At 72.8% G+C, this 57,671-nt stretch carries 46 protein-coding genes (2 of these 46 running past the window's edge); 21 read left to right on the forward strand and 25 right to left on the reverse strand.

The window, feature by feature from the left end; translation table 11 throughout:
• The 3 genes in view from ACWD3E_RS17775 to ACWD3E_RS17785 are tightly spaced (each overlapping or abutting the next) and all read right to left on the reverse strand, a layout consistent with a single transcriptional unit that may run on beyond the window.
• Positions 1 to 331, reverse strand: the beginning of a protein-coding gene (locus ACWD3E_RS17775) for an ABC transporter permease (protein ID WP_451388465.1). The gene continues 338 nt to the left of window position 1, outside the view; the window shows 331 of its 669 coding nt (coding positions 1–331); the start codon lies at positions 329 to 331; its stop codon lies beyond the left edge, outside the window.
• A complete protein-coding gene (locus ACWD3E_RS17780) occupies positions 328 to 981 on the reverse strand; it encodes an ABC transporter permease (protein ID WP_451388466.1) in 654 nt (217 codons plus the stop codon). Before ACWD3E_RS17780 ends, ACWD3E_RS17775 begins: the two co-directional genes overlap by 4 nt.
• Complete coding sequence (locus ACWD3E_RS17785) at positions 978 to 2,102, reverse strand: ABC transporter ATP-binding protein (RefSeq protein ID WP_451388467.1); 1,125 nt, start codon at positions 2,100 to 2,102, stop codon at positions 978 to 980. The genes ACWD3E_RS17780 and ACWD3E_RS17785 overlap by 4 nt, the downstream gene beginning before the upstream one ends.
• A gap of 158 nt (positions 2,103 to 2,260) precedes the next feature.
• Between ACWD3E_RS17785 and ACWD3E_RS17790 the strand changes: the two genes are divergently transcribed.
• Positions 2,261 to 2,659 (forward strand): hypothetical protein, encoded by a 399-nt coding sequence (locus tag ACWD3E_RS17790; RefSeq protein WP_451388468.1) that lies wholly within the window; start codon positions 2,261 to 2,263, stop codon positions 2,657 to 2,659.
• A 14-nt stretch (positions 2,660 to 2,673) separates the two neighbouring features.
• Positions 2,674 to 3,993 carry a hypothetical protein gene (locus tag ACWD3E_RS17795; protein ID WP_451388469.1) on the forward strand — a complete coding sequence of 440 codons (1,320 nt, stop codon included), beginning with the start codon at positions 2,674 to 2,676 and terminating at the stop codon, positions 3,991 to 3,993.
• A gap of 13 nt (positions 3,994 to 4,006) precedes the next feature.
• Here the strand turns inward: ACWD3E_RS17795 and ACWD3E_RS17800 are convergent, their stop codons facing one another.
• The 11 genes from ACWD3E_RS17800 to ACWD3E_RS17850 all read right to left on the reverse strand — a co-directional run bounded on the left by ACWD3E_RS17800 (position 4,007) and on the right by ACWD3E_RS17850 (position 24,886).
• Complete coding sequence (locus ACWD3E_RS17800; protein ID WP_451388470.1) at positions 4,007 to 6,361, reverse strand: hypothetical protein; 2,355 nt, start codon at positions 6,359 to 6,361, stop codon at positions 4,007 to 4,009.
• 90 nt (positions 6,362 to 6,451) lie between these two features.
• Complete coding sequence (locus ACWD3E_RS17805) at positions 6,452 to 7,771, reverse strand: PP2C family protein-serine/threonine phosphatase (protein ID WP_451388593.1); 1,320 nt, start codon at positions 7,769 to 7,771, stop codon at positions 6,452 to 6,454.
• An 83-nt stretch (positions 7,772 to 7,854) separates the two neighbouring features.
• Complete coding sequence (locus ACWD3E_RS17810; protein ID WP_451388471.1) at positions 7,855 to 12,414, reverse strand: FtsK/SpoIIIE domain-containing protein; 4,560 nt, start codon at positions 12,412 to 12,414, stop codon at positions 7,855 to 7,857.
• 17 nt (positions 12,415 to 12,431) lie between these two features.
• A complete protein-coding gene (locus ACWD3E_RS17815; RefSeq protein ID WP_451388472.1) occupies positions 12,432 to 14,432 on the reverse strand; it encodes a metallophosphoesterase family protein in 2,001 nt (666 codons plus the stop codon).
• The gene (locus ACWD3E_RS17820) at positions 14,429 to 19,588 is read right to left on the reverse strand and encodes an FtsK/SpoIIIE domain-containing protein (RefSeq protein ID WP_451388473.1); all 5,160 of its coding nucleotides are present in this window, start codon (positions 19,586 to 19,588) and stop codon (positions 14,429 to 14,431) included. Before ACWD3E_RS17820 ends, ACWD3E_RS17815 begins: the two co-directional genes overlap by 4 nt.
• A gap of 99 nt (positions 19,589 to 19,687) precedes the next feature.
• On the reverse strand, positions 19,688 to 20,395 hold the full coding sequence (locus ACWD3E_RS17825; protein WP_451388474.1) for an SLATT domain-containing protein: 708 nt from the start codon (positions 20,393 to 20,395) through the stop codon (positions 19,688 to 19,690).
• A gap of 63 nt (positions 20,396 to 20,458) precedes the next feature.
• Positions 20,459 to 21,226, reverse strand: a complete 768-nt coding sequence (locus ACWD3E_RS17830) for an alpha/beta hydrolase (protein WP_451388475.1) — start codon at positions 21,224 to 21,226, stop codon at positions 20,459 to 20,461.
• 214 nt (positions 21,227 to 21,440) lie between these two features.
• Complete coding sequence (gene msrB, locus ACWD3E_RS17835; RefSeq protein ID WP_451388476.1) at positions 21,441 to 21,848, reverse strand: peptide-methionine (R)-S-oxide reductase MsrB; 408 nt, start codon at positions 21,846 to 21,848, stop codon at positions 21,441 to 21,443.
• A 26-nt stretch (positions 21,849 to 21,874) separates the two neighbouring features.
• Positions 21,875 to 23,266: a UDP-N-acetylmuramate--L-alanine ligase gene (murC, locus tag ACWD3E_RS17840; protein ID WP_451388477.1), complete on the reverse strand. Its 1,392-nt coding sequence runs from the start codon at positions 23,264 to 23,266 to the stop codon at positions 21,875 to 21,877.
• A 155-nt stretch (positions 23,267 to 23,421) separates the two neighbouring features.
• Positions 23,422 to 23,892 (reverse strand): indole-3-glycerol phosphate synthase, encoded by a 471-nt coding sequence (locus ACWD3E_RS17845; protein ID WP_451388478.1) that lies wholly within the window; start codon positions 23,890 to 23,892, stop codon positions 23,422 to 23,424.
• Positions 23,893 to 24,019: 127 nt separating this feature from the next.
• Positions 24,020 to 24,886 (reverse strand): pyrimidine reductase family protein, encoded by an 867-nt coding sequence (locus ACWD3E_RS17850; RefSeq protein WP_451388479.1) that lies wholly within the window; start codon positions 24,884 to 24,886, stop codon positions 24,020 to 24,022.
• A 37-nt stretch (positions 24,887 to 24,923) separates the two neighbouring features.
• Here ACWD3E_RS17850 and zapE point away from each other — a divergent pair, with 37 nt between their 5' ends.
• The 6 genes from zapE to ACWD3E_RS17880 all read left to right on the forward strand — a co-directional run bounded on the left by zapE (position 24,924) and on the right by ACWD3E_RS17880 (position 30,947).
• Positions 24,924 to 26,036 carry a cell division protein ZapE gene (gene zapE, locus ACWD3E_RS17855; RefSeq protein WP_451388480.1) on the forward strand — a complete coding sequence of 371 codons (1,113 nt, stop codon included), beginning with the start codon at positions 24,924 to 24,926 and terminating at the stop codon, positions 26,034 to 26,036.
• A 369-nt stretch (positions 26,037 to 26,405) separates the two neighbouring features.
• Positions 26,406 to 26,984 (forward strand): carbonic anhydrase, encoded by a 579-nt coding sequence (locus tag ACWD3E_RS17860; protein ID WP_451388481.1) that lies wholly within the window; start codon positions 26,406 to 26,408, stop codon positions 26,982 to 26,984.
• A gap of 8 nt (positions 26,985 to 26,992) precedes the next feature.
• Entirely contained in the window at positions 26,993 to 28,504 is a 1,512-nt protein-coding gene (locus tag ACWD3E_RS17865) for a SulP family inorganic anion transporter (RefSeq protein WP_451388482.1), read from the forward strand.
• 10 nt (positions 28,505 to 28,514) lie between these two features.
• A complete protein-coding gene (locus tag ACWD3E_RS17870; protein ID WP_451388483.1) occupies positions 28,515 to 29,408 on the forward strand; it encodes a slipin family protein in 894 nt (297 codons plus the stop codon).
• A gap of 10 nt (positions 29,409 to 29,418) precedes the next feature.
• A complete protein-coding gene (locus ACWD3E_RS17875; RefSeq protein WP_451388484.1) occupies positions 29,419 to 29,979 on the forward strand; it encodes a YbhB/YbcL family Raf kinase inhibitor-like protein in 561 nt (186 codons plus the stop codon).
• Between the two features lie 113 nt (positions 29,980 to 30,092).
• Positions 30,093 to 30,947 carry a polysaccharide deacetylase family protein gene (locus ACWD3E_RS17880; protein ID WP_451388485.1) on the forward strand — a complete coding sequence of 285 codons (855 nt, stop codon included), beginning with the start codon at positions 30,093 to 30,095 and terminating at the stop codon, positions 30,945 to 30,947.
• An 8-nt stretch (positions 30,948 to 30,955) separates the two neighbouring features.
• On the opposite strand, the gene ACWD3E_RS17885 is transcribed toward ACWD3E_RS17880, so the two are convergent.
• Entirely contained in the window at positions 30,956 to 31,627 is a 672-nt protein-coding gene (locus ACWD3E_RS17885) for an ABC transporter (RefSeq protein ID WP_451388486.1), read from the reverse strand.
• On the reverse strand, positions 31,624 to 32,538 hold the full coding sequence (locus ACWD3E_RS17890) for an ABC transporter ATP-binding protein (protein WP_451388487.1): 915 nt from the start codon (positions 32,536 to 32,538) through the stop codon (positions 31,624 to 31,626). The genes ACWD3E_RS17885 and ACWD3E_RS17890 overlap by 4 nt, the downstream gene beginning before the upstream one ends.
• Before the next feature lie 66 nt (positions 32,539 to 32,604).
• Between ACWD3E_RS17890 and ACWD3E_RS17895 the strand changes: the two genes are divergently transcribed.
• The 5 genes from ACWD3E_RS17895 (at position 32,605) to ACWD3E_RS17915 (ending at position 38,320) form a co-directional block, all read left to right on the forward strand.
• Complete coding sequence (locus ACWD3E_RS17895; RefSeq protein WP_451388488.1) at positions 32,605 to 33,342, forward strand: peptidyl-tRNA hydrolase; 738 nt, start codon at positions 32,605 to 32,607, stop codon at positions 33,340 to 33,342.
• 130 nt (positions 33,343 to 33,472) lie between these two features.
• On the forward strand, positions 33,473 to 34,792 hold the full coding sequence (locus tag ACWD3E_RS17900) for a DUF692 domain-containing protein (RefSeq protein ID WP_451388489.1): 1,320 nt from the start codon (positions 33,473 to 33,475) through the stop codon (positions 34,790 to 34,792).
• Positions 34,793 to 34,883: 91 nt separating this feature from the next.
• Positions 34,884 to 35,603, forward strand: coding sequence for a DUF4142 domain-containing protein (locus ACWD3E_RS17905; protein ID WP_451388490.1), 720 nt, complete (start codon positions 34,884 to 34,886; stop codon positions 35,601 to 35,603).
• A gap of 97 nt (positions 35,604 to 35,700) precedes the next feature.
• Positions 35,701 to 36,507 (forward strand): TIGR04222 domain-containing membrane protein, encoded by an 807-nt coding sequence (locus ACWD3E_RS17910; RefSeq protein ID WP_451388491.1) that lies wholly within the window; start codon positions 35,701 to 35,703, stop codon positions 36,505 to 36,507.
• Positions 36,508 to 36,655: 148 nt separating this feature from the next.
• A complete protein-coding gene (locus tag ACWD3E_RS17915; protein WP_451388492.1) occupies positions 36,656 to 38,320 on the forward strand; it encodes an alpha/beta hydrolase in 1,665 nt (554 codons plus the stop codon).
• A gap of 71 nt (positions 38,321 to 38,391) precedes the next feature.
• On the opposite strand, the gene hemQ is transcribed toward ACWD3E_RS17915, so the two are convergent.
• On the reverse strand, positions 38,392 to 39,123 hold the full coding sequence (gene hemQ, locus ACWD3E_RS17920; RefSeq protein ID WP_451388493.1) for a hydrogen peroxide-dependent heme synthase: 732 nt from the start codon (positions 39,121 to 39,123) through the stop codon (positions 38,392 to 38,394).
• Positions 39,124 to 39,128: 5 nt separating this feature from the next.
• Positions 39,129 to 40,583, reverse strand: a complete 1,455-nt coding sequence (hemG, locus tag ACWD3E_RS17925; protein ID WP_451388494.1) for a protoporphyrinogen oxidase — start codon at positions 40,581 to 40,583, stop codon at positions 39,129 to 39,131.
• A 159-nt stretch (positions 40,584 to 40,742) separates the two neighbouring features.
• On the opposite strand from hemG, the gene ACWD3E_RS17930 reads away from it, so the two are divergent.
• Both ACWD3E_RS17930 and ACWD3E_RS17935 read left to right on the forward strand, forming a co-directional pair.
• Positions 40,743 to 41,768 carry a DUF4349 domain-containing protein gene (locus tag ACWD3E_RS17930; protein ID WP_451388495.1) on the forward strand — a complete coding sequence of 342 codons (1,026 nt, stop codon included), beginning with the start codon at positions 40,743 to 40,745 and terminating at the stop codon, positions 41,766 to 41,768.
• Positions 41,769 to 41,795: 27 nt separating this feature from the next.
• A complete protein-coding gene (locus tag ACWD3E_RS17935; RefSeq protein ID WP_451388496.1) occupies positions 41,796 to 43,199 on the forward strand; it encodes an FAD-dependent oxidoreductase in 1,404 nt (467 codons plus the stop codon).
• Here the strand turns inward: ACWD3E_RS17935 and ACWD3E_RS17940 are convergent.
• Positions 43,196 to 43,483, reverse strand: coding sequence for a hypothetical protein (locus ACWD3E_RS17940; protein WP_451388497.1), 288 nt, complete (start codon positions 43,481 to 43,483; stop codon positions 43,196 to 43,198). The two genes, ACWD3E_RS17935 and ACWD3E_RS17940, sit on opposite strands and share 4 nt — an antisense overlap.
• Positions 43,484 to 43,575: 92 nt before the next feature.
• Between ACWD3E_RS17940 and ACWD3E_RS17945 the strand changes: the two genes are divergently transcribed.
• Positions 43,576 to 44,400 (forward strand): rhomboid family intramembrane serine protease, encoded by an 825-nt coding sequence (locus ACWD3E_RS17945; protein ID WP_451388498.1) that lies wholly within the window; start codon positions 43,576 to 43,578, stop codon positions 44,398 to 44,400.
• Between the two features lies 1 nt (position 44,401).
• On the opposite strand, the gene hemE is transcribed toward ACWD3E_RS17945, so the two are convergent.
• Positions 44,402 to 45,469: a uroporphyrinogen decarboxylase gene (gene hemE / locus ACWD3E_RS17950; protein WP_451388499.1), complete on the reverse strand. Its 1,068-nt coding sequence runs from the start codon at positions 45,467 to 45,469 to the stop codon at positions 44,402 to 44,404.
• A gap of 97 nt (positions 45,470 to 45,566) precedes the next feature.
• Between hemE and ACWD3E_RS17955 the strand changes: the two genes are divergently transcribed.
• From ACWD3E_RS17955 to ACWD3E_RS17975, 5 genes are all read left to right on the forward strand, one after another.
• A complete protein-coding gene (locus ACWD3E_RS17955; RefSeq protein WP_451388500.1) occupies positions 45,567 to 46,241 on the forward strand; it encodes a DUF3000 domain-containing protein in 675 nt (224 codons plus the stop codon).
• A 259-nt stretch (positions 46,242 to 46,500) separates the two neighbouring features.
• The gene (locus ACWD3E_RS17960) at positions 46,501 to 47,160 is read left to right on the forward strand and encodes a LuxR C-terminal-related transcriptional regulator (RefSeq protein ID WP_451349038.1); all 660 of its coding nucleotides are present in this window, start codon (positions 46,501 to 46,503) and stop codon (positions 47,158 to 47,160) included.
• A gap of 179 nt (positions 47,161 to 47,339) precedes the next feature.
• Complete coding sequence (locus tag ACWD3E_RS17965; protein ID WP_451388501.1) at positions 47,340 to 48,629, forward strand: ribonuclease D; 1,290 nt, start codon at positions 47,340 to 47,342, stop codon at positions 48,627 to 48,629.
• Between the two features lie 219 nt (positions 48,630 to 48,848).
• Positions 48,849 to 50,066 (forward strand): thiolase family protein, encoded by a 1,218-nt coding sequence (locus tag ACWD3E_RS17970; protein WP_263213749.1) that lies wholly within the window; start codon positions 48,849 to 48,851, stop codon positions 50,064 to 50,066.
• The gene (locus ACWD3E_RS17975; protein WP_451388502.1) at positions 50,063 to 52,192 is read left to right on the forward strand and encodes a 3-hydroxyacyl-CoA dehydrogenase NAD-binding domain-containing protein; all 2,130 of its coding nucleotides are present in this window, start codon (positions 50,063 to 50,065) and stop codon (positions 52,190 to 52,192) included. The genes ACWD3E_RS17970 and ACWD3E_RS17975 overlap by 4 nt, the downstream gene beginning before the upstream one ends.
• A 53-nt stretch (positions 52,193 to 52,245) precedes the next feature.
• Here the strand turns inward: ACWD3E_RS17975 and ACWD3E_RS17980 are convergent, their stop codons facing one another.
• From ACWD3E_RS17980 to ACWD3E_RS18000, 5 genes are all read right to left on the reverse strand, one after another.
• Positions 52,246 to 53,262: a hypothetical protein gene (locus ACWD3E_RS17980; RefSeq protein ID WP_451388503.1), complete on the reverse strand. Its 1,017-nt coding sequence runs from the start codon at positions 53,260 to 53,262 to the stop codon at positions 52,246 to 52,248.
• A gap of 72 nt (positions 53,263 to 53,334) precedes the next feature.
• Positions 53,335 to 54,387 carry an NlpC/P60 family protein gene (locus ACWD3E_RS17985; protein WP_451388504.1) on the reverse strand — a complete coding sequence of 351 codons (1,053 nt, stop codon included), beginning with the start codon at positions 54,385 to 54,387 and terminating at the stop codon, positions 53,335 to 53,337.
• A 37-nt stretch (positions 54,388 to 54,424) separates the two neighbouring features.
• Complete coding sequence (locus tag ACWD3E_RS17990) at positions 54,425 to 54,907, reverse strand: poly-gamma-glutamate biosynthesis protein PgsC/CapC (protein ID WP_451349043.1); 483 nt, start codon at positions 54,905 to 54,907, stop codon at positions 54,425 to 54,427.
• Positions 54,904 to 56,517, reverse strand: coding sequence for a poly-gamma-glutamate synthase PgsB (pgsB, locus tag ACWD3E_RS17995; RefSeq protein WP_451388505.1), 1,614 nt, complete (start codon positions 56,515 to 56,517; stop codon positions 54,904 to 54,906). The genes ACWD3E_RS17990 and pgsB overlap by 4 nt, the downstream gene beginning before the upstream one ends.
• Before the next feature lie 6 nt (positions 56,518 to 56,523).
• On the reverse strand, positions 56,524 to 57,671 hold the 3' portion of the coding sequence (locus ACWD3E_RS18000; protein ID WP_451388506.1) for a HAMP domain-containing protein. Its footprint extends 1,129 nt past the window's final position; 1,148 of the gene's 2,277 nt are visible here — the last part of the coding sequence; its start codon lies beyond the right edge, outside the window; the stop codon is at positions 56,524 to 56,526.

Below are 57,671 nucleotides of genomic sequence, written 5' to 3' on the forward strand. Positions count from 1 at the left end.
CCTCGTAGGTGGTGACCAGGACGGGCGGTACGGCGAGCACGACCAGCGGGATCATCACGGGCAGCAGGCCGAACCCGATCCAGATGAACATCAGCACCAGCAGCCCGAAGCTGGGCAGCGCGCGCCCGGCGGTGGCGAGCAGCGAAAGGGCGTTGCCGCCGCGCCCGTAGTGTCCGGTGACCAGGCCGACGGGCAGTCCGATCGCGGCGGCGATCGCGAGGGCCTCCAGGGAGTACAGGACGTGCTCGACGAGCCGGGCGGGGATGCCGTCGGAGCCGTGCCAGTGGGCGCCGTCGCTGAAGAAGGCGTGGGCGTAGTGCAGTACGTTCACCGGGTGGCACCCTTCCTCGGCATCCACGGGGTCAGCAGCCTGCGGACCAGGACCAGGGCGGCGTCGGCGAGGATCGCCAGGACCGCGGTGGTCAGCACGGAGTTCACGGCGAGCTCGGGCCGGTGGTAGATGTTCGCGTCGTAGAGCATGTTGCCGAGGGCGCCCTGGTTGCCGATGAGCATCCCGACGCTGACGAGAGAGATGCTCGACACGGTCGCCACTCTGAGTCCCGCGATGATCGCGGGTACGGCGATGGGCAACTGCACCTGGAGATAGCGCCGTACGGCCCCGAAGCCCATGGCCTGGGCGGCGGCGAGGGTCTCCGGCGGCACCGAGCGGACGCCGTCCACGATCGCCGGGACCAGGACGACGAGGCTGTACACGGCGAGCGGGATCATCACCGTGGTCTCGGACTGGCCGGTGTAGTCGATGAGGACGACGAAGAAGGCCAGCGAGGGGATGGCGTAGAGCACGGTGGTGACGCCGAGGACGGGCGGGTAGAGCCAGCGGAACCGCACGCACAGCTGGGCCACCGGCAGCGACAGCAGCAGTCCGGCCAGCACCGGCAGCAGGGCCTCGCGCAGGTGCAGGCCGATCAGGCCCACGTACGTGTACTGGAGGTCGCTCGGCAGGTCGAAGAAGCCGTTCATCGCACGGCCTTCGCGTCCGGGCGGCCGGCCGCGTGGGCGGCGCGGATCGCCTCGCCGATGGTCTGCTGGGAGACGACGCCGACGGCGTGCCCCGCCTCGTCGACGGCCACGGCCCAGCCGGTCGGCGAGAGCACCGCCCCGTCGAGCGCGGTGCGCAGCGAGTCGGTGCCGGGCACGAACGGACGGCCACAGGGAAGTAGTTGCTCCCGGTCGATCTCCCCGGCGACGAGCCGGTCCGGCTCGCCCCAGCCGAGCGGCCTGCCGTCGGGGTCCGTGACGAGCAGGTAGGGGGCGGCGGTGTGGGCGGTGAGCCGGTCGGCGCTCGCGTCGACGGAAACCATCGGCGCGGTGTCCAACTGCAGGCCGGCGGACGGGAAGAAGGACAGCCGGCGGATGCCGCGGTCGGCACCGAGGAAGTCCTCGACGAAGGCGTCGGCGGGAGCGCTGAGCAGTTCGGCGGGGGGCGCGAACTGGGCGAGCGTGCCGCCGGTGCGCAGCACCGCGACCATCGTGCCCAGCTTGACCGCCTCGTCGATGTCGTGGGTGACGAAGACGATGGTCTTGCCCAACTCCTCCTGGATGCGGAGGAGTTCGTCCTGAAGTCCCTTGCGTACGACGGGGTCGACAGCGGAGAACGGTTCGTCCATCAGCAGGACCGGAGGGTCGGCGGCGAGCGCGCGGGCCACGCCGACGCGCTGCTGCTGGCCGCCGGAGAGCTGGTACGGGTACCGCTTGGCGAGCGCGGGATCGAGCCCGACCCGCTCCATCAGCTCCGCGGCACGGGCCCGTGCCTTCTGCTTGCCCCAGCCGAGCAGGCGGGGCACGGTGGCGATGTTGTCGAGGATGGTGCGGTGCTGAAAGAGACCGGCGTTCTGGATGACGTAACCCATCGACCGGCGCAGGGAGTTGACCGGCTGCTGCCGGATGTCGACGCCGTCCAGGAGGATGCCGCCCTCGGTGGGCTCGATCATCCGGTTGATCATCCGCAGGGTCGTGGTCTTGCCGCAGCCGGAGGGCCCGACGAGGACGGTGATGGCGCGGTCCGGTATATCCAGCGACAGCCCGTCGACCGCCACCGTGCCGTCCGGGTACCGCTTCGTGACTGCATCTATCCGTATCAAAACGCCGAATGCCCTTCGGTGTTGGCAGCGCCTGAGCCGTTGCCGGGAGAGTCTAGACGGCACGTGTTACGGCACCTCGGCGGGCGAGCGGCGTGATCCGCACGACGGCGCGGATATCGTGTGGCACCGGGTCGGTGGGCGATCTTCGGAGGGCGGTCTTGGCACAGGGGCGGGTGTGGGACACCGTGGTCGCCGAGCGGCGCGTGCTCGGGGTCGTGCACAACATCACCTCCGCCACGCGGCTGTTGGACCTGCTGGCGCTGTTCGAGGGGGACAGCAGGGTCGATGTCGTGTTCTCCTGCACGCAATCCTCGGCGCTGGATGCGGGTGTGTGGGAATTCCTGGAATCCCGGGGCATGAAACACGTGCCTTGGTCCGAGGCGGTCACCCAGGATTTCGACCTTGCCATCGCGACGAATCGGGGCGGGAGTCTGCACAAGCTCCGATTCCCTCTGATCGGAACGCCGCACGGCGCTGGCTATAATAAGAAAATCAAGCCGGGAGCCGGGAGCCGGGAGCCGGGAGCCGGGAGCCGGGAGCCGGGGCTTTCGGGCTGACCGAGGAGTGGCTGGTGCACGGCGGGGAGGTCGTGCCGTCGGCCATCGTGCTGTCCCACACCGAGCAGTTGGCGCGGCTGGCCGCGGGCTGCCCGCAGGCGCTGCCCCGTGCCGTCGTCGCCGGTGACCCGTGCGCCGACCAGCTCGCCGCCGGGCTGCCCTTCCGTGAGACCTACCGCCGCGCCCTCGGCCTGCGACCGGGCCAGCGCCTCCTCGTCGTCTCCTCCACCTGGGGCGAGGGCTCGGCGCTCGGCACCCCGCCCACCGATCTGATCCGGCGGGCGCTCGCGGAGCTGCCGTCGGACGAGTTCCGCGTCCTGGCCGCGATCCATCCCAACGCCTGGCACCGGCACGGCGTCTGGCAATGGCGGAACTGGCTTGCCCCTTATGTCGATTCCGGTCTGCTGCTGCCGGTCCCGGAGACGGAGACCTGGAAAGCGGCCCTGTGCGCAGCCGACCATCTCATCGGCGACCACGGGTCGGTGACGTTCTACGGTATATCCCTCGGAATTCCTTGTGTACTGGGCGCGTTCGAGGATGCGACGGTCGCCGCCGGCTCCCCCATGGACCGCCTCGGCCGCCTCCTGCCCCGCCTCGACCGCACCCGCCCGCTCCTCCCCCAGCTCCGCTCGGCCGCCGACAGCCAGCCGTACGACCCCGCGCTCGCCGAGGTCGCCGGCGAGGTGACCTCCGAACCCGGCCGCGCCGCCGTTCTGTTGCGTCGGCTGTTCTACGGCCGGCTCGCCCTGCCCGAGCCCGGCCACCCGGCCGTCACCCGCCCGATCCCGGTCCCCGCGCCTCCCCGGCCGCTACGGCAACTTCCGTACGAGGAGGCGAAGTTCGTGACCGCGAGCGTCACGGAGCGGGCGGACAGCCCGGCCGAGGTCACCCTGTGCCGCTACCCGGCCGTCCATCAGCGCGCCCAGGACCGGCATCTGGCCGCGGCCCACCTCACCGCCGACCCGGACGACCCCGACGTCCGCTGGCCCCGCTCCGCCGACGTCCTGCTGCTCCCGCTGGACCGGCTCGCCGGGCCGGACGCGCTGAGCCGGGCCGCTCTCGCGGCCCGCTTCCCGGGCGCCGCGCTGGTGGCCGTGGAAGAGCCGGACGCCGACTGCCTGTTGCTGCCCACCGGTGGAACAACCCTGCACTGCCGCTGGCTGCGGAGGCCCGAGTGGGGGTCGTTCGCCACGGCCGCCTCCGCCGCGCACGCCTGGCTGGCGACGGCAGCCCGCGCGAGCGGCCGTACACGGCTCCGGGTGCGGGCGGGCAGCGGCATGGAGCCGGGCCTGCTCGAACTGGCTCCAGCAGAAGAGCCGTTCGCCGAACCCTGAGCCGTAGCAGGACCTACTCGGCGGCCAGGCGGGCCCGTGCCTCCTCCGCGCGGCTGCTGCCGGCCTCCTCGAAGAGGTCACGGGCGGCGGTCCAGTCCGCGGTGGCGGGGCGGCCCAGCTCGCGCAGGATGTCGCCCCGCAGGAGCAGGGCCACCGCCTGGAAGTAGCCGTTGCCGGCCGTACTCAGGCACTCGGCGGCCCGGTCCAACGCATTCAGCGCCGGCTCCGGTTGGCCGCAGGCGTGGCGGTCCTCCGCGTGACGCAGCCAGGTCTTGCCGGCGTTGAAGGAGTCCCCCAGCCGGTCGAACTCGGCACGGGCCTCCGCGAGGGTCTGCTCGGCGTCGTTGTGGCGGTTCAGCGCGCTCAGCGCCCGGCCGCGGTGCAGGGCGAGCAGCGCACGGCCCCGCGGGTGCGGGAGGTCGCCCAGCGCGGCGAGGGCCTGGTCGAAGCGGTTGAGTGCGAACTGGGGTTGCTGCAGCTTCAGTTCGAGCAGGCCAAGGCCCTCCAGCGCGCTGGAGGCGGTGCGCCGCTCACCCTCGCCCGGCTCCCCCGAACCGCCCGCGCCCCACGCCTCGTACCCCACCAGCCGCAGCGCCTCCGTGAAGTGCTCGCGGGCCCGGGCCGGGTCGCCCTCGGCCACGCTCCACCGGTCCAGATGCCCGAAGCCCCACTCGAACCGCATCCGCGCCTCGGCCATCCGGTCGCCCGAGGCTCGTGCGCACTCCCAGCCGATCCGGCGCGACGCGATCCACTCGGTGTGGCTGGCGGTGCGCAGCTGGACCGTCCACAGCCCCTGGCACAGCCGCCAGGCGTCCTGGTGCATTCCGGTGCGGGCGGCCAGGTGCACGGCGGCGAGCAGTGCGGCGCGGCGGCGGACCAGGTCCCGTTCCGGGTCGGCACCCGGGGCGGGCTGCGGTCGGGTGATGTAGCTGCCCATGGGGTCGTGGCGCCAGCGGCCGGACAGCGCGGCCTCCGCGCGCTCGGCGAGGTCCCGGTAGTGGACGACGATCCGGCGCTCGGTCGCGGCGCGTACCGCCTCCAGGTCCTCCCGTTCGGCGCACTCGGCGGCGTGGTCGTGGACGTAGGGGTGCAGCAAGTAGGCGTCCGCGCCCCAGCGTTCGACCAGACCGGCGGCGAGCAGGGCGCGCAGGTCGCGGCGGACGGCGGCGGGGTCGCGGTCGGGCAGCAGCGCGTACACCGTGTCGAGCTGGACCTCCACCCTGGGGTGCAGGCCGAGGCACCGGTACAGGCGGGCCGGTCCCGCGCCGAGGCCCGCGTAGCCGAGGTCGAAGGCCCGGGCGAGGGAGTCGTCCGCCGAGGTCAGCAGCTCCTGGCGGCCTGCCCGGTCGGCGAGCTGGTCCAGGACGTCCTCCACGACACCGGGACCGGGCGCGCGCAGGTGCCCGGCGAGCAGCCGGAGCGCGAGCGGCAGTCCGCCCACGTACGACAGCAGGGGCCGGAACTTCTCCGGGTCCTCGGTGCTGCGGCTGACCCGGCACAGCAGGTCCAGGGCGTGGCTCTCGGCGAGCGGTCCGAGCCGCACCGGCTCGGCGTCCAGCACCTGGTGCAGGCCGGGCGGTTCGCTCTGCCCGGTGAGCAGCACGACGGCGTGCGGGGAGTCGGGCAGCAGCGGCCGTAGCTGGGCCGCGGAGGTGACGTTCTCCAGAAGTACGGCGACGGGGCGCCCGCGCTCGCGCAGGGTCCGCCGTAGGAGGCCGGCCTGGTCCGCCGCTTCGGCGGGCCGGTCCTCGCGCGGGACGCCGAGCTGGTCGAGCCAGCGCTCCAGGACGGCGGCCGGGTCGGCGCGGTGGGCGGGCTCGGTGAGGGCGAGGTCGGCGTACAGCGGTTCCTCGGTGAAGACGTCGGCGTGCGTGTGCAGCCAACGGCGGGCGGTGGTGCGCTTGCCGACGCCCGGCAGTCCGCTCAGGAAGAACACGGTGACGGCGGTGGCCTCGCGGCAGCGGGCCCAGTGGGCGTCCATCTGCGCGAAGGCGGGCTCGTTGTTGACGTAGTGGAGGAAGGCGGACGAGATGGTGGCCGCCGGACGGTGTTCGGTGAACGGGCTTACGAGGGCGCGCAGTTGGGGCTCCGCCTGCGGGTGGCGGGCCAGCAGTTCCTGGAACCAGGCGGTCAGCGCCTCCTCGGCGACACCGATCGCTTCGGCGTCAGCGCTCAGCTGGGCGTCCGCCAAGTCGTCGAGGAGTCCGTCCAGTTCACCCAGGCTCTCGCCCAGGCCCGCTTCCGGGTCCCCGCCGGTCCGGAACAGGCCCCGGATCCGCTCTCTCGTCCACGCGAATCCCTCGTTGACGGCCAGTTGCACCACGCTGGCCGCGCCCACCCCGGCCAGGGCCGCGATCTCCCCTGCCACGTCACTCCCTCCTGCCGACCGCCTCCGTCGCCACCACGGTAGAGATCATCCGCGCCGGAAGGCAGCGACTCCCGGAAAGAGAGGGGGATTTCAGGCCGACCTGGACGGGTCCTCCTTGCGGAGGCGCGGGCGCGCCGCGAGGACCGCCACGTCGTCCTCGGCGTGGAGGGCGTCCAGCTGGTCCAGGATGGTCTCCAGGATCTCGTCGACACCGTTGCCCGCGGTGAAGCGCACGGCGTTGAAGCGGGCGAGGGAGGCGTCGATGTCCTCGCCGCGGTGTTCCACGAGTCCGTCGGTGAACAGCACCAGGGTCTGGTCGGGGAGCAGGGTGTGGGTGGCCAGTTCGTACCCGCCGAATCCGGTGCCGAGCGGCGGGCCGACGGGGACGGGCAGCAGTGAGACCTCGCCCTCGGCGGTGATGAGCAGGGGCGGCAGATGTCCGGCGCTGGAGAGCGCGACCTGGGACCGTCCGGGGTCGACGCGCGCCAGCAGGCAGGTCGCGGGCCTGCGGTCGTCCTCGCTGGAGGCGATCTCGTCCATCTGGCGCAGCACCCGGTGCGGGGGCAGGTCGGAGGAGGCCATGTAGCGCAGGGAGGAGCGGTAGGCGTTCATGTCGACGGCGGCCTCCAGGCCGTGGCCCATGACGTCGCCGACGACCAGCAGGGTGCGCCCGAAGTGCAGCCGTACGGTCTCGCACCAGTCGCCGCCGACGAGGACGCTGCCGCCGGCCGGGAGGTAGCGGATGGCGACGTCCAGGTTGGGGTGCGGCCGGCCGGGTTCGGAGAGCAGGGCGCGCTGGAGGTCACCGGCGGTGCGGCTGACCTCGGCGTGGGTGCGGGCGTGCCGGATGTGGGAGGCGGCGCGCTCGGCGAGGAGGGTCAGCACCTCGGCCTCCGAACGGGCGAACAGCCGGTGCTCCCGGACCCATACGAGGACGCCGTAGTGGTCGTCCCCGCTGGTCAGCGGTACGCACAGGGCGGTTCTTGCGTGGCCGGCCCCCCGGTGCTCCAGCCAGGGGTCGGCCCACCCGTCGAGTGCCGGAGCGCCGGCCTCCCGGAGCACCGCGGTGGCCCACCGGGCGTCGGGCAGCACGTCGGTGTCGCCGTGGCCGTCGATCGCCTCGTACCCGGTGATCATGTCCCCGGTCCGGCGCATCACGGCCGCCACCCCGCCGAACAGCCGCACCGCCGTCCGGGTCAGCTGGGCGCAGGTGACGGACTCGTCGAGGGTGGTGCCGATCCCGGCCAGGGCCTCCCGCAGCGCGTACGGCTGCCCGGAGGCCTCCTCGGCGTCGGCGGTCGCGCCGTCCTCGTGCCGGTGGCCGCCCCCGCGCAGAGGTACGCGCACGGGTACGCGCAGGTGCCCGCGCAGGGGTCCGCGTCGGGACCGGATCCAGCGCGCCACACCCATCATCCTCACAGGATCTCAAACCGCGACGAGCCGGGCACCAGCCCCACCCGCCACATCCCGAACAAAGATTCGGCATCCGGGTGTCATGGCGACGGAATCAGCACGGACAGCAGCCGGCCGTCGCCGAGATGCAGCAGGCCCTTGCGGGGCTGCAGCGGATAGCCGACCGAACTGCGCGGGACCCGGACGCCGATCAGGTCGCCCGACGTGGAGTCCTGCGGCGACAGGAGCAGTCCGCGCCGGGCCTTCTTCGCGTCGACCTGCCAGCCCGAGAACCCCGCGCAGACGTCCTCCTCGTCCCCGCCGATGACAAGCGCGAGCCCCCGCCCGGCGCCGTCCCGGAGCAGGCGTTCGAAGACGGGTTCCGCGTCGCAGTTGCGCAGGATCTCCCCGTCGTCCACGATCACCACGATCGGCCGCTCGGGAGAGGCCGGCCGCAGGGTCTCCTCGAACACGTCCTTGTCGATGTCGGTGCCCATGAAGATCCCGAGCACCCCCTCCCGCCCCCTCAGCTCCCGCAGCGGTGACGGACGCGGCACCGCCAGGACCAGGCGCACGCCCTGGTTGAGGCAGGACCGGGCCACGTTCAGCAGCGCGGTGGAGCGGCCCGATTTCGGCGGCCCGGCGACGACGAACGCCGGGACGCCCTCGGCGAGATCGGGGCCGTAGCCGGTCAGCTCGTTCCCGCCGACGCCGACGAGTGTCCACAGCCGGGACCGCGCGCCCCGCCGGTCGCGCAGCTGCCATGCCTTGTCGAACCCGATGCGGCCGGGCAGGGCGTCCACCCGGAACGGCCGCCGCTCCTCGGGAACGCCCTCGTCCCGGGCGACCGCCGCCGCCTGGATCTCGGCGAGCGCCTCGGCCTGCGCCTGGTCCGTCGCGTCCCCGGTCAGCAGTGCGAACTGGGTCTCCGTGCCCGGCCCCGCCCGGACGGCCCGGCCGGGGGCCGGCGCGTCCGGGACCTCGCCCGGACGGACACCGAGCAGGGTGTAGTCGGAGCGGTCCGCCAGCCGCAGCGCGTACTTGTCCTCGGTCAGGGAGGCGATCCGGCCGGTGAGCAGCTGCCGGTCGCCGGTGACGACGAGGTGGATGCCGGCGGCCACGCCCTCCCGCATCAGCACGAGCAGCGCGTCCGTGAGCCGGCCGTGGTCGTACTCGCCGAAGGTCGGCAGCCAGCCCTCCCAGTTGTCCAGCAGCACGACCAGGTACGGCAGCCGCAGCGCCGGCCCGACCCGGCCGCGCTGGTCCGTGACGTCGCTGAATCCCCCCTGGACCAGCAGGTCCTGGCGGCGCCGCAGTTCGTCCGTCAGGCGGGACAGCAGCCGGTCCGCGCGTTCGGTCTCGCGGCGGGTGACCAGGGCCCCACAGTGCGGCAGTCCGGCCAGCGCGGCGAGTCCGTTGTTGCCGCAGTCGATGCCGTAGAGGTGCACGTCGGCGCAGGAATGGGCGCGGGCCAGCGCCCCGGCCAGGGTGCGCAGGACCTGCGAGCGGCCCGAGCGCGGTGCGCCGGCGATCAGCAGGTGGCCGAAGTCCGCGAAGTCGACGCGGACCGGGCGGCGGCGCTGCTCCGTGGGCAGGTCCTCGACACCGAACACCACCGGGGGGAGGGCACCGGGGCGCGCCTCCCGCTCGGCGTCCGCGGTGGAGCCGGTCACGTCCGGCGGAAGCAGCTCGAACGACTCGTCCGGCTCGGCCGGCTCGTCCGGCACCTCCAGCTCGTCCAGTGACAGCACCTCGGGCAGCGGAGGAAGCCACGGAACGTGCGGGGGCGGGATGCGGAGCGCCAGGTGGGCGGCGCGGACGGCGTCGACCAGGACGTCGAGATCGGTGCGCGCGTCCGCACCCCGCTCCGGCGCCGGCCGGGGCGCCGCCAGGGCCGAGCGGCCCAGATCCGGCCAGGTCAGACGGGCGGCCCAGGGGGCGCGGGGGCGCGCTCCCGGGGCGTCGGGACGCAGCCCGCCCACGCGTCCCGTCTGGAAGGGGATGAGGGACGCGTGGCCGAGCCGGGCGTATCCGCGGCCCGGCGTGGACCTCGGGATCGCCCCGGCCTCGGGCGAGTCCACGATGTCGTACGACTCGACGCTGTCGGTGACCCGCAGCGCGATCCGCAGATTCGTGTTGACGCGGATCTCCGTGGAGATGACGCCGCTGGGCCGCTGGGTGGCGAGCACCAGGTGGACACCGAGGGATCTGCCGCGCTGCGCCACGTTGATCATTCCGGTGATGAACTCGGGCAGGTCGCGCGCCATCGCGGCGATCTCGTCGACGACGACGACCAGCCGGGGCAGCAGCTCCAGCTCGCCGGGCGTGCTGCGCAGCAGGTCGTGGTAGTCGTCGATGTCCTTGGCGCCGGCGAGTGCCAGCAGCTGCTCGCGGCGTCTCAGCTCGGCGGCGAACGAGTCCAGGACCCGCTGTACGAGGTAGGGGTCGAGGTCGGTCACCATGCCGACCGTGTGCGGAAGCCGGGCGCAGCCGTGGAACGCGGTACCGGCCTTGTTGTCGACCAGCATGAAGGTGAGGTGCTCGGGCGAGTTGGCGACGGCGAGCGAGGCGATGATCGTCTGCAGCAGCTCCGACTTGCCGGAGCCCGAGACGCCCGCGATGAGCGCGTGGGGCCCGTCGCGGCGCAGGTCGATGCCGAAGGGTCCGTCGTAGCTCTCGCCGATGACGGCGAGGGTCGACGGACGGTTCGACGCCCAGCGCTCGGCGATGGCCTCACCGGTGGGCTCGTCGAGTCCGAGGACGTCGAGGAGGCGGCTCTGGGCGGGCAGCGCCGAGGACTGGGCCTCGCCGCCGGCGTCCCGCAGCGGGGCGAGGGAGCGGGCCAGCCGCTCGCACCACGCGGGCGCGACGAGGTCGGGCCGTACGTCGCGCAACCGGCGTCCGTCGGCCCACTCGATCCGCAGGCGCGGCTCCACGGGCGTGCCGCGGTCCGGGTCGGGCCCGGCCTCCGGCGCGAAGGCACGCCACGGGTCGCGGGACGGCGAGCCGCCGCGGGGCTCGGCGACGACGATGGCCCGGCACTCGCCGGGAAGGAACCGCTCCTCCTCGTCCAGGCACAGCACGTGGATCTGCGCGGCGGGCCCCTCCCGCAGCAGCCGGGCCATGCCGGGCAGGGAGCGCAGCTGCCGGGAACCGTGGCAGACGACGACGATGTCGGGGGCGGACCCGTCCGCGGCGCCGCCCTCCCGGTCCGCCTTGCGGGCGTCGAGGAACCGGACCAGTTCGCCGATGCGGGCCCCGACGGTCTCCGCGTCCATGCCGATGGTGACGTGGGCGTCGACGCCGCCGACGGGGCGGGCGTGCGGAAGCCAGCGCAGCCAGTCCCAGGAGTCGTGCGCGCCCTTGAGCGTCAGGACGTACACCGCGACGTCGACGGGGCTGTGCAGGGCGGCCGTCTGGGCCACCGCCCAGCGCGCCAGCGCAGAGGCCGAGTCGCCCGGCCCGGCGAAGCCGATCACGCCCAGCTCGCGCAGCGACAGGGTGACCGGCGCGTCCTCGATCGCCGGGGACTGCCCCTCCTCCCGCTCCTCGCGCGAGCTGCCCTCGGCCGCCGGGCCGGTGCCCACGCGCAGCAGCAGGTGGTCGTGATCGCCGGGGCGGCGCTCCCACAGACCGATGCGCGGGCCGGTGGCGACGGAGAGGACGGCCGCCGGCGAGGGGGCCTCGCGGCGGCGGCGGCGGAGTTCGGCGGTCAGAGGCCTGCGGGCCACCTCCGCCTCCGCTCTCTTCCGCGCCTCGATCTCCCTGCCGATCCAGCGGTCGAACAGCACGAACACCGGGATCAGCAGCGCCGATAGCGCGTAGTACCACGGGAGAGGGCCCGCCAGGGCGACCACGGTGACGCCCAGCGCCATCACCCCGAGCAGTCGGACCTCGGCCTGGGCGAGGAGCCCCGCGAATCGCTGCGCCCGGCGGGGCAGCGGGTCGCGGCTCCGGCTCGCGGAGGAGAACAGCCGCCGGGGGCGCTCGAAGGCGAAGGCGCTGCCGTCCGCGGAGGGGCGCAGGACGGCGTCGGGGGGTGTGTAGGCGACCAGCTCCAGCAGGGAACCTCCGACGGCGAGTTGCGAGTCGACGGGCCATGGGCCGGTCACCGACCCGTCGCGGCCCAGGTCACGGCCGGCGCGCTTGCGCAGCGGCATCCCGTCCAGCGTGACCTGCTCCCCCGCGTCGTACGCCTGCACGGTGCACCTGCCGTCGGTGCCGACCGTGACGGTCAGGGCCCGCTCGGCCAGCTCGGGATCGTCGATGCGGACGTGCGCGGCCGGTCCCCGGCCGATGTCCGTCCGGCCGAGCCCCAGCCGGTGCACGGCCCCGGCGTCCGGCCCGCCGGCGACGCGCAGTTCGACGATGCCGGTGACCTCGCGGGGCGGGCAGCCGGCCGGGGTGTACAGGCTGACGACGCTCCCTTCTGCCAGCGGGGAGCGGACGAGGGGCGTGGCCGGGTCCACGAGGAGTCCGTCGGCGTACAGGGGCGGCGGGTCGTCGGTGGGGTCCCGGTCGGACCGGCGCTCGGGCTCCCCGGCGAGCCGGCGCTCCAGCGTGCGGGCGACCTCGCCGACCGGTGACTCGGGCTCGGCGTCCAGGACGACGTCCGCCGAGGTCCCGGCCCGGGGGTCGGTGACGGTGAGGGTGAGTCGCACGGCAGGCCCTCCCTGTGTCAGTGCCGCGGGGAGCGGTCGGCGCCCAGCTCGTCGAAGGCGCACTCGTCGGCCGCGCCGGGACGGAAGGCGATGGCGAGGTCCGGTTTCCACTGGCCGCCGCGCCGGCGGACGGTGCGCACCGCCAGGGAGTGTTCGGCTCCCTCGCGGGCGATGTACACCTCGTTGTAGCCGTTCTCCTCGTTGGAGTGGACGCTGGCGAGCGCGGGGGCGCCGGCGATGCGGGTGGTCCAGGGCCGCTCCCGGTCCCGGTCGATGAGCCGTTCCGCGGCCAGGAAGCCGAGGTGCGTGTGCCCGTGCAGCACCAGGGCCGTGTGCGCCTCGGCGAGGGCCTGCTTGGCCTGACCGGCGTTCACCACACCGGCGTACGGCGCCACTTCCACGGCGGGCACCGGGGACAGGGGGTGGTGGACGACGGCCAGGTTCACGCTGCCGGTCTCCCTCTCGAGCCGCCTGAGCACGGGGTGGGCCACCACTGCGGGGTCGTGGCGTTCGAGCTTGCCCATCAGCTCGGCGACGGCGGTGTGGTCCTCCGACACCGCGAGTTCCGCGAGGAGTTGGCGTACCCGGTCGCGGTCTTCGTTGCGGACCGGTTCGCCCCCGGACTCGGCGGAGCCCAGCAGCGCGACCCGGAGGCAGGCGTCGGCGTAGCGCACGTAGAGGAGGCGGGCGTCGTGGTCCGCCTTGTCCAGCTCCGGGTGCGGGTAGGCCCGGAAGGTCTCGGCGAACCACTCGTGCCGGGCCCCGGGCCGCTCGTCGAGGCAGCGGTCCCAGGACACGTCGTGATTGCCGCCGACGAGCAGGATGCGCGGATCGTCCGGGCGCAGGTCGGGGTGGCCGGCCAGCAGCCCCGCGAGCCGGTCGAGCCAGTCGAGGGCCTCCCGCCCGTTGGCGTCCACCGGGCGGTCGACCAGGTCGCCGGAGACGATCACCAGGTGCGGGGCCCGGCCCTGCTCGGCCAGGTGCTGGACGTGCTCCAGGTAGCCGCTGAGCGGGCTGCCGTCGCCGGTGAGCCGGGCGAGGGCGGAGCCCAGCTGGGTACGGTCCTTCTGGTCGACGTTGGACCGGTGCTCGCCGCCGAAGTGCAGATCGGACACCTGGTGGATGCGGAGCACCTCGGGAAGGTGGTGGGCGAGCACGGGGTCCTCGGCGACCGGCGGCAGCACCTTCAGGGTCTGCGCGTCGCGGGCGTCGGAGTCGAAGGACAGCCCGGCGCGGCGCCAGCGTTCGCGCCGGAGGGCGGCCCGGTGCCCGGCGGACAGGCCGTTGTGGAACCACTGCTCGATGTAGATGTGCGGGTGGAACGTGGCCTCCTCACCGGCCCGGCGGGACAGCGCCGCCGGGTCGGTGCGCAGGGCGGGTTCGGCCTCGGCCTTCTGGAGGGCGAGTTCCAGCAGGAAGGGCGTGAGCAGCCAGCCCGGCTGCTCGGCGCGCAGCCGGGCCACGAGGCCGGGCGCCCACTCGGGGGTGCGCTCCGCCATGCGCGCGGCCTCCTCGTCCGTGAGCGGCGGCGGGGGCACGATGTCCTTGAGGGCGTCGGCGCCCAGGTGCGGAGCGAGCAGCTCGTGCTCGGCGGGCGTGGCGAAGACGACGGGTACGACGCCTTCCTCCCGCAGTCGTTTGAGCCCGTCGGCCAGCGTGGCGGGGTCCTTGCCCGGTCCGCTCGACGGGCTGATGGCGGGCTCGTCGACGAGGACGACCTCCATGTCGCCGAGCTGCGGCCGGGCCGCCTTGGTGCTCGTCAGACAGGTCAGGCCCGCCCTGCGCACGTCGGCCTCGCGGCGCACGTCGACCAGCCGGGTGCGCCCCGGGGTGCGGGCCTCCTTCACGGCGCCGGCGAGCCAGCTCTTGCCGGCGCGGCGCGGCATGACCACCAGCCAGCAGGCGTCGTTGGGCGCCCAGCCCTCGACGAGCGGGCGCGCCCACTCCGGAACGTCCGTGCCGTGGAACCTGATGTCGAGGTTCCGCTCGTACGACCGGCTCGGCCGGTAGTGGCTCATCGGTGCTGCTCCTCGTCGTGCAGTTCCTGGTAGGCGTAGTCGATCCAGTCGAAGAAGGGCCGGTCGGTCAGCCACTTGTTCTGGGGCAGCAGCAGCCCGACCTCACGCAGCTGCTGGCCCTGCGCGGCGCTCGGGTCCTTGGGCAGGCTGCCGCGTGCCCCGAGCAGGGCCTCGCGGGCCGCGGGGCCGAGTTCACTCCAGCGGGAGCGGAAGACGTCGGCCTTGTTCACGAGGAGTTCCCGCTCGATGAGCGACCTGAGTTCCCGGTCGTCGCCGAGGGCCAGCGTGCTGCCGGCGCGTGCCGCGCGGACGAGGGCGTCGCCCACCACCTGGAGGTAGAAGGGCCAGGGGCCCACGTCCTTGAGGATGCGGTCGGCGGTGACGGACGGGATCACCAGGCTCTCGTTCTCCGCGGTGCCGATCAGGAACTCGCGGGCGTCCGGCTCGGCCAGCGGGCCGAGTGTGAAGTGGTTGACGTCGTTGCCGAAGCTGGAGCCGGGTTCCTTCAGCGCGTGCCGCAGGGTGTCGTTCCAGTCCTTGTAGGTGCCGCAGTAGACGAGCCACGCGCCCTCCTGTCCGAGGTCGCGCAGCCAGGAGACGGCGGCGGGCTCGTAGCAGGTGAGCCGCCCGACCTCGTCGAGCAGCAGGACCAGCCGGGACGAGCCGCTGCCCGCTCCGGCCAGGCGCATCAACTCCTCGGCGGGCCGGGCGGTTTCGGCCAGTTCGGGCATGAGCCGGACGGCGAGGTCGTCCTGCGAGCCGAGGCCGTCCAGGTTGGAGAGGGTGACCACCTTCTGCACGTTGCCCAGGGCCTCGGAGCGCATCCGCTCCTGGAGTTCCTTGACGATCCACGACTTGCCGGCCCGGCGCGGCCCCAGCAGCGCGGCGGGCGTGCCGTCCCGGTAGTTGCGGTTCAGCCAGGCGAAGACGTCCTCGCGGCCCACGGGCCGGCCCGCCGGGCCGAGCGAGAACCGGTCCGCGGCCAGCGCGCTGCTGCCGATGCGGAACGGCTTGCGCTCCAGGGGCACGCCGGCGTTGCGCTGCCGGGTCTCGGTCACGGTCTCCTGGATCCGGTCGGGCAGCGCGATCTGCGCCTCCGCTCCGCTGCCCGCGTAAAAGGCCCGGCCGGGTCCGAACACGGGCGGCAGCGGGCGCCCCTGGAGCCCGGCCCGCTGGTAGTCCCTGCGGTCGGCCTGCCTGAGGACGAGGGTGGTGGAGTCCGACCAGCCGTGGCGCAGACCCAGCACCTGCCGGCCTCCGGTGATGACGGGGCAGATGCCGGTCCGGGTGTCCTGGAGCAGGTCGAGCAGGTCCAGTCCGCACTGATGGCTGGAGGTGCGTTGCACCCAGTCCAGGAACTCCTCCCAGCCGTCGAGCAGCAGCACCAGGTACGGCGGTTTCTCCCGGCCGCGGCGATCCTGCCGGTGCCCGTGCAGGCTTCTGATGCCCGAGCGGGTGAAGAGTTCCTGGCGGCTGCGAACGGTGTTGACCAGCTTGTCGACGAGGCGCCGCAGCCGCTCCGTCTCGTCCGTGGTCACCACGGCCCCGCAGTGCATCAGGTCGGTCAGGACGCCCAGGTCCCCGGAGCCGCAGTCGATGGCGTAGAGGTGGACGTCCTCCACGCTGTACTGCTCGGCGACCGCGACGGCGAGGGTGAGCAGCAGCTGGGTGCGCCCGCTGCCCGCGTCGCCGGAGACGAGCAGCGGCCCGTCCTGGTCGAGGTCCCAGGCGGCCTGCCGGAAGCCCTGGGTGCCGGGGTCGTCGCGCAGCCCGAAGACGACCGGGGTGCGCGTTGCCGGGCGGGGCCGCAGGGGCCACAGGGCGTCCGGGCCGACGGCGGTCTCCTTCAGCCGCACCGACGGCGGCAGCGGGGGCGGCCACGGGACGCGCGGCGCGGGCAGGTCGTCCAGGGCGGTCGCGGCCTGTCCCACGGCACGGACGAGGTCGGTGAGTTCTCCGCCCGCCGTGCCCGCGGCCACGGGGGTGCGCACCGCGCTCTGCTGCGGGGCGCCCGTCCAGTCCGTCACCCGGAGCCGGACGGCGCCCGGCGCGGCGGAGGGTTCGTCCTGCCGCTCGCCCAGCCGTGCGCGGCGCAACAGCTCCAGCGCGCCGGAGGCGCGGCGCACATGGACGAGCCCGTGCGGGCCGGGGTCCAGCCGTGCGGCGCCCGGGGTGCCGATCAGCAACTCGCTGTCGGCTGGGTCGGCGAGCCGCAGCACGATCCTGAGGGGCACGCATTCGAGCAGGTCCGGGGTGACCGCGTCGGAGGGGCGGCGGGTCGCGAACACCACGTGGACACCGAGCGCCGGGCCCTGCCGGGTGGCGTCGACCAGGCCGTGGATGAACGCCGGGAGTTCTTCGCGGAGTTGGGCGAGATCGGAGACGACCAGCACCAGGCGGGGCAGGGCCGGCAGGTCGGTGGCGTCGGTGGCCTGGATCACCGAGTACTGCTCGAAGTCGCGCGCCCCTGCCTCCTTCACCAGCCGCTGCCGGCGCGTGAGTTCCGCGTCGAGGGCGGTCAGTCCGCGGGCCGCCGCGTAGGTGTCGAGCGCGGTGTGCACGCCGACGGTGTGCGGCAGCCGGGCGGCCCGGGCGAAGGCCTCACCGCCGTCGTGGTGGACGAAGAGCAGGTTCAGTTCGTCAGGGCGGTTCGCCACGGCGAGCGCGGTCAGCCAGGCACAGACCAGTTCCTCCATCCCGGAGCCCGCCATCCCGGCCACCAGGGCGTGCGGGCCGTCGGCGCGCAGGTCGAGGACGAAGGGCCGGCCGGCCGAACCGCCGAGGACCGCCGCCGGGGAGCGTGGGGTGCCCTGCCACCGGTCGCGGATCCGCTCGGCGGTCGGGGGGTCCAGGTCGAGCAGGTCCAGGAGGCGTTCGGCCGGGGGTTCGGCGGGTGCGGCGATGGCGTCGCGCAGCGGGGCGAGCAGCCGGGCCACGGCGTCGAGCTGGGCCGGCACCCACTGGTCGGGCACGCACCGCTGTCCCGTGCCGCCGTCCTCCTCGGCGAGGTCGGTGACCCACACTCCGGTGCCGTCCGCCACCAGGCGGGTGCCGTTCGGGTCGAGCAGCTGCTGCTCGTTCTCGGCGAGGCAGATGACGTACACCCCGACGTCCGGCCCCTGGCGCAGCACCTCCTCGGCCCAGGGTGCCGTGCGCAGCGCCGCCGGATCGTCGAGGACCAGCAGCAGCGTGGTGTCGCCCCAGAGCGCCCCCGCGCCCCGCTCGCCCCGCAGCCGTTCGTGGATGATCAGCGCGGCTTCGTCGAGGTGCCGGGTGTGGGCGGCGGGCTCGCGGCTGATCCGCACCGGCCGCCCGCCTCGGGACATCAGCCCGTCGGGCGGCAGCCAGCGGGCGAAGCGCCAGAACTTCTCCCCCGACTCGTCGGTGAGCACCCGCACCGCGACGTCGGAGGGCGGGTGCAGCAGCACCGTCTGGGCCACGAGCCAGCCGGCCAGCCTGCGGGCGACATCGCGGTCGGCGGCGATGCCGACGCCCCCGCCGCGCCGCAGGTCGAGGGTGACCGGGGCCGCGCCCGCGCCGCGGCCGACCCGCAGGACGAGGTGGTCCGGGTGGTCCGGTCCGCGCTCCCACAGGCGGGCGGGCGCCCCGAAGACCTGGCCGGGCAGCTCGAAGGAGTCGGGGAAGCGCGGCCTCGTCTCGCGGGGCCGCCGGTCGAGTGCCCGGCCGCGCCGGCGGGGCTTGTAGGCCAGGTAGGCCAAGTGAAGCAGCTGGATCAGGAAAGGGGTCCGGGACGGTGTCGGCAGCTCGTCCCGGCCGCCCGTCGCCGGAACTCCGCGCATGGCGTTCTCACCGGCCGCTTGCCGGTCGAACGCCAGCATCCCGCCCGCGGCCGGCGACACATACGCGTCGCGGAACCGCGCGAACCCCTCGGACGTCAGCCTCAGCCCGCCGTCCTGGGCGTTCGCCCCGCCCTCGGGCGGCGCGCCGAGGTGGACCCGGCAGCCGTCGTACAGGGGCGTCTGCGCCAGCGTCGCGTACCGCGCGAGCCGTGCCCCTTCACTCGTGAACAGGTCGGATTCCGTGCCGCGCGGGGCGAGTTGGGCCAGCTGGTCCGTGACGGCCCGCACGGGCGTCGACTCGTCGGCCTCGAGGACGACGTCCGCCTCCGACCCGTCCGGCAGCACGGCGGTGAACGTCCAGTGGGCGCCCGCGAGCGCCCGGGGCCGCGAGCCCGGGACGAGCGGACCGGCCGACCAGGAGGGGGGCCGTTCCGTCCGCGGCGCCGGCCTGGTGCGGGCGCGGGCGGGCGGTGCCGACTCCGGTGCCGCGTCCACGCCCAGCAGCGGAGCGGAGATCCTGCCGTCGCGGGCGAGCTGGATCTCGTAGCCCGCGCCGGGCAGGCTGGGGAACATCGTGCCGGTGAGGATCCGCGGTCCCGTCCTGCCGCCCCGGGCGGCGAGCGCGGCGAGCTGCCGGGCCTCGTCGTACCCCAGGTCGGTGCCGATCAGTACGACCCGGCTCGCGGTCGCCGGATGAGCGGGGCGCGCCGCCCAGCCGGTGAGCACGGCGTCCGGCTCCGGGCCGCCCGCCATCGACTCGATCAGGGCCGGAATGTCGGGCAGGAACTCCACCCGGTCCGGTAACGAGGAGGCGAGGTCGTGCGCCACCCCGACACCGGTGACGCGGACCTGGCCCGACCACGGTGCCGTGGCCAGTTCGGCGGCGACCGCCTCCAGGAGCGCAAGCCGATGGCCGCGCGGGCCGGTCACGGTGCCCAGCCCGGTGCCGGCATCGAGATTGAGCAGCAGCCGCAGGTCGTCCCCCGTGCCCACGCTCACCAGGTGGGGGAAGTGGAGGGTCTCGGCCGCCACTTCGCGGTCCGCGTAGACCTTCGCGCTCTCCCGGCTGAGGAACCACCGGCGCGCGTCCGGGCCCGTCCGCCACGGGTCCGGCAGCGTACGGCCCGAGGCGTCGGCAAGCTCGGCGACGATCTCGTCGCCCCACAGCCAGACGGCGCCGAGCCGCGGCAGCAGGGAGGCGGGCTCGGCCAGCGAGTGCAGGACCCGTTCCAGCAGCCGCGCGCCCATCGGGTCGGAGCGCACCAACAGACCGTCGGCCGGGCTCGCGTCCGGCTGCGGGCCGTACGCGTGTCGCGTCCGGCTTGCTGAGCGGGGGGAACGAGACCAAGGGGGCATGGCACATCCTCGGGAGCCGGCGGGTCCGCGAAGCGGAGCGGAGCAGGGAGACCAGGTGGAGCAGGTGGACCAGGGGGACGGAGGCGGGCAGTCGACCCGTCAGCGGTGCGCTGCCGCGCCGGCCTCCCGGGGCGCCGGCAACGCCATGGCGTGCCCGGTCTGGTCCTGCTGCTGAAGCCCGGCTCGGAACTCCGCCGTCCAGTCCGCGGTCTCTGCCTCGACGCGCGAGCGCACCTTGCCGACCAGCCCGCCGATCAGCGTCAACCGGCGCTCGATCACCGCCTGTTCGGGCTGGCCCGTGACATCGCGCAGCAACTCCGCCGACCAGGCCAGCCGGAACGCGTTCAACTCGCCGCGCAGCGCCTGCGCCGCCGTGATGTCACGCATCCAGGCCATGGAGAGTCCGAAGAAGTGGTCGAAGCCCTTGCAGCCGGCGGCTGCGGCGAGGAACACATAGCCCCAGCTCTGGATCTCCGCACCCGTGGCCGCGCCGGCCAGCGGGATCACCGTGCCGGTCGTGGCGAGCGCGATCATCAAGCCCCGGATGACCCGGGATCCGATCCGCTTGAGCCGCTTGTCCTCCAGGTACCACGCGATGGCGTCCTCGGCCTCCTGCTCGGCCCAGGCGCGCAGCGCCTGCACCGACTCCAGCCGCTCCACCGCCGTACCCGTGGCGAGCACCGGAAACCCCCGGCTCCGCAGGTCCCGCCCACGAGCCCTTCCCCCGTCCGGCTGGACAGCCCCTGTGCTCCCCGTCAACTCACCCTCCTCAGCAGGGAATTCGAGTACGAGGGTAGCCGAAATCACAACACCGGGTCGGCTACGTGACGCGGCGCCCGGCCGGCGAGCCGGACGCCGCAACCGCGCACGTCAGGCCGGCGGCGTGACCGCTCGGCCGAAGTGCCGGGCGAAGAACCGGACCGCGCTGTCAGCCTCGAACCTGGGCAGCTCCTTGTGTTTGCCCGAGTTGGCGTGCAGCGTCTTCTCCTTCGAGGCGAAGGCGTCGAACAGCGCGAGACCGGCCTCGCGCGGGATGTGCTCGTCGTCCCACTGCATGTCGAACTCGATCGGGATGGTGATCTGCTTCGCCTTCTCGGCCAGGACATCGGGCCAGTGCTGACCGAAGACCGCGGCCGTGATCCTGGGTTCGACCGCCACGAACGGTACGCCGATCGCGGTGCCCATGTTGATGCCCCAGAAGCCGACCGGCCCGGCGGTGCCGATCTCCGGGAGTTCCTGGAGGGCATCCAGGGTCGCCTGGTACTCGGGCACGGCGAGCTCCGCAAGGTGGTCGTTGTAGCGCACGACGATCGGGCCTTCCGGCTCGCCGGCCGCCCTCGCCCGGTACAGCTCGGCGATTTCCGCCTCGTCGTGCGCCGTACGCGGCCGGTCGCCGTGACCGGGCGCGTCGATGACGGCGACGTGGAAGCCGCAGCCGGCCACGAGGAGGCGGGCGCGGCCGGACATCGCCGGGTGCTTCTTGTGGTTGCCGCCGCCGTGGGCCATCAGGATCAGGGGCGCGCGGTCGGCTGCCTTGGAGGCCGGCGACCAGAGGACGCCGGGGACGTCGCCCAGGGTGAAGTCGCGTTCGAGCATGCCGTTCGAGGACGACTCGGCGGTGAACTGCAGGGAGTGCACAGGTGTTGCCTTTCGGGAGTGCCTTGGTGTCGAGGCGCTCCCGGCGACACCTACGTCAATCGCCGGCCGTGACGGGAAGGGGGAGCACCCACGTCGATACAGCGTTCATGGGTCTCACCTCCTCGGGCGGTGTCACGGTCGACTGGAAGCTACCAGCCCGATGGTCATCCCTTCAACCCTTTTCCCCGCGGCTGGGGGACACCGTCGTACCTGCTCACTCCTCGTCGGGCTCCAGGCGCAACGAGACCGAGTTGATGCAGTACCGCTGGTCCGTCGGAGTGGGGTAGCCCTCGCCCTCGAAGACGTGGCCCAGGTGGGAGCCGCAGCGGGCGCAGCGGACCTCGGTGCGGACCATCCCGTGCGAGCGGTCCTCGACCAGCTCCACCGCGTCGGTGTCCTTGGGGTCGTAGAAGGACGGCCAGCCGCAGTGCGAGTCGAACTTGGTCTCGGAGGTGAACAGTTCGGCGCCGCAGGCCCGGCAGGAGTACACGCCCATGGTCTTGGTGTCCGTGTACTCACCCCGGAAGGCCGGCTCGGTGGCGGCCTGGCGCAGCACGGCGTACTCGGCCGGGGTCAGCTCCGCGCGCCACTGCTCGTCCGGCTTCTCGACCTCGTACGACATGAGCCTCAACCCTTCTACTGGGACAGCTACTGGGACAGACGGTCCAGGATCCGCGGGCCCAGGTCGGTCACGTCGCCCGCGCCCATGGTGAGAACGAGATCGCCGGGCCTGGCCATTCCCGCGATCACGGCGCAGACCTCCGCCTTGTCGTGCACGGCGGTGACGTCGGCGCCCGCCGCGCGGGCCGCCTCGATGATGAGGTCGCTGGTCACGCCGGGGATCGGGTCCTCGCGGGCCGGGTAGATGTCGAGCACGACGGAGGCGTCGGCGAGCGCCAGCGACTGGCCCATCTCCTTGCCCAGCTCCTGGGTGCGGGAGAACAGGTGCGGCTGGAAGACGACCAGGATCCGGGAGTCGCCGGCCGCGGACCGCATGGCCTCCAGGTCGGCCGTCATCTCGGTCGGGTGGTGCGCGTAGGAGTCGATCACCTGCACACCGGCCGCCTCGCCCTTGAGCTGGAGCCGCCGCTTGACGCCGGTGTAGGCGGCCAGGGCGGGCGCCAGCTCGGCGGCCGGGATGCCGAGGGCGGCACCGGCGGTGAGCGCGGCGACGGCGTTGAGCGCGTAGTGACGGCCGGGGACGGAGACCCCGAAGGTCAGCTCCTGGCCGTCCAGCACCACGGTGACCTGGCTCTTCAGCCCCTGCGGGACGATCGCCAGGACCCGTACGTCCGCGTCCTCGGCCTCGCCGTAGGTCACCGTCCGCGCCTGCTGACCGGCCAGCCGCCGGGTCAGCTCGCGGGCGCCCTCGTGGTCGGCGGAGATCACCAGCGTGCCGCCGGGCACGATCTTGCCGGCGAAGGTCTCGAAGGACTCGTAGATCTCGTCCATCGAGGCGTAGTTGGCGTGGTGGTCCAGCTCGACGTTGAGGACGATGGCGACCTCGGGGGCGTACTTGTGGAAGCTGCGGTCGGATTCGTCCGCCTCGGCGACGAAGATCTCGCCCTCGCCGTGCAGCGCGTTGGAGCCGGGCGCGTCCAGGTCGCCGCCGATGGCGTACGACGGCCCCAGGCCCAGCTCGCCGAGGGAGACCGCCAGCATGGAGGTGGTGGTGGTCTTGCCGTGGGTGCCGGCGACGGCGATCGGGCGCAGGCCCTCCATCAGCGCGGCCAGCGCGTCGGAGCGGTGCACCACCGGGATGCCCAGCTCGGCCGCGCGGGCCAGCTCCGGGTTGTCCTGGCGGATCGCCGACGACACGATGACACAGCTGGCGTCGTCGGCGAGGTGCTCGGCGGCGTGCCCGATGTGCACGGTGGCGCCCAGCGCCCGCAGTGCCTCGGCGGTCGCCGAGTCCTTGGCGTCGGAGCCGGCCACCTTGGCGCCGCGCTGCGCGAGGATCTTGGCGATACCCGACATCCCGGCGCCCCCGATGCCGATGAAGTGCGGTCGGTCCATGGCGGTAGGAAGGCCGGGTGCCATGCGTTCTTCTCCCCAGGATTACGGTGCGGGCTGAGCGTCCCTACCCTATGCGCTGAAACACGGGACACCTTGCAGGGGGCGTGCGGCCCGCTCGGGCGAACCCAGGGGGTGTCTTCTGGATCTTGCCGGCGTCGCGGGGTCTGGCACGCCACCCCCTAGTCCTCCCCGTGCGCAAACAGCTTCAGCACCGGCACCCCCACCTTGTGCCGGGCCCGCGACGCCCAGTCCCTGTGGAAGAACTCCTCCACGTAGTGCGGAGCGGTCAGCACGATCACCTCGTCCGCCCCCACCTCGGCCACCAGATCCTTCAGCGCGTCCAGCGGATGGTGCTCGACGAGTCTCCCCTCCGCCTCGGTCCCGGCGGCCCGCAGCGCCCGCACAGAGACGTCCAGCGCCTGCTCGGCAGGCGCCTTCGCCGCCTCCCCCTCCGACGTCAGGCCTTCGCGGACGGCGTCTTCCAGTTCGCCGAGCGCGAGGTCGTCGATGGCGCGCAGCAGGCGGTCCTGGTCTCCGCGCGGCTGGAGGAGCACGTGGAAGGAGACCGGCTCGTCCGCGTGCAGGGTCGTGACGAAATCCACGTCGACGGACGACAGGGCCTTCTCGATCATCAGAACGCTTGTGAACACCGGGCGCCTCTTTCTCCCCGTGGGCCCGCTCAGGCCCTGCGGAAACCATCCTTCCCCGTGCTCGCACGGGCTCTGCGGACTAAGTGTGCCCATCGAAAGCTAAACGGAACGACACATTCCGCTGTTTTCAGGACCTGCGGTAACGACCGAACAGAAATCCGCCTTCCTCCAGAAGGGACACGAGTTCGAAGCGGCGCGGTACGGCGACCGAGGGGCCCCCGGCGATGCGCTGCGCGTCCCCCGCCGTGAGCATGGGCGACAGGGTCAGGCACAGCTCGTCCAGCACCCCGGCGGCCACGAACTGGCCGAGCAGCCGGGGCCCGCCCTCGGTGAGCAGCCGGGTGTGACCGAGGCCAACGAGGGCTCGTACCGCGTGGGCGGGGTCGACGCCCGTGCCCTCACCGGCGATCAGGACCTGGGCACCGGCCCCCTCGGCGGCGGCGACGCGGTCCGGGGCCGCCCCGGCGCCGGTGAGGATCAGCGTGGGCACCAGGGGCGAGGTGAACAGCGGGAGGGAGAAGTCGAGCTCCAGGCTCGCGCTGACGACCGCGATCGCCGGGGCCGGCCCCTGTCCGGCCGCCTTGCGGGCGGCGGCGAACTCGGCACGCGCGCGTGCCGGGCGGTACCCCTCCTGCCGTACCGTTTCCGCACCCACGACGACGACGTCCGCGAGCGCCCGCAGCGTGCCGAAGATCCGCATGTCGGCGGCGCTGGAGATGGGCTGGGAGCGGCCCTCGTGCTGGGCGGCACCGTCCAGCGTGGAGACCATGTTGGCCCGCAGCCACGGCCGCGGGGCGCCCGGCTCGGGCCGCGGGTAGGCGTATGCGGCGGCCAGCTCGGCGAGGCCCCACTCACGGTCCACGAACGCACCGGGAGCCCCGGCGGCCCCCGCCGCCCCCTCCCCCTCGATGGCCTCGATGGCCTCGATGCCCTCGGCGCCCCCGGCAGGGGTCTGGGCTGCTGTTTCGTCGGTCACAGGGAACAGGCGTCGCATGTCGTGCAGTCTGACACGGCGCTTAGCATGGGTGACCGTGTCGTCCTCCACCTCCGCCCCCGGTTCCTGTCCTCTGACCGAAGCGGGCCCGCTGTCCCTGTGCGCCCGCGAGCCGCACGTCCCCGCGGACCGTCTGGTCGCCGAGATGGTGCCGCCGCCGCGCTTCGACTCCGTGCGCTTCTCCACCTACATCCCGGACCCGAAGCAGCCCAGCCAGACCGAGGCCGTCGGTGTGCTGGAGGGCTTCGCGGGCGGGCTCGGCGGCGCGCACGCCTCCGGCGCCGGCAGGCCCGCAAGGAAGGGCCTCTTCGGTTTCGGCCGGGCGAAGACCCCCAAGATCCCGGCCGGCCCGCGCGGCGTCTACCTGGACGGCGGCTACGGCGTCGGCAAGACGCACCTGCTCGCCTCCCTCTGGCACGCCACCCCGGCCGAGCCCGCGCTCAAGGCGTTCGGCACCTTCGTCGAGCTGACCAACCTCGTCGGCGCGCTCGGCTTCCAGCAGACCGTGCAGACATTGAGCGGCCACCGCCTGCTCTGCATCGACGAATTCGAGCTGGACGACCCCGGCGACACCGTCCTCGTCTCCTCGCTGCTGGGCAAGCTGGTCGAGGCGGGCGTGGCGCTCGCGGCCACCTCCAACACGCTGCCCGGCAAGCTCGGCGAGGGCCGGTTCGCCGCCGCAGACTTCCTGCGCGAGATCCAGGGCCTGTCCGCCCACTTCCGCACCCTGCGCATCGACGGCGAGGACTACCGGCACCGCGGCCTGCCCGAGGCGCCGGCGCCGTACTCCGACGAACAGGTGACGAAGGCGGCGTACGCCACCGCGGGCGCCTCGCTGGACGACTTCCCTCACCTGCTGGAGCACCTGGCCCGGGTGCACCCGAGCCGGTACGGCGCCCTGACCGACGGGCTGAAGGCAGTGTGCCTCACCGATGTGCGCCCGGTGCCGGACCAGTCGACGGCGCTGCGCCTGGTGGTGCTGGCGGACCGGCTGTACGACCGCGAGGTCCCGGTGGTGGCCTCCGGGCTGCCGTTCGACCAGCTGTTCAGCGAGGAGATGCTGAACGGCGGCTACCGCAAGAAGTACTTCCGCGCGATATCCCGGCTCACCGCGCTGGCCCGTGACTCGAACGGGCTAATCGCCGGGTAGCCGCGCAACTTCCTGACAACCGCTCAAAACATGCGGGTCACGGGCCAGTTCAGGCCACGTGACCCGCATTTCTTTTGCGCCCTCTGTCGCGCGCAACCTCCAGTTGACCTTGCAGAGGACTTTGCGGGGTTAACATCTTCTTGACCATCCATTGACCTATGCTTGGGGTGCACTAGACAGACCACCGCCCTGCAGCCACCGGCCACTCCCGGTGCCCCGCAACACCGCACCACCGCACCACGAGATCGTCCCGAGCCCACTCGCCGGCAGCGCTTCAGGTCTTCCGCTGCCGAGAGACGGCTTCCCACACACACGAACGTCGTGCAGGCCCGACGCGCCACTGCAGCGCGCCAGGAGGAATCCACATACATGCAGCCCCTCATCGACAACGCCCGTACGTTCGGACAGCGCCCTGAGGAGTTCGCCAAACTCGCAGAAGGCCAGTCCCCGCAGGTCCTGTTCATCACCTGCTCCGATTCCCGGGTCGTCCCGGCCCTGATCACGGGTGCCCGCCCCGGCCAGCTGTTCGAGCTGCGCACCGCGGGCAACATCGTTCCGCCGTACGCCTCGCAGCATCCCACCAGCGAGGCCGCCACCATCGAGTACGCCGTGGAGGTGCTCCGCGTCCAGGACATCGTCGTCTGCGGCCACTCGCACTGCGGCGCGGTCGGCGCGCTGGTGCGCGGCGACGACCTGACCGCCGTACCGGCCGTGCGCGACTGGCTGGCGCACGCCGCCCCGCGCCCGGCCGGCGCGGCCGAGGACCCGGAGGTCGCCGAGGGCGTGCGCAGCCACGTCCTGACGCAGCTGCTGCGGCTGCGCTCGTACCCGTGCGTGCAGCGCGCGCTGGCGGCGGGCCGGCTCGCCCTGCACGCCTGGTACTACGAGGTGCACACCGGCGCCGTACGGGTGCACAGCCCGCACACCGACACCTTCGAGGCCCTGTGAGCGCGCCGGTGAACAGCACGCTCATATCCCGTTTCCCCCAACTGAGACAGGACTTCGCCGCCTCTCTCGTCGTCTTCCTGGTCGCGCTCCCGCTGTGTGTGGGCGTGGCCGTCGCCTCCGGGGTGCCGGCCGAACTCGGCCTGGTCACCGGCATCGTGGGCGGCCTCGTCACCGGGCTGATGCGCGGCAGCAGCCTCCAGGTGTCGGGGCCGGCCGCGGGACTGACCGTACTCGTCTTCGAGGCGGTCAAGGAGTTCGGGCTGCCGGTGCTCGGCGCCATCGTGCTCGCCTCCGGCCTGCTCCAGCTCCTCATGGGCACGCTGAAGGTGGGCCGTTACTTCCGGGCCATCTCGGTCTCGGTCGTGGAGGGCATGCTGGCCGGAATCGGCCTGGTCCTGATCGCCGGACAGCTGTACCCGGCCCTGGCGGCCCAGGCTCCCGACTCGCCACTGGGCAAGATCGCCGGGCTGCCGGGGGCGTTCCTCGACGCCCCCGGCGACGGCGGGGCGCTCGCCTCGCTCGCCCTGTGCGCAGGCACGATCGCGGTGCTGGTGCTGTGGAAGCTCGCGCCGACGCGGGTGCGTGCGGCGCCCGGTCCGCTCGCCGCGGTCGGCCTCGCCACGGTGGCCGCGCTGGTGCTCGACCTGCCGGTGGCCACCATCGAGGTGAAGGGGCTGCTGGGCTCCGTCCAGCCGCCGCCCCTGAGCGCGTTCGGCGAGCTGGCCGGGCTCGGGGCGCTCGGCACGGTCGTCGCGTTCACGCTGATCGCGTCCGCGGAGTCGCTGTTCAGCGCGGCTGCCGTGGACCGGCTGCACCCCGGGCCGCGCACCGAGTACGACAAGGAGCTGGTCGCCCAGGGCATGGGCAACACGGTGTGCGGGCTGCTCGGCGCGCTGCCGATGACCGCGGTGATCGTGCGCAGCGCGGCCAACGTCCAGGCGGGCGCCCGTACGAAGGCGTCCCGGGTGCTGCACGGCGTCTGGCTTCTGCTGTTCGCGGCCCTGCTGCCGGACGCGCTCGCCTGCATCCCGCTCCCGGCCCTCGCGGGCATCCTCATCCACTCCGGCGCCAAGCTCGTCCCGGTCCGGGCGCTGGCCGCGCTGTGGCGCGAGCACCGGGGCGAGGCACTGGTCCTCGCGGCCACGGCCGTGTCGATCGTGGCGGTCGGCATGTTCGAGGGGGTGCTGATCGGCCTGGCACTGGCGGTCGCCAAGACGGCCTGGGAGGCTTCGCACGTCCGGCTGGAGGTGGTCGACAAGGGCGCGGGCCCGATCGAGGCGCACCTGTCCGGCAACGCGACCTTCCTGCGCCTGCCGAAGATCCTCGAGAGCCTGGAGTCCCTGCCCGAGGACCGCCCGGTCCGCCTCGACCTGTCCGGCCTCCACCATCTGGACCGCGCGTGCCGCACGGCACTGGAGAACTGGGACGGCCATGATCCCGGGCCCGGCGCGCGCCCATGGCTTACACCCCGGGCCCGTCCTATCGTTGAGAGCAACGAACAAAAGCAGACCTCTCGGTGAGGAGGTCGTCATGCTCCAGGAGCTGCTGGGCGCCGCCGCGGCGGTGGGTTCCGCCGGCGTGGTGTACCTGGCGATGGCGGCGCGGGTCGTCAAGCAGTACGAGCGGGGCGTCCTGTTCCGCCTCGGCCGGGTCGCGGGCGACGCACGCACGCCCGGGCTGACGCTGATCATCCCGTTCGTGGACCGGCTGCACAAAGTCAACATGCAGATCGTGACGATGCCGATCCCCGCCCAGGAGGGCATCACCCGCGACAACGTCACGGTGCGCGTGGACGCGGTGGTCTACTTCCGGGTGGTCGACGCGGCGAGCGCACTGGTGAAGGTCGAGGACTACAAGTTCGCGGTCTCGCAGATGGCACAGACCTCGCTGCGGTCGATCATCGGCAAGAGCGACCTGGACGACCTGCTGTCCAACCGCGAGAAGCTCAACCAGGGCCTGGAGCTGATGATCGACAGCCCGGCGGTGGGCTGGGGCATCCAGGTCGACCGGGTGGAGATCAAGGACGTGTCGCTGCCGGACACGATGAAGCGGTCCATGGCCCGGCAGGCCGAGGCCGACCGGGAGCGCCGGGCCCGGATCATCAACGCGGACGCCGAGCTGCAGGCCTCGAAGAAGCTCGCCGAGGCCGCCCAGCAGATGGCCGACACACCGGCCGCCCTCCAGCTGCGGCTGTTGCAGACGGTGATGGCGGTGTCGGCCGAGAAGAACTCCACGCTGGTCCTGCCCATCCCGGTGGAGCTGCTGCACTTCCTGGAGAGGGGCCACCGGCAGCCCGCGCCCGACGGCCACCAGCAGGCCGTGACGGAAGGTCAGGAGCAGCCCGCGCCGGACGACCCCCAGCAGGCCGTAGTGGAAGATCAGGAGCCTGCGCCGGACTGCGGGCGCGAGCAGCTCCAGGGCTGACGGGCAGCGCATGCGCAGCGGCAGAGGAGTGGTGGTGATCGCGGTCGCGCTGGCCGCCGTGTCCGGGTGCGGTACGGGCGGGGACGGCGGCTCGGCGTCCGCGCCCTCCCCCACCGCCGCCCACCGGATCGCCGTGACGAGCCCCGCCTACCCCGACGGCGGCACGATCCCGCGCCGCTACACCTGCGACGGCGCGGACGTCTCTCCCCCGCTCGCCTTCTCCGGCGTCCCCGCGGGCACGGTCTCCCTGGCCCTGCTGCTCCAGGACCCGGACGCGCCGCACGGCACGTTCACGCACTGGCTGGCCTGGGATGTCGACCCGCACAGCACGCACCTGTACACCGGAGAGCGCCCCAAGGGCTCGATGGAGGGCTCCAACAGCTTCAGCAAGACGGGCTACGACGGCCCCTGCCCGCCGCACGGCGACCGCCCGCACCGCTACGTCCTCACGGTGTACGCCACCGACCGCCGCCCGCCCCTCGCCGCGGACGCCACCCCCGCCGACCTCCTGCGGTCCCTGTCCGGCCACACCCTCGCGACCGGAACACTGACCGGGCGGTACGGCCGATAGGCTCCGAGGCGGCCGACAGGGCTCCTGGGGCCGCTGCCTCCGCGCGGGTGACCGTACGACGCGCCACGGGACATATCGCCACACAAAGGGATACTCGGCCCTACGTTCGTAGGATGATCCCACGAGTACGCCGTATCACCGCCGTCTGCGCCCTGGGCGCGGCTCTCGCCGCCTGCGGCGCCGCGGGCACGCCGGGCAGCACCCGGCCGGGCCCGGCCAAATCCTCCGTCTCCGCGTCCCCGCCCGCCGCGCGGCCTCCGGTCCTGGCGCCGGGTCCGGGCGGTCAGACACCGGTGTTCGAGCACGGCCCGCGCAACCGGGGCAAGACCGTGGCACTGACCTTCGACGCCGACATGACCGCCGACCAGGGGCGGCGTGCCGCGGCCGGCGAGCACTTCGACAACCCGGACCTCATCGGCGCCCTGCGCGCGCTGAAGGTCCCGGCGACGATCTTCATGACCGGCCGGTGGGCCGACCAGTACCCGATCGAGGCCCGCAGCCTCGGCCACGATCCCCAGTTCGAGATCGCCAACCACTCCTACAGCCACTACGCGTTCACCGCCGACTGCTACGGCCTGCCGAGGGTCTCCGCGGACCGGATGCGGACGGACGTCGAGCGGGCGTACGCCTCCCTGCGCAAGGCGGGCGTGCCGAACCCGATGCCGTACTTCCGCTTCCCCGGCGGCTGTTACGACCGGCAGGCGCTGCGCGCGCTCAGCGGGCTCGGGGTCACCGCGGTGCAGTGGGACGTGGTGAGCGGCGACGCGTTCGCCACCGACGCCGACGCGGTGGCCCGGCAGGTGCTGGACGGGGTGAAGCCGGGCTCGGTCGTCGTCATGCACTGCACCCACAGCGCCGCCCCGACCACCCCGGAGGTCGTCCGCACGATCGTGCCGGAGCTGCGCAAGCGGGGCTACCGGTTCGTGAAGGTCTCCGAGCTGATCGGCGAGACCAGCAGCCACCGGTGACCGGCTGTTCAGGAGGACCGGCGGGCGGTGAGGGCGCCGGCCGCCGCGAAGGCCGCGGTGGTGACCAGCGCCGCCCCGGCCAGCGGCAGCAGCGGCACCGGCACCCGGCCGGACTGCGAGCCGGTGACCAGGCCGCTGACCGCGGCCTGCGCCGGAGAGCCCGCGACCACCACCGACAGCAGCGCGGCCAGCAGCATCGCGGGCACCGCGCGTCCGGTGGAGCGCAGCAGCGGCGGGTTGGTGAGCGCACCGACAGCGGAGCCGAGCAGCGCGCAGGCGAGGGTGGCGAGCAGCCCGGCGGCGCAGGCGGGGAGCGGCGGGACGTGCGTGCGGTGGCCGTTGCTCGCCGGGTCGCTGATCAGCGTCACGACGAGCGTCGCCGCCACACCGAGCAACGCCGCGGCGATCAGCGCCGTCAGCAGGCAGGCCAGGTGGGCACGGGCGGGGCCGCGCGCCGCGGCGACGCAGGCGCGCGCCGCTGCCGGTTCGCCGGTGACGCAGAGCCGCACCAGCCAGGCGGCCACCGGCAGCAGCCCGGCGGCGGTGTAGCCGAGCGAGTCCAGGACCGGCTGGCCGCTCTGGACACCGACCGCCAGGAAGGCGGCGTAGAGGATCACCGGGGGCAGCCAGCGCTGGGAGCGCAGCAGCAGGTCGGCCTGGTAGCGCATGAGTGCGGTCATGGACGGCTTTCGGGGTCAAGGGAGGTGGGGGTGGAGGTGGGGGTGGAGGTGGGGGTGGAGGTGGGGCCGGTGGGTGCGACGGCCACCACGTGCCAGGGCGGGCGGGCCGTGAGCAGGGCGCGCAGCAGGACGTCCGAGTGCGAGGCGGGGACGGTGAGGTGCCAGGTGCCGGAGGTGGTCTCCTCGGCCGAGGTGACCGCTCGGGCGGCGTCGGCGGGCAGCCGTCCGCCCGCCGGACCCTGCGCGACGACCCGGACGTGCGGGCCGAGGCCGGCTGAACTCCCCGATTCCGTACGGCGGTCGAGGGTCCCGTCGGCGACGGCGTACGTGGCGTCGGGCACCCCGGCCAGGCGGCGCGGGTCGTGGTCCACGAACACCACGGCGCCCCCGTCGGCGGTCCGCTCGGCCACCGCCCGCTCCAGCTCGGCCCGCGCGCCCTCGTCCAGGCCGGTCCACGCCTCGTCGAGCACCAGCAGCTCCGGCGCGGCGAGCAGCGCCTGGGCCACCGCGACCTTCTGGCTGCTGCCCTTGGACAGGCGGGCCATGGGGCTGCCGGCGTAGGCGGCGGCGCCGAAGCGCTCCAGCCAGTCGCCCGCGAGGCGCTCCGCGTTCCGGCGGGCCAGTCCGTGCACCGTGCCGAGGTGGGTGAGATAGCCGAGGGGAGTGAAGGGCAGCGTGGAGGGGAACCGCTCGGGTACGTAGGCCGTGCGGGGGCGGCCCGTGACGCGGCCCTCCGTGGGGGCGTCCAGGCCGGCTATGAGGCGGAGGAGGGTGGACTTGCCGGTGCCGTTCGCCCCTTCTATGCGGGTGAGGGTGCCGGGCGCGACGATTAAATCGACGCCGCGCAGGACCCAGGGGCCGCGCAGGCCGTAGCGGCGGCCGACGCCGGCCAGTCGTAGATCACGTTGCATGCAGGTATTTTCGTTCGGCCGGAGCGGCTGATCGGCACGGCTCCGGGACCCGTAGGGTTGGCTGGTGTGAGCGCAGTGTCGAATCCCCCCAGTGACAGTCCTTCCAGTGACAGCCCCTTCCAGGACCGGCGTACCTCTCGCGACGAGGCGCCCCAGTTCGTGCTGCCCCTCGTCGTGCGGATCGAGCGGGGCGCGCCGCCCGCCCGTACAGATGCGCTGGAGACCGCCGCGCGTTCCGTGCTCACCCTGCTCAGCGACGAACGCGCCCTCGGCGACGGCGAGTGGGCCGAGGCCGTGCGCGGCTGGGAGGACGCCCGGATCCGGAAGGTCGTACGGCGGGCCCGGGGCGCCGAGTGGCGCCGCGCCGAGGCGCTGCCCGGGATCACGGTGAACGGCAAGTCCGCCGAGGTGCGGGTCTTCCCGCCGGTCCCGCTGGACGCCTGGCCGAAGGACCTGGCCAAGCTCCAGGTGTCGGGCACCGAGCTGGACGACCCGGAGCCGCCCGTCGCCGCCGGTCCGGGACAGCCCGTGCTGTGGCTCAACCCGGAACTGAAGATGTCGGCCGGCAAGTCGATGGCCCAGGCCGGACACGGGGCCCAACTGGCCTGGTGGGCACTGTCCGAGGCCGAGCGCACCGCCTGGCGGGAGGCGGGCTTCCCACTGTCCGTGCGCACCGCCCGGCCCGCCGATTGGGCCGAACTGACGAGCAGCGGGCTGCCGTTGGTACGGGACGCGGGGTTCACGGAGATCGCCCCCGGGATAACAGTCGCAGTCGAGTGGCGGTCGCCCACACATCACGCATAGTCACCCGTGGTCACCAGCCTCACGCGGGAGATCTGAACCTCAAATGTTCCTCTGAACGCCGCCGCGCGGGGGTTCACGGCCGCGCGGCGGGGCCATACCCCCGTCACTCGGAGAAGGAGGGGGACGAGCCATGCCGCGACTGGGCAGGGGAATCGGCTGGCGGCCGGAGCTCGCGGACGCCGTGGAACGCATGCCGGGCATCGACTGGGTGGAGGTCGTGGCGGAGAACGTCTGCCCCGGGCACCTCCCCGAGTCGCTGCTGCGGCTGCGCGAGCGCGGGGTGACCGTCGTCCCGCACGGAGTCTCCCTCGGGCTCGGCGGCGCGGACCGGCCCGACGCGGGGCGGCTGGCCGCGCTCGCCGAGCGGGCGGAGGCGCTCGGCGCGCCGCTGGTCACCGAGCACATCGCGTTCGTCCGGGCGGGCGGCGCGCTCACCGCGTCCCCGCAGCTGGAGGCGGGCCACCTGCTGCCGGTACCGCGCACCCGGGACGCGCTGGACGTGCTGTGCGAGAACGTGCGGATCGCGCAGGAGGCGCTGCCGGTGCCGCTGGCCGTCGAGAACATCGCCGCGCTGTTCTCCTGGCCCGGGGAGGAGCTGACCGAGGGGCAGTTCCTCGCGGAACTGGTGGACCGGACCGGGGTACGGCTGCTGATCGACGTGGCCAACCTGCACACCAACCACGTCAACCGGGGCGAGGACCCCGCCGAGGCGCTGGCCGCGCTGCCGCTGGAGGCGATCGCGTACGTCCATGTCGCGGGCGGCTTCGAGCGGGACGGGGTGTGGCACGACAGCCATGCGCATCCTGTGCCGCAGGCGGCGCTCGACATCCTGCGCGACCTTGCCGGGCGGGTGGCACCGCCGGGCGTTCTGCTGGAGCGGGACGAGAACTTTCCGGAACCGGGTGAGCTGGAGCGGGAGTTGGAGGCGATTCGGGGGGCGGTGGAGGCCGGCCGGGCGGGGGGTGCGCACCGGCCGACGAGCGCTGCGGCCCCGGTCGCCGGAGCGAGCGGGAACGGCGGCGTCGCCGTACTCACCCGGCCCGAGGTCGCCCGCCAGCGCCTCGGCGTCGCGCAGGCCGCCGTTCTCTCCTCGCTGGTGGCCGGAACACCGGTGCCGGAGGGGTTCGACCGGGTGCGGATGGGCGTGCAGGCGAGGGCGCTGGCCGGGAAGCGGGCGGACGTGGTGGCCAAGGTCGCGCCCGAGTTGCCGGCGATCCTCGGGGAGGGGTATCGCGCGGCCTTCCTGGAGTACGCGCGTGAACGGGCGATGACCGGGGGGTACCGACGGGATGCGCTGGACTTCGCGGGGCACTTGCTGAAGATCGGGCGACCGGAGGACGCGGCGCTTCGGCGAGCCCTGCGGGAGTGGTGGCTGGACCGGTCGGGACCGAAGCCGCGCTCGCGGCTCACGCGGGTGGCGCGGAGGGCGTTGCTGCGCGGCCGGCAGTGACGCTGGGCGGGGGTGGGCACCGCCGTTGCGGGACGACTGTCCGCAGCCGCGCAACCGCCCAGTAATATGCCCAGCCGTACCAGGAGGCACCATGCGACCGCGACCCCCCGTCAACGGCCGAGGCATATTCAGCGGCACCGGACTCATCATCATGGCTCTGTCGGCGACCGCCGCCGCGCTGCTCTATCCGGTCTGGTCGTACGGCGACCGGCAGGGCGCGAGTGGGGTGAGCGCGCAGACCGTGGCGACTCCGTACGGACCCTTGTCCGCGCAGGACCGGGACTTCGTCACCAAGGTGCGGCTGGCGGGGCTCTGGGAGCTGCCTGCCGGGGAGTCGGCGCAGCAGAAGGGGACCACACAGGCGGTGCGTACGGCCGGGCAGCACCTGGTCGACGGGCACACCTCGCTCGACGCGCATGCGCGGGCCGTCGCCACCCAGCTCGGCGTGCCGCTGCCCAACGAGCCCAACGCGCAGCAGAAGCAGTGGCTCGCCATCTTGAGCTCGGCTCAAGGGCAGGACTTCGACCGGCAGTTCACGGGCATTCTGCGGCTCGCCCACGGCCGGGTGTTCTCGCTGGTCGCCCAAGTCCGGGCCGCCACCCAGAACTCGCTGGTCCGCGATCTTGCCGACGACGCCAACGCGACCGTGCTGGACCACATCAAGATCCTGGAGGCGACGGGCTACGTCGACTTCGGCGCGCTGGCGCGGGACTTGGCGACGCCCGCGTCGCCGGTGCCGACCCCGCCGGAGGTCGATCCGAGCGCCGCGGCCCCGGTCACTCCCGTGCCGAACCCGGCGTACAGCCCCTGACCTGCACGGGAAACGGAACGTCACATATCGGCCACACTCTGTCCGGATGTTGAACAAGGCATGGCGTTCTGCCTGGCCGCTGACATACAAACACCTCATGTTCTGGGTCCTCTTCCTGCTCATGGCCTGGGCTTTCGTCGGCACTGCGGCAAGCCGGCTGTGCCTGGCCGCCGTTCGTTCGGCAGCCGCGGACGCGGACGTCACCGCGGCGGCCCGGGAGCGCGATCTGACGCTGTACGAGGCGGCGTTCCTCTCCGGCGGGCCCGCGCGGGTCGCCGATCTGACCCTGGTCGCCATGGCACGGCAGCGGCGCCTGCTGCTCGCGCACACCGGCTGGGCCACGGTGGTGGACCCGCGGGGGCGCGACGAGATGGAGCGGTCCGTCATAGGCGCGATCGGGCCCGAGGGGCAGTCCCGCATCGCGCCGGTCCGGAAGGCCGCCGCCGGCGCCGAGGCCGTGAGCCGGCTCGCCGACGGGCTGGTGCGCTCCGGGCTCGCGGTGCCCGAGGGCGCCGGTACGACCGTCGCGGCCGGGGTGCGCCAGACGCGCGCCGCCGCGCTGGCCGTGCTCGCGCTGGGCGGTGCCGCGCTGCTGCTGCCCGTCCAGACCGGGACGCCGCGCTACCTGATCGCCCTGTGGTTCGCCCTCCCCCTCACACTCTCCCTGAGCTGTCTGGTGCTGGCCCGCATAGAGGCGCATCCGTACTCGCGCTGGGCCTCCCCGGCCGGGCAGCGGCTGCTGGACGCCCTGCCCCACCGGCCGTACGGCGACGGAGACGGCGACGACCGCTCGTTCCTGACGCGCGTCGCCGTACGGGGCATCCGTGCGGTCGGCGAGCCGGAACTGCGCGCGGCCTTCGCCCACCGGGACTCGCCCGATCGAGCCCATTCCTGGCGGGAGTGAGGAGCCTGCCGGGGGCGCATCGGGGGCATTGGCGCCGACACCGGCAGGGCGGTGCTTGCCTTCCCCTCCGACCGAACGAAATATCCCTTTTGTTGTCGCCGGGCCATGGCAGTCGTGCCATCGCCGCTGCGCACCGAAGGGATACGCGATGAGAGCTGCCGCCCTGTACTCGGCCGCCGGTTCCTTGCTGCTCACCACCCTGGCCGCCGCCCCGGCGGGCAGCGCCCCCGGCGTTCCGGGTGCGCCGAGTGCGCAGGGCGCGGCCGAGCTGCGCGGCACCGCCGTGGCCGCGGCCCACGCCCGCGCGGCCGGCATCGGCTTCGGCAAGTGCGCCACCGAAGCCGGGCAGGAGGCGCCGGCCGGCCTGGAGTGCGGCACCGTGAGCGTCCCGCTGGACTACGCGCATCCCGACGGGAAGAAGATCAAGCTGACCGTCAGCCGCATCCGGGCCACGCACCGGGACCCGCGCAACAGCAAGCGGAAGGTGCCCCGGCAGGGCGCCCTCGTCTACAACCCGGGCGGCCCCGGCGCCTCCGGCATGTACTTCCCGCTGATCGGCGCGCTGCCGGAGTGGAGGCGGATCGCCGCCGCCTACGACCTGATCGGCTACGCCCCGCGCGGGGTGGACCGTTCGGCCCCGCTGTCGTGCGTGGACCCCAAGCGCTTCCTCAAGGGGCCCACCGACTCGCCCGACCACCCTTCGCAGGCGTACAAGCGACAGCGCATCGCCCAGGCGAAGGCGTACGCGAGCGGCTGCGCCCGGCGCTCCGGGAGCAGGCTCGCGTTCTACAACTCCCTGAACAACGCCCGTGACCTGGACGTCCTGCGGGCCGCCCTGGGCGAGGACCGGCTGACGTTCATGGGGGCGTCGTACGGCACCTACTTCGGGGCGCTGTACGCGGCCATGTTCCCCTCGCACGTACGGCGGATGGTGCTGGACGCGGCGGTGAACCCGGACCCGGCGAAGATCTGGTACCGCGAGAACCTCGACCAGTCGGCCGCGTTCGAGGACCGCTGGGCGGACTTCCGCGAGTGGATCGCCCGGCACGACGACGTCTACGGGCTCGGCTCCTCGCCCGCGAAGGTGCAGCGCAGCTACGACACCGCGCGGCACCGGCTGGCCGCGAAGGCGGCGGGCGGCAAGGTCGGGCCGGGCCAGCTGCAGAACGCGTTCCTCACCGCCGGGTACTACGACGACTTCTGGCCGAGCCGGGCCGCCGCGCTGTCGGCCTATCTGAACGGCGACGCGAAGCCGCTGGTCCGGCTGGCCGCGCCGAGCCCGGAGACGGCCGCCGAGGCGGAGAACGGCACCGCGGTCTACACGGCCGTCGAGTGCAACGACGCGCCCTGGCCGAAGGACTGGAAGGTGTGGGACCGCGACAACACGCGGCTCGCGCGGGTGGCGCCGTTCGAGACCTGGGACAACGCCTGGATGAACCTGCCGTGCGCCTACTGGCCGGCGCGCCGGCAGCAGCCGCTCGACGTGCGGACCGGGCCGGGTGAGCTGGCACCGGTGCTGATCCTGGCGGCCGACCGGGATGCGGCGGCGCCGTACGCGGGCGCGCTGGAGATGAACCGGCGGCTGGCCGGCTCGGTGCTGGTGACCGAGCGGGACGCGGGCACGCACGGCATCGGGGGCGGCCCCAACAAGTGCGTCAACGCGCACATGGAGGCCTACCTGCTGGAGGGCCGGGTCCCCGGACGGCACGCGTCCTGCGCGGGCCGCCCGGAGCCGAAGCCGGACGCCCCGGACGGCCATGCCACGGAGCAGTCCCCACGGGACGCCCTCAAGGGCAAGGCCGACCGCAGCTGACCAACTGGCTCAGGCCAGGCCCGCCACCAGCTCCGCAAATGTCCTTCCTGCGGCCCCGTGCTGCCAACCGGTCAGGCGAGCCCTGCAACCAGCTCCGCAATGTCCTTCCTGCGGCCCGTGAAGAACGGGATCTCCTCGCGGACGTGCATGCGGGCCTCGGAGGCGCGCAGGTGGCGCATGAGGTCGACGATGCGGTACAGCTCGTCGGCCTCGAAGGCCAGCACCCACTCGTAGTCGCCGAGGGAGAACGAGGCGACCGTGTTGGCGCGCACGTCCGGGTAGCCGCGGGCCATCTTGCCGTGGTCGGCGAGCATGCGGCGGCGGTCCTCTTCGGGCAGCAGGTACCAGTCGTAGGAGCGCACGAAGGGGTAGACGCTCACGTAGTTGCGCGGCGTCTCGTCGGCGAGGAACGCCGGGATGTGCGAGCGGTTGAACTCGGCGGGGCGGTGCAGCGCCATGTTCGACCACACGGGCTCCAGGGCGCGGCCCAGCTTCGTGCGGCGGAAGAGGTTGTACGCCTCCTGGAGCTGGTCGCTGGTCTCGGCGTGCCACCAGATCATGAGGTCGGCGTCGGCGCGCAGGCCGGAGAGGTCGTAGGTGCCGCGGATCGTCACGTCCTTGGCGGCGAGCTGGTCGAACAGCTCCTGGACCTCGTCGGCGTAACCCGCTCGGTCCTCCGGCAGCACGTCCTTCAGCTTGAAGACCGACCACAGGGTGTAGCGGATGACCTCGTTGAGGTCCTTGGCCAGCTTGCCCTTGTTCGGGATCCTGCCGGACTCGGTGGTGGGGGCGTCGTCACTCATGGTCCCTATTCTCCCGCTCCGCCGTGCAGACTCTGCACCGGGTTGGCCGTCAGCTCCTCGACCCCGCGCAGGTCGCCGCCGAGCTGGTCCACCGCGGCGTACGCGCTCGCGATGCACGCGGGGATGCCGACGCCGTCGTACTGCGCGCCGCACACCGCGAGACCGGGCAGCTTGGCGACGTGCTCGCGGATGCGGGCCACGCGCACGTGGTGGCCGACGGGGTACTGGGGCAGGCCGTCGGTCCAGCGGATGACCCGGGTCTCCAGCGGTACGGCGTCCAGGCCGACCGCCTCGCGCAGGTCGTGCCGGGAGACGGCCACCAGGTCGGCGTCCTCGCGCTGGAGCACCTCCGTCTCGCCGTACCGCCCGACCGAGGTGCGCAGCACGACGACGTCCGGGTCCTCGTCGGCGATCCAGCCCCACTTCTGGGAGGCGAACGTCGACGCCTTGATCGTGCGCCCGTCGACCGGCGGGACCAGGAAGCCGCTGCCCTCGGGCAGGGCGAGGTCGGCTCGGCGGTAGGCGAGGGTGATCAGGGCCATGGAGGCGTACTCGACGCCGCTCAGCTCGGCGGCGGCCTCCGGGGACTCGGCGCGCAGCAGGCGCGCGGCGGCCGGGGCGGGCACGGCGACGATCACCGCGTCGGCCCGCAGGGTCTCCTGCCCGGTGACGATCCGCCAGCCGCCGGAGGTCTCACGGCACAGCTCGGTCACCGGCGTCCCGGTGCGGATCTCGCCGCCGCGCGCCCGCACCGAGTCGGCGACCGCGAGCGGCAGCGTGCCCACGCCGCCCTCGATGCCCATGAACACGGGCCCGGTCTGCTGATTCGCCGCCGCCTTCGCCTGGATGTCGCGGACGGCCGCCGTCAGGGAGTCGTGCGTGCGGGCGGCCTGGAAGAGCTGCGGGACGGCCGAGCGCATCGAGATGCGGTACGCGTCGCCCGCGTACACCCCGCCGAGCAGGGGCTCGACCAGGCGGTCGACGACCTCGTGGCCGAGCCGGGCCGCCACGTACTCGCCCACCGCCACGTCGTCGCCGACCTCGGTGCGGGGCAGTTCGGCGTCGCGCCCGATGCGAGCCAGGCCCTCCTCGGACAGGACCCCGGCCAGGGCGGCGGCGGTGCCGGGGACGCCCATGACGTGGCCCTTGGGCATGGGGCGAAGGGCGTCGCGGGTCCAGATCGAGGCGGTCGCGGTGGCCGGCGGCTGGAGCCTGTCGGCGAGGCCGGCCTCGCGGGCGAGGGACACCGCCTCGGGGCGGCGGGCTAGCATCGACTCGGCGCCCAGGTCGACCCGGACGCCCGCGATCTCGCCGGGCAGCAGCTTGCCGCCGACCCGGTCGGACGCCTCCAGCACGGTCACGCGCGCGCCGCGCGCCAGCAGCCGGTGGGCGGCGGCCAGCCCGGCGATTCCGGCTCCGATGACGACGACGTGCCCCGTGCTCGTACCCGTTGCGCTCATGCCCCCACTCTCTCAGACCCCACTGACACTCCCGCCTGGGCGCGGTGTCCGCGCCGAGTCCGGACCGTGACCGCTTCGGAACCGCAGGCCGCCAACGTTCCGGACCGCTTCGGCGTCGAAGAGACGTCACTCGGCCCAGCGACCCTCGGGGGTAAAGCCATGCGCACAGCACACCGCCCGCACCGACCACGTTCCGCACTCCCCGTCCCGGCCCTGGCCGGGGTCCTGCTCGCCGTCTCTCTCGCGCTCGCCGGGTGCAGCGGCGCGAGCGACTCGGGCGGCGGCTCCTCCGACAAGGCCGCCGCGGGCAGCATCGCGCAGAACGGCGGTCAGCGCGCCGGCGACTACGGCGCGGCGGACGGCGCGAAGGCGGCGGGCGGCAAGGCGGCGGGCGGCAGGCCCGGTACGGCGCCGAAGCTCACGCCGAACGCCATCATCCGCACCGCGTCCCTGACCATCCAGGTCAAGGACGTGCCCAAGGCCCTGGACGAGGCACGTACGACCGCCGAGAGCGCGGGCGGTTACGTCGGCGACGAGACGACGGACCGGGACGCCGAGGGCCACGAGCACACCCGTGTCGTGCTGCGGGTGCCCACGGAGAAGTACGACACCGTCCTCACCGGTCTCCAGGGCACCGGCAAGCTCGTGGAGCGCACCGCGAAGGCGGTGGACGTCACCGACCAGGTCGTGGACGTGGACAGCCGCGTCAAGTCGCAGCGGGCCAGCGTGGCCCGGATCCGCGCGCTGATGGCCCGGGCGGACAAGCTGAGCGACGTCGTCAGCCTGGAGGGCGAGTTGAGCAGCCGTGAGGCCGACCTGGAGTCGCTGCTGGCCCAGCAGGCGTCCCTGAAGGACCGCACGAGCCTGGCCACCATCACGCTGTCGCTGTCCGAGACACCGGTGCGCAAGGCGGCGGCGAAGGACGACTCGCCGGGTTTCGTGGACGCCCTGTCGGGCGGCTGGCACGTGTTCGTCACGATGCTGCTCTGGATCGCCCTCGCCCTGGGTGCCGTCCTGCCGTTCGCGGCGCTCGCGGCCCTGCTCGCGCTGGTGTGGCTGCGGGTCGTACGCCCGCGGCTGCCGCGCCGCCCGGACGCCGCGCCGGCGATGACCGCACCGGGCCAGCTGCCGCACGCCCGACCGGTGCCGGGGTCCACGTCCGAGTCCGAGTCCGAGCGGGACTGAAATGGCCGCGCCCCGTAGCGTGTTCATATGAGCATGAACGCTGGGCGGGGCGGAACAGAACGCGCGGAACGACTGGTCGTCATCGGCGGTGACGCCGCGGGCATGTCCGCGGCGTCCCAGGCGCGTCGGCTGAGGGGGCCGGGCGAGCTGGAGATCGTGGCCTTCGAACGCGGCCACTTCACCTCTTTCTCCGCGTGCGGCATCCCGTACTGGGTGGGCGGGGACGTCCCCGAACGCGACCAGCTGATCGCGCGCACCCCGGACGAGCACCGCGCACGCGGGATCGATCTGCGGCTGCGCACCGAGGTGACGGAGATCGACGTGGCCCGGCAGCGGGTACGCACGCGTGACGTCGATTCCGGCGCCGAGTCGTGGGAGCCGTACGACAAGCTCGTCATCGCCACCGGCGCCCGCCCGGTCCGCCCGGACATGCCCGGCGCGGACGCCCCCGGTGTGCACGGTGTGCAGACCCTGGACGACGGCCAGGCTCTGCTCGACACCGTGGCAGCAACGCGTTGCCGCAGGGCGGTGGTCGTCGGGGCGGGCTACATCGGCGTGGAGATGGCCGAGGCGCTGATCAACCGCGGCTTCGAGGTGACGGTCGTCAACCGCGGCAAGGAGCCGATGTCGACGCTCGACCCGGACATGGGCCGCCTGGTGCACGAGGCCATGGAGGGACTCGGCATCACCATGGTGAACGACGCCGAGGTCACCAAGGTGCTCACCGGTCAGGACGGCCGGGTCCGCGCGGTCGTCACGCAGGACGCGGAGTTCCCGGCGGACGTGGTGGTCCTGGGCATCGGCGTCCGCCCCGAGACCACCCTCGCGCGCGCCGCCGGCCTGCCCCTCGGCGCCCGCGGGGGCCTGCTCACCGACCTCGCGATGCGGGTGCGCGGCCACGAGAACATCTGGGCGGGCGGCGACTGCGTCGAGGTGCTGAACCTGGTCTCGGGCCAGGAGCAGTACGTCCCGCTCGGCACCCACGCCAACAAGCACGGCCAGGTCATCGGCACCAACGTGGGCGGCGGTTACGCCACCTTCCCCGGCGTGGTCGGCACGGCGGTCAGCAAGGTCTGCGACCTGGAGATCGCCCGGACCGGCCTGCGCGAGAAGGACGCCCGCCGGGTGGGCCTCCAGTACGAGAGCGTCACCATCGAGTCGACCAGCCGCGCCGGTTACTACCCGGGCGCCTCCCCCATGACGGTCAAGATGCTCGCCGAGCGCCGCACGGGACGCCTGCTGGGTGTCCAGATCGTGGGCCGCGAAGGCGCGGCGAAGCGGGTGGACATCGCTGCGGTGGCGCTGACCGCCGGGATGACGGTGGAACAGATGACGGCCCTGGACCTGGGCTACGCCCCGCCCTTCTCCCCGGTGTGGGACCCGGTCCTGGTGGCGGCGCGGAAGGCGACGGCGAAGGTACGGGCCGCCTAGGCCGTCCCGCTGATCCGCGGCAATGAAGTGACCGCTGCACTCGACGTCACAGCCGCGGGCTGTTCACCTGCCGGCTTCGCATGCGACGCGGTCGGCCGGGTCGACCGCAGCCGGTGACTCACCGCCTCGTCCAGCGTCACGGGCCGCTGCATCTGCGAAGCGAGCCGCCCGGCTTCCTGGCCGAGCCGTGCGACATCTTCCCAGGGGAGCCGCACCACCAAGGAGATCTCGGCCTCCCCATCGGGCAGTGCGTGCATCGCCGGAAGCTGCGGAGCGTTCGTCATCGCCTGATCCTCACGTCGGTTGATCAGGGATACGGACGCCCGCCCGGCTGCGTTCACCGGTTCGCGCGCCGCAGCGGGGGCAGACCTTCTGTGTGGTCATCCCCGTCCATGACGTGAACCCGGTGCGCGGCACCCCCTGGGTGACGTACGCGCTCATCGCCGCCAACGTGCTCGTGTTCCTCTCCACGCCCGGCATAGCGGGTTCCGTGGCCGGCGGCGGCGATCTGGCGCAGCTGTGCCATCTGCGGGCCTTCACGGAGCACTACGCGGCGGTGCCCAGGGAGCTGATCCACCATCGGATGCCGGGGCTGGTGCCGACCGGCGACGTCGGCGTGGGCCCGCAGGGCGCGGGCTGTGTCGTGGCCCCGCCCGGCTACCACAAGTCCCCGCCGCTGTCGGTCTTCACGGCGATGTTCCTGCACGGCAGCTGGCTGCACCTGCTCGGGAACATGCTGTTCCTGCTGATCTTCGGCAACAACGTCGAGGACCGGATGGGCCACATCCGCTACTTCCTCTTCTACGTCGTCTGCGGCTACGCGGCCGGGTACGGCTTCGCGCTGCTCAACACCTCCTCGGGCGACCCGCTGATCGGCGCGTCCGGCGCGATCGCCGGAGTCCTCGGCGCCTATCTGGTGCTGTATCCGAGGGCCAGGGTCTGGGTCCTGGTCCCGTTCCTGGTCTTCCTGCCGCTGCGGCTGCCCGCCTGGCTCGTGCTGGGCTTCTGGTTCGCGCTCCAGGCGGTGTACTCCTCCGGCCACGGCGTCTCGGGCGGCGGAACGGTGGCGTACGCGGCCCACGTGGTCGGCTTTGTCGCGGGGATGCTGCTGGCCTGGCCGCTCAAACCCGGCACGCCGCCCCCGCCGGAGCCGCCCGGCCTGCTGTTCGGCAGGCGGGCGCGGCCCCGCTACACGTGGTGAGTCAGCGCGCGGTGGCGGTGTGGACGTACTCCACGAGCCGGGTCAGCGCGTCCGGGTCGGTGTTGGGCATGACGCCGTGGCCGAGGTTGAAGACGTGGCCCTCCAGACCGGAGGCCGCGTCGAGGACCTCGCGGGCCTTGGCCGCGACGGTGTCCTTGTCGGTGAACAGGACGGTCGGGTCGAGGTTGCCCTGGAGCGCCTTGCCGGGGCCGACACGGCGGGCGGCCTCGTCCAGCGGGACGCGCCAGTCGACGCCGACGACGTCCGCGCCGGCCTCGCCCATGAGCCCCAGCAGTTCGCCGGTGCCGACGCCGAAGTGGATGCGCGGGACGCCGTACCCGGCGACGGCGTCGAACACCTTCGCCGAGGCGGGCATGACGGAGCGGCGGTAGTCGGCCGGGGCCAGCGCGCCGGCCCAGGAGTCGAAGAGCTGGATCGCGCTCGCGCCCGCCTCGATCTGCACCTTCAGGAAGGCGGCCGTGATGTCGGCGAGGCGGTCCAGCAGGTCGGCCCACAGCTCGGGGTCGCTGTACATCATCGCCTTGGCGTTCTCGTACGTCCGCGACGGACCGCCCTCGACCAGGTAGCTCGCGAGGGTGAACGGCGCGCCCGCGAAACCGATCAGCGGGGTGGCGCCCAGCTCGCGGGTGAGCATGCCGATGGCCTCGGTGACGTACGGGACGTCCTCGGGGGTGAGGTCGCGCAGCCGGGCCAGGTCGGCGCGAGTGCGGATCGGCTGCTCGACGACCGGGCCGACGCCCGGCTTGATGTCGAGGTCGATCCCGATGGCCTTGAGCGGAACGACGATGTCGCTGTAGTAGATCGCCGCGTCGACGTCGTGCCGGCGCACCGGCTGGAGCGTGATCTCGGTGACCAGCTCGGGCCGCGTGCAGGACTCGAGCATGGGGATGCCCTCGCGCACCTTGAGGTACTCGGGCAGGGAACGGCCGGCCTGGCGCATGAACCACACGGGGGTGTGCGGCACGGGTTCGCGCCGGCACGCCCGGAGGAACGCGCTGTCGTACGTGGCTGTCGGCTGCTGGCCCGTGGGGCTTGCGTTGGCACTCACGACGGCAAGTCTCGCACGCCCCGCAGCGGAGAAGTGCCGCAGCCCTTAGGGGGTGTCCTGCCTGCACGAAGGCCGCGTTCCCCTTACTCTTCCCCGCATGGCTGCGGCTCAGGGACGACTGTCGGACGGCGCTGACGGAATGGACGACGCGGAGGACACCGCGGAGGAGCAAGGGGGCAGTGGGCTTCCGCCGGCGTTCCAGAGCGCGGTGGAGGCGCTGCGGTCCGCGCGGCTGCGCCCGCAGGTCGAGGTGGAGCCGACACCCGCCCCGCAGCGGCTGGCCCCTTTCGCGTACGCGCTGGAGGCGGTGGTGGTCGACGGCGAGCAGGAGCTGGCCGACGGGCGTCTGGTGCTGCTGCACGACCCGGCCGGGCACGAGGCCTGGCGGGGCACGTTCCGCCTGGTGACGCTGGTGCGGGCGGAGCTGGAGCCGGAGATGGCGGCCGATCCGCTGCTGCCCGAGGTGTGCTGGTCGTGGCTGACCGGGGCGCTGCAGGCGCGGGGGCTCGGCTACGGCGAGGCGAGCGGGACGGTCACGCGCGCGGGTTCGCACTACTTCGGCGGGCTGGCCGAGCGCCCGCCCGCCTCACAGATCGAGATCCGCGCCTCCTGGACGCCTCGCGAGGGCCTGGGCGGGGCGCCGGACACCGGGGCCCACCTGGCGTCCTGGTGCGATCTGCTGGCCCAGGTCGCGGGACTGCCGCCGGCCGGTCCGGGCGACGCCTCGGTGGTGACGCTGCCGCAGCGCCGGCGGGGCCCGCAGTCCCGGTGACGGGGTGCCAGGAAACGCCTTATTGACCATCTCTTTGTCGATACGGCCACTTTCCGCACTCGAATGGCACCCGCCCGAACCGACTCGATCTTCGGATGATCGATCGCGTGTCCGAATTGCACGGATTGTTACTCACTAGATCGTGATCATTCTCTAAAGGCGGACGAGTTTGCTGCCGAAGACGACTGTGACCTTGAAAGCACGGTTCGTCCCGGCTACCTCCCCACAAGCCGGCCCCGTCCCCCACCCAGGAGGCCTGGTGTCCGTTCTCCTAGAGCAACCCGCAAGCCTGGTCGCCTACCGCCCGAACAAGCCGACCGCCATGGTGGTCGTGGCCGACCCGCGCGTGCGCTCCACCGTCACCCGCCACCTGTGGGCGCTCGGTGTGCGCGATGTCATCGAAGCCTCGTCCATCGCGGAGGCTCGTCCCCGCATCGGCAACCCCCGCGACATCTGCGTCGCCGACGTCCACCTGCCCGACGGCTCCGGCCTGACCCTGCTGTCCGAGACCCGCGCCGCCGGCTGGCCCAACGGTCTGGCGCTCTCCGCCGCCGACGACATCGGCGCCGTCCGCAACGCCCTGGCCGGCGGGGTAAAGGGCTACGTCGTCACCGGCACCCGCACCAACATCGGGCTCCCCACCCGACCCGGTGCCACTCCCCTCGGTGCCACCGCCCGCATGCACCGCCGCCCCCCGGGTGCCCCGAGCCACCCGGGCGGCTACCGCGAACTGTCCGGACGCGAGGTCGAGGTCCTGCGACTCGTCGCGGAGGGCCAGTCCAACAAGGCGATCGGCGTCTCCATGGGCCTGTCCGCCCTCACCGTGAAGAGCCACCTCGCCCGGATCGCGCGCAAGCTGGGCACCGGCGACCGCGCCGGCATGGTGGCCGTGGCCCTGCGCACCGGGATCATCCACTAACCCTGACTGCCCCCTGGAACCGACCCCCGAACCGCCCCCACACGCCCCGGGAACCGGCCGCACCCGTTCACTCATGTGAACCGGGAGTTTCACCGGGCTGACTGGTTTACGACCCTACGGTGCCCGTCGACGGAACGTTACGTCGACGGGCGCTGTGCACACACCGATACCCTTGACAGGTGACCGACGCCCAAGAGACCGCAGCAGACAGCGCCCTGCGAACCACCGGAGGCACTCCTCCGGACGACGCCGGATCTTCTGTGATGGGGGCGCCGACACCTTTGCTCGAACCGCGCGAGGGCATTCCGCCCGTGATCGCCGACGAGGCCGCCCTCGCCGAGGTGACCGCCGCCTTCGCCGCGGGCTCCGGCCCCGTCGCCGTCGACGCCGAGCGCGCCTCCGGCTACCGCTACGGCCAGCGGGCCTACCTCGTGCAGCTGCGCCGCGAGGGCGCCGGCAGCGCGCTGATCGACCCCGTGGCCTGCCCCGACCTGTCCGGTCTCGGCCAGGCGCTGTCCGGCGTCGAGTGGGTGCTGCACGCGGCCACCCAGGACCTGCCCTGCCTGCGCGAGATAGGCATGGTGCCGACCCGTCTGTTCGACACCGAGCTGGCCGGCCGGCTCGCCGGCTTCCCCCGGGTCGGCCTCGGCGCCATGGTCGAGGGCGTCCTCGGCTTCGTCCTGGAGAAGGGCCACTCCGCCGTCGACTGGTCGACCCGCCCGCTGCCCGAGCCCTGGCTGCGCTACGCCACCCTGGACGTCGAACTCCTCGTCGACCTGCGGGACGCCCTGGAGAAGGAGCTGGACCGGCAGGGCAAGCTGGAGTGGGCCCTGCAGGAGTTCGACGCGATCGCCGCTGCGCCGCCGGCCGAGCCGAGGAAGGACCCCTGGCGCCGTACGTCCGGGATGCACAAGGTGCGGCGGCGCCGTCAGCTGGCTGTCGTACGGGAGCTGTGGGAGACGCGGGACCGCATCGCCCAGCGCAGGGACGTGTCCCCGGGCAAGGTGCTGTCCGACGCGGCCATCGTGGAGGCCGCGCTCGCCGTTCCGGCCAATGTGCACGCGCTGGCCGCGCTGAACGGGTTCGGGCACCGGGTGGGCCGCCGGCAGCTGGAGCAGTGGCAGTCCGCGGTGGACCGCGCGAAGACCCTGCCCGACAGCGCGCTGCCGCAGCCGGGGCAGCCCGTCGCCGGTCCGCCGCCGCCGCGGGCCTGGGCAGACAAGGACCCTGCCGCCGCGGCCCGGCTGTCGACCGCCCGCGCCGGCGTGTCGGCCCTCGCCGAGCAGCTCGGCATGCCCCAGGAGAACCTGATCTCCCCGGACACCGTGCGACGGGTCTGCTGGGAGCCGCCGAAGGCGGTCGACGCCGGCTCCGTCGGGGCCGCGCTGGCCGGGTACGGCGCGCGGGCGTGGCAGGTGGAGCAGGTGACGCCGGTCCTCGTGGAGGCCTTGGCGGCGAAGCCGGCGTAACCGCGCAACCGGAACAGGAACGTCGAGATCACGCCAAGATCCGGGGCGCCGTTTCGTGCTGCCCCGGTGCGGGCGGGCGACACATTCGGGTGTGACGTTCGCCGCTCGCCCCGGCAGGACTGTGCAGCTACGTTACTCATAAGTAGCATGGGCCCTGAGCGCGCGCTCAGCGCTTGCGCGCCGCAGCTGTGCCATCCCGCACCCTGGAGGAGAGCCATCGTGCCTCGTACCGTCAGGGACGTCGTCTTCGTCGACGGCGTCCGCACCCCGTTCGGCAAGGCGGGCCCGAAGGGCATCTACCACGAGACCCGTGCCGACGACCTTGTCGTGAAGGCGATCCGGGAGCTGCTGCGCCGCAACCCCGGCCTGGACCCCAAGAAGATCGACGAGGTCGCCATCGCCGCGACCACGCAGATCGGTGACCAGGGCCTGACCCTCGGCCGCACGGCCGGCATCCTCGCCGGTCTGCCGCAGTCCGTTCCGGGCTACTCGATCGACCGCATGTGCGCCGGCGCCCTGACCGCCGTGACGACCACCGCCGGTTCGATCGCCTTCGGCGCCTACGACGCCGTCATCGCCGGTGGCGTCGAGCACATGGGCCGCCACCCGATGGGCGAGGGCGTCGACCCGAACCCGCGCTTCGTCAGCGAGAAGCTGGTCGACGAGTCCGCCCTGTTCATGGGCATGACCGCGGAGAACCTGCACGACAGGTACCCGACGATCACCAAGCAGCGCGCGGACGAGTACGCGGTGCGCTCGCAGGAGAAGGCCGCCAAGGCGTACGCCGACGGCAAGATCCAGCAGGACCTGGTGCCGATCTCGGTGCGCCGCACCAACCCCGAGGCCGGCGAGACCGGCTGGGGCCTGGTCACCGCCGACGAGCCCATGCGCCCGGGTACGACCCTGGAGAACCTCCAGGGCCTGAAGACGCCGTTCCGCGTCCACGGTCGCGTCACCGCCGGTAACGCGGCCGGTCTGAACGACGGCGCCACCGCCTCGATCATCGCGAGCGAGGACTTCGCCCGCGAGAACAACCTGCCGGTCAAGATGCGCCTCGTCTCGTACGCCTTCGCGGGCGTCGAGCCGGAGGTCATGGGCTACGGCCCGATCCCGGCCACGGAGAAGGCGCTCGCCCAGGCGGGCCTGTCCATCTCCGACATCGGTCTCTTCGAGATCAACGAGGCCTTCGCCGTCCAGGTCCTGGCCTTCCTGGAGCACTACGGCATCGCCGACGACGACGCGCGCGTCAACCAGTACGGCGGCGCCATCGCCTACGGCCACCCGCTGGCCTCCTCCGGTGTCCGTCTGATGACGCAGCTGGCCCGCCAGTTCGAGGAGCAGCCGCACGTCCGCTACGGCCTGAACACCATGTGCGTCGGCTTCGGCATGGGCGCGACGGTCATCTGGGAGAACCCGCACTTCGAGGGGGACAAGTGAGCACCACCGCTGAGCTTCTGAAGGGTGCGGCCGAGCTGTTCCCCGACGAGGTCGTGACGTCCGCGCACGTACGCCACCTCGACCTGCCGTTCGGCGCCGGGCGCTTCGCGCTCATCACGCTGGACAACGGCTTCGACCACACCAAGCCGACCACCTTCGGCCCCGCCTCGCTCGCGAACCTCAACACCGCGATCGACCAGGTGGAGAAGGAGGCGGCCGAGGGCGCGATCGTCGGCGCCGGCATCACGGGCAAGCCGTTCATCTTCGCGGTCGGCGCCGACCTCAAGGGCGTCGAGCTGCTGAAGAAGCACGAGGACGCGCTCGCCATCGGCAAGGGCGGCCACGAGGTCTTCAAGCGCCTCGCGGGCCTCGCCGTCCCGACCTTCGCCTACTACAACGGCGCGGCCATGGGCGGCGGTGTCGAGGTCGGCCTGCACTGCACCTACCGCACGGTGTCGAAGGCGCTGCCCGCCTTCTCGCTCCCCGAGGTCTTCCTGGGCCTGGTCCCGGGCTGGGGCGGCTGCACGATCCTGCCGAACCTGATCGGCGCGGACAAGGCCGTCTCGGTGATCATCGAGAACAGCCTGAACCAGAACAAGCAGCTCAAGGGCAAGCAGGTCTTCGAACTCGGCATCGCCGACGCGCTGTTCGAGGGTGCCGACTTCCTGGAGCAGTCGCTGATCTGGACGGCGAACGTCCTCAAGGGCGACATCGAGGTCGAGCGTCCGGTGATCGACCGTGGTGAGGCCTGGGACCAGGCCGTCGCCAAGGGCCGGTTCATCGCCGACTCCAAGGTGCACGGTGCGGCCCCGGCCGCCTACCGCGCCCTCGACATCATCGCCGCCGCCAAGAACGGCGACCTCCAGCAGGGTTACGACGCCGAGGACCAGGCCCTCGCCGACCTCATCATGGGCGGCGAACTGCGCTCCGGCATCTACGCCTTCAACCTGGTGCAGAAGCGCGGCAAGCGCCCGGCCGGTGCGCCGGACAAGAACCTGGCGCGCCCGGTCACCAAGGTCGGCGTGGTCGGCGCGGGCCTGATGGCCTCGCAGCTGGCGCTGCTCTTCCTGCGCCGCCTGGAGGTCCCGGTCGTCCTCACGGACATCGACCAGGAGCGCGTCGACAAGGGTGTGGGCTACGTCCACGCCGAGATCGACAAGCTGCTCGGCAAGGGCCGGATCAACCAGGACAAGGCCAACCGCCTCAAGGCGCTGGTGACGGGTGTCCTGGACAAGGCCGAGGGCTTCGCGGACGCGGACTTCATCATCGAGGCCGTCTTCGAGGAGATCGGCGTCAAGCAGCAGGTGTTCGCGGAGGTCGAGGCGGTCGCCCCGGCGCACGCGATCCTGGCGACGAACACGTCCTCCCTGTCGGTGACGGAGATGGCGTCGAAGCTGAAGCACCCCGAGCGGGTCGTCGGCTTCCACTTCTTCAACCCGGTCGCGATCCTCCCGCTGCTGGAGATCGTCCGTGGCGAGAAGACGGACGACGCCTCGCTGGCCACGGCGTTCGCCGTCGCCAAGAAGCTGAAGAAGACCGCGGTCCTCACCAAGGACGCCCCGGCGTTCGTCGTGAACCGCATCCTGACCCGCTTCATGGGCGAGATCCAGAACGTCATCGACGAGGGCACCCCGGTCGAGGTCGCCGAGAAGTCGATCGAGCCGCTCGGCCTGCCGATGTCCCCGCTCGTCCTGCTGGAGCTGGTCGGTCCCGCGATCGGCCTGCACGTCTCGGAGACCCTCAACCGGGCCTTCCCGGACCGCTTCAAGGTCTCCCCGAACCTCAAGGCGGTCGTGGAGGCGGGCAAGCGCGGCTTCTACGTCTACGACAGCGGCAAGCCGGAGCTGGACCCGGAGGTCGCCGCGCTGCTGAAGCAGGGCGACACCGTCCTCACCGAGGAGCAGGTCCGTGCCCGCGTCCTGGACGCGGTGGCCCAGGAGATCGGCCTGATGCTCGACGAGGGCGTCGTCGCCGAGGCCCAGGACATCGACCTCTGCCTGATCACGGGCGCCGGCTGGCCCTTCCACCTGGGCGGCATCACGCCGTACCTGGACCGCGAGGGCGTCTCGGAGCGCGTGAACGGCAAGAAGTTCCTGGCCCAGGGCGTGGCCAGCGTTCCCGCGTAACACCCGGTGACAGCACGAAGGGCCCCCGCTTCGGCGGGGGCCCTTCCGCGTGCTCAGACGGGACGCCAGGCCTCCAGTGCCAGCCCCGGTTCGTCCTTCCGCCGGGTCAGCAGCAGCTGTCCCGTCGACGGGGACAGCGTCGCCGCCACCACGCGCTCGTCCTCGTCCGTGGCCAGGGACACCCTTGCGTCCACCGGGAGTTGGGGGCCCGATGCGGTCCACCAGGCGCCCGCCTGCTCCTGTTCCGTGGGGTACGCGGCGAAGGCCACCCGGCCGTCTCGGCCGCGCTGGGCCAGCAGCGTGCAGTCGTGGCCGTCCAGTTCGCATCGGACCGCGGCGACCGGGCCGGAGCCCGCCGAGGCGAGGAGGGTGGCCGGGGCGGTACCGGGGCGCCAGGTGCACAGGTTGCCCCCGGTGTCGGTGTAGAAGACCGTCGTGCGCTCGGGGGAGGTCGCCAGGGCGTGCAGGGTGCCGGGGCGGACCTGGGTCTCCAGGGCCTCCTGGAGGACCGGCCGGCCTCCGGGCTCCTCCTGGTGCCAGTACACGAGGCCGGCCGGGGTGGCCGCGTACAGGCCGACCGTGCCGGACTCCCCCGTCACCGCGGCCAGGCCGTCCTGGACCTCCTGGCCCAACAGGTCCCGCCAGGGCTCCCAGCCGCCCTTCTCCTTCTGGGCGAGCAGGCTCACCCCGCCGCCCTTGTTGCGGACGAAGACATGGGCGCGGCCCTGGGCGTCGACGGCCACGGCGGGCGTGCCCGTGCGGTCGCCCTTCTTGTCCGGGTGGCCGATCGAGGACCAGTCCAGGGCCGCGAGGCGGGGCCGGAAGTGCGTGGAGTGCACCAGCCCCGACTCGCCCTTGCCGGTGGGCCGCCAGGAGACCAGGTGGGCGTAGCCGTCCGCGCCCTGGCCGACCGCGAGCACGGGGTGCAGCTTCTGGGCGCCGCCCACCGTTCGGGGGTCGGTCCAGGCGCCGCCGGGGGCACACTCCGCCCGGCACCGGACGGCGTCACCGGACAGCTGGTAGACACTGAGCCGGCCGTCTCGGCCGCGCAGGAGCCAGTTGCCGTTCACCGGTTCACTCTATGCTGCGCCCGGTGCCCGCCATGGCCCGGCCCCCGGCCCCTCCACCCAGGTTCCAGCCGGTCACAGCCGCTTGGCGCTGCGGAACAGTTCGGCGTAGAAGCCGTCGCCGTCGATGCGGGAGACCCCGCCGTTGTCGCCGATCGTGGGGCCGTTCTGCTCCTTGCGGCTGGAGATGAAGACCTTGTGGCCCTCGGTGTCCGGGCCCAGGTAGATGGCGGAGTGGTCGAGGTGGTCGCCGGTGCGGTGGTCCATCTTGAAGAACAGCAGGTCGCCGGGTTGCAGCATGTCGGTGTTCTTCGGGCGGGTGTACCAGGGGGAGGGGCCCTGGAGCTTGATGATGTCGACACCGACCTTGGAACGGGCCATGCCGTTGGCGGTGCGCGGCAGGCCGTCGCCGGAGTCGTTGGTGGCCATCAGCGGGTAGCGGGAGCGGTAACCCCACACCATCCGCAGGAACCCGGAGCAGTCCAGCGCGCGGTAGCGGTCCTTGCGCGGGTACATCGTGACACCGTTGCGGAAGGTGTACGGGATGCCGAGGTAGTCGTAGAAGTCGTTCTGCTCCAGGCGGTCCACGCCGTCCGGCTTGAACGGGCCGAACACCGCGTCGCCCGCGTACGGCACACCCGTGGAGTCCTTCTTGACCGGGGCGCCCTGCACGTACTGGAAGGCGATCGCGAAGATGTCGTCCTCCTGGCTGCCGTAGTACTGCTTGAACCAGTCCTTGAACCACTGCTGGTTCTCGGCACCCTTGGTCCAGGGCTCCGGCATGAGGCGGACCCAGTCGTCCGAGATCACCTTCGTGCTGGTGTTGGCGGGCTCGCTGAAGGTACGGGACGGGCCCTTCAGGACGGCGCTGCGGGCGCCGTCCGTGAAGGTGGCGATGACCGCGCCCTTGCCGTCGCGCAGCATCGAACGCGCCGGATCGTTCAGCCGCTCCCAGGTCTGCTTGCCGGTCGCCTTGCCCGCGTTCTGCAGGGGGTGATCGGTGACCGACTGGCCGGCCGGGGTCTTCGCCGGATCGTCCCGCAGTTCGTAGGTGAAGAACGCGCTGCCCGCGAGCAGCGCCACGACCGTCGCCACTTGGACCGCGGGACGGGCTTTGCGCTTCGGCATGGTGAGGGCTCCAGGAATGCGTCGGGAAGAGACGGGCTCAGGCGGAGGGCAGGGCGCCCAGCAGGATGCCGGCGGTCAGGACCACGTAGGTGGCCAGCGTCACCGATCCGACGGACAGCAGAGTGGCGCCCTTGGGCTGGCGGACCAGCTGGTAGCCGATCAGGCCGGGGACGATGAAACCGAGCGTCTGGTTGGCGTACAGCAGCGGGAACTCCATCTGCAGCACGATGATCACGGCGGCCTGGATGAGCACGCCGCTGAGCACGACGGCCGCGAACAGCCGCTTGCCGTACAGGATCACGAACTTCTGCATGAGCAGGGTGGCGAGGTACGTCAGCACGGTCACGCCGACCACCAGGGCGGCCCGCTGGAGGTCCTCGATGAGGGTGAGCGCGAGCCAGCCCGGCGTGATCATGCCGCCCGGCGACAGGTTGGTCGTCAGGTAGCACATCAACGAGAACATCAGGCCCAGGCCGATGCCGATCGCGGCGATCTCGGGGGTGAGGACGGAGGGGATCAACGCTGTTCTCCTGGGCTGTGCCACTGCTGGCTGTCGTCGGCGGAAGGCTGGGGTTGGACGCGGGGCTCGAACAGCCCGCGCTGAGCGGGCGGTTCGCCCTGGTGGTGCTGCGGCCAGTCGTCCTGGTGCTGGTACTGGTGCTGCTGCTGCGGCCAGTCGTCGTCCGGCTGCTGCTGCGGCCAGTCGTCGTTCGGGTACGGGTGGGCGGCGTCGCGCTGCACCGGGATCTGCGGGACGTACGGCTGCTGCTGGACGTATGACGGCTGCACGTACGGCTGCTGGCTGTAGCGCGACTCGTACGCCTCCGAGTAGCCCTGGTAGGGGTCGATGCGCGGCGCGTACAGCTGCACGGTCTCGACGTGCTCGACGACGGCGGGTGCCGTGTCCGCACGGCCGGCCGGGGCCGTGGCGACGGGCTCGTCGGCGCTCTCGTCCGGCGGGAGTTCGGCGAGGTGCTCCAGCAGGATCTCGCCCTGGCCGTGGATGTTGCCGATCGCGACCATCGAGGAGTCCGCGCCGAGCATGTCCAGCATCTTGTGCATGAACTCCTCGGGGTCGCGCTTGTCGCCGCCGAGGTCGACGGCGCGCGAGCGGAACTCGGCGGGGATGGCGTCGATGGCGGACTTGGCCGGGTGGCCGATGACGAAGACGCGCTCGGGGTCGAGGTCGGGGATGATCTCGCCCATCTGCCCGTTGCGTTCGACACGGTCGGGGCGGCAGTTGATGACCACGTTGAGCGGGCGGTGGATGGCGCCGAGGTCGAGCAGCTGGTTGATGTTCATCAGCGTCGACTCGGGGTCGTTGGCCGCGAACACGTTGGCGAAGCGCAGCTTCTTGCCCTCGGGCGTCTGGTAGCGCTCGACGGAGAGGACACCGGGGTCCGGCGGGGCGTCGTACATGCCCTGCAGGGCCGTCTCCCGGTCGACGCCGAGGAGTTCGGCGACGGCCAGCGCGATGGCCACGTTCTCCTTGAAGGTGAACCAGCTGAAGCCGCGCAGCTCCTCGTCGCTGACCGTCTCCGGGTCGGCGTAGATGAGCCGGCAGTTCCGGGCGTCCGCCTCCTCCTGGAGGATGTGGAAGCGGTCCTTCTCGGCGGTGACGCAGATGCCGTCCTCCGGCATCGAGCGGCACAGCGAGCGGGCCACGTCGTCCAGGGTGGGGCCCATCTCGGCGAGGTGGTCCTCACGGACGTTGCACAGCACGCCGATCGTGGAGCGGATCAGCTTGGACTGGTTGATCTCCTGCAGGGCCGGCATGACCGCCATGCACTCGATGACGAGCGCGTCCGGCTTGTAGGCGGCGGCGCGCCGCACGATGCCGATCTGCTCGACCACGTTGGCGATGCCGAACTTGCGGTAGACCGGTTCCTCGGTGGCGTCCGGGTGGATGAACCGGGCCGCGGTGCCGGTGGTCTTGGCGACGGTGACCAGGTCACCGCCGCGCAGGGCGCCCGCGCACAGCCGGGTGATGGACGACTTGCCGCGGATGCCGTTGACCAGGACCCGGGTGGGTATGTGGTCGAGGTTGTCGAAGTGCCGCCGCTGCTCCACGATGCCTGCGCCAAGCAGGATCGCGCAGCACACCAGCAGCACGGTGTAGAGGAAGAGCACGGGTGATCAGTTCCTTGTGTACTGCTCGGGCGAGTACTGCTGCGGGGCGGACGCCTGGGGCGGGGTGCGGCGCGGCTGCTGCCGGCGCTGGTCCTGCAGTTGCTGGCGGATGAGTTCCAGGGAGCGCGTGACCGCGCCGACCTCGTCGTGGTGCTGCGGGAACAGCACGGTCTTGCGGTCGCCGCCGGCCAGTGCCTCGGCGTGGTCGGCCAGCGAGCGCAGCGGCCGGCCCACCACGATGTACAGCCAGCCCAGGCAGGCGACGGCCGCGGCGGCGCCGAGCAGACCGGCGAGCACGGTGCGGTTCTGGGCGTCGTACTCGGGGATGGCGAGCCGGTTGGCGGGCTGCCAGCTGACCACGGTCCAGCCGAGGGACTCGGCGGCGCCCTTGCCGTTGAACGGGGCGGCGGCGGCGATGCGCACCCCGCCGTCGCGGTAGAGCACGCCGTTGGAGCGCGCCCGCTTGCCGAGCTTCTGGGAGCTCGCCGAGGCCAGGTCCTTCAGGTGGCTGTCGGGCAGCGAGTGGAAGGCGAGGAAGCCGGTGTTGCCGGCGATGATCCCGCCCTGCTTGTCGACGAGGCGGACCACGCCCATGCCGGGCCGGGTCAGCAGCGCGTTGAAGAACTCGACGCGGAACTCGGCGACGAGCTGGGCACCGCTGCGGCCGGGGATCTCGGCGTTGCCGATGACGACGGGCTCCTTGCCGCCGCGGCCGAGCAGCCGGATCGGATCGCTCGAGACACGGTGGGACTTGATCACATTGGGATCCTTGCCCACCCGGGTCTGGATCTCGCCGGAGGAGTCGACGACGTAGAGCGAGCGGTAGCGGTGGTTCTCGTCGAGGGTGCGCTTCAGCACCTCGTTCATGGCGTCGTCATCGGACTTGTCGCCGATCAGGGACGCCACCGACTGCAGGTCGACGCTGCCCTCGTTGAGCCCGCGGCGCACCCGGTCGCTGATCGTGTCGGTGCGTTCACGCTGGTCGCTGACGAGCTGCTGCGGGACGACGGCCGTGCCGTCGGCGCGGTTGACCAGCAGCATCAGCGGCGCGGACCAGGCCAGCAGCAGGACGGCGCAGGCGACCAGCAGGGCCCGGGTGCCCACCCGGCGCAGCCCGCCCGGACGCGCCGCGGGGCCCGTCTGCTCGGGGGTCT

The organism is Streptomyces sp. NPDC002676, from assembly GCF_053592455.1.

Excerpts from the sequence above, each read along its gene's own strand:
- ACWD3E_RS17780 (WP_451388466.1), bottom strand. The coding sequence starts at position 981 with ATGAACGGCTTCTTCGACCTGCCGAGCGACCTCCAGTACACGTACGTG.
- ACWD3E_RS17805 (WP_451388593.1), bottom strand. The coding sequence starts at position 7,771 with ATGGGTGTGGCGCGCTGGATCCGGTCCCGACGCGGACCCCTGCGCGGG.
- ACWD3E_RS17815 (WP_451388472.1), bottom strand. The coding sequence starts at position 14,432 with ATGAGCCACTACCGGCCGAGCCGGTCGTACGAGCGGAACCTCGACATC.
- ACWD3E_RS17820 (WP_451388473.1), bottom strand. The coding sequence starts at position 19,588 with ATGCCCCCTTGGTCTCGTTCCCCCCGCTCAGCAAGCCGGACGCGACAC.
- msrB (WP_451388476.1), bottom strand. The coding sequence starts at position 21,848 with ATGTCGTACGAGGTCGAGAAGCCGGACGAGCAGTGGCGCGCGGAGCTG.
- murC (WP_451388477.1), bottom strand. The coding sequence starts at position 23,266 with ATGGCACCCGGCCTTCCTACCGCCATGGACCGACCGCACTTCATCGGC.
- ACWD3E_RS17850 (WP_451388479.1), bottom strand. The coding sequence starts at position 24,886 with ATGCGACGCCTGTTCCCTGTGACCGACGAAACAGCAGCCCAGACCCCT.
- ACWD3E_RS17860 (WP_451388481.1), top strand. The coding sequence starts at position 26,406 with ATGCAGCCCCTCATCGACAACGCCCGTACGTTCGGACAGCGCCCTGAG.
- ACWD3E_RS17870 (WP_451388483.1), top strand. The coding sequence starts at position 28,515 with ATGCTCCAGGAGCTGCTGGGCGCCGCCGCGGCGGTGGGTTCCGCCGGC.
- ACWD3E_RS17875 (WP_451388484.1), top strand. The coding sequence starts at position 29,419 with ATGCGCAGCGGCAGAGGAGTGGTGGTGATCGCGGTCGCGCTGGCCGCC.
- ACWD3E_RS17880 (WP_451388485.1), top strand. The coding sequence starts at position 30,093 with ATGATCCCACGAGTACGCCGTATCACCGCCGTCTGCGCCCTGGGCGCG.
- ACWD3E_RS17885 (WP_451388486.1), bottom strand. The coding sequence starts at position 31,627 with ATGACCGCACTCATGCGCTACCAGGCCGACCTGCTGCTGCGCTCCCAG.
- ACWD3E_RS17890 (WP_451388487.1), bottom strand. The coding sequence starts at position 32,538 with ATGCAACGTGATCTACGACTGGCCGGCGTCGGCCGCCGCTACGGCCTG.
- ACWD3E_RS17900 (WP_451388489.1), top strand. The coding sequence starts at position 33,473 with ATGCCGCGACTGGGCAGGGGAATCGGCTGGCGGCCGGAGCTCGCGGAC.
- ACWD3E_RS17905 (WP_451388490.1), top strand. The coding sequence starts at position 34,884 with ATGCGACCGCGACCCCCCGTCAACGGCCGAGGCATATTCAGCGGCACC.
- ACWD3E_RS17910 (WP_451388491.1), top strand. The coding sequence starts at position 35,701 with ATGTTCTGGGTCCTCTTCCTGCTCATGGCCTGGGCTTTCGTCGGCACT.
- ACWD3E_RS17915 (WP_451388492.1), top strand. The coding sequence starts at position 36,656 with ATGAGAGCTGCCGCCCTGTACTCGGCCGCCGGTTCCTTGCTGCTCACC.
- hemQ (WP_451388493.1), bottom strand. The coding sequence starts at position 39,123 with ATGAGTGACGACGCCCCCACCACCGAGTCCGGCAGGATCCCGAACAAG.
- hemG (WP_451388494.1), bottom strand. The coding sequence starts at position 40,583 with ATGAGCGCAACGGGTACGAGCACGGGGCACGTCGTCGTCATCGGAGCC.
- ACWD3E_RS17930 (WP_451388495.1), top strand. The coding sequence starts at position 40,743 with ATGCGCACAGCACACCGCCCGCACCGACCACGTTCCGCACTCCCCGTC.
- ACWD3E_RS17935 (WP_451388496.1), top strand. The coding sequence starts at position 41,796 with ATGAGCATGAACGCTGGGCGGGGCGGAACAGAACGCGCGGAACGACTG.
- ACWD3E_RS17940 (WP_451388497.1), bottom strand. The coding sequence starts at position 43,483 with ATGACGAACGCTCCGCAGCTTCCGGCGATGCACGCACTGCCCGATGGG.
- ACWD3E_RS17955 (WP_451388500.1), top strand. The coding sequence starts at position 45,567 with ATGGCTGCGGCTCAGGGACGACTGTCGGACGGCGCTGACGGAATGGAC.
- ACWD3E_RS17985 (WP_451388504.1), bottom strand. The coding sequence starts at position 54,387 with ATGCCGAAGCGCAAAGCCCGTCCCGCGGTCCAAGTGGCGACGGTCGTG.